Below are 43,990 nucleotides of genomic sequence, written 5' to 3' on the forward strand. Positions count from 1 at the left end.
AAATGTGCCAACCAGCTGTCAGAGACTTCAAGCTGCTTCAACTGCTCAAGCTCCGACACACTCTCCTCTCGATCACTCATCAGCTTGCAGGCTTCTTCCAGAGTAATCAGGTGAGGAAGATTCAATCCATAAGGTGACAGTATTTCTGCCAGCATTGAACAATAAGCCTGATTGGCATGCATTAGAAAAGCCTCACGAAAGGCATCCTGTTCAAAGGATTCAGCCTTTTCCCAGGCATCCAGTTGCAAACGGGCATAGTGCAGTTTTTTGTTGGTATAGGAACGCCACTGCTCAGACATAGTATTTCTCATCAATAAAAAAACCTTCACGGAAATCCGTGAAGGTTTTCAGGTAGATTCAGATCAGGACTTCTTACGTTTCTTGGTGATTTTCTCTTCCCACTTGCCTTCCTGGAAGGTGGCACTCCATCCAGTGGCCTTGCCTTCTGACTCACTCATAACATACTGAGTTTTGGTCTTTCGGCTGAAACGAATGATGGCTGGATTGCCATCAGGGTCCTGCCTGGGTGCATCCAGCAAATAATGGTACTTCGGATCAATGGCCGCCTGATGAGGAATTAATTCGCTCACCTGCGGTGCTCTTGTTTCACGGTTCTTTGGAAACTGGCTTGCGGCCAGGAATAGCCCGGAAGCACCGTCACGCAAAATGTAGTGGTCCTCGACTTTCAGACACTTGAGTTCTGGCATCGGAACCGGATCCATTTTGGGTGGAGCCGCTTCACCGCTCTTCAACAGCTTACGGGTGTTTTTACACTCACTGTTGGTACAACCAAAGTATTTGCCAAAACGGCCAGACTTAAGCTGCATCTCAGAGCCGCACTTATCGCATTCAAGCACCGGGCCATCATAACCTTTGAGCTTAAACTGACCTTCTTCAACCTCATAACCGGAACAGTCAGGATTGTTACCACAGACATGAAGCTTGCGCTGTTCATCAATCAGATAACTTTCCATGGCCGTTGAACACTTGGGGCAACGGTGCATGGCACGCAGGGCATTCACCTCCGCGTTTTCGTCGTCTGCGTCTTCTACTTCCTCTCCCGGAACCAGGTTGATGGTACTTTTGCAACGCTCTTTGGGTGGCAAAGCATACCCTGAGCAGCCCAGAAATACACCAGTACTGGCTGTACGAATCATCATGTCCCGACCACACTCCGGACATTTAATGTCCGTGGGTGAAGGGTCATTGGAACGCATGCCGTCGCTGTCGTCTTCAGCCTGCTCCAGCTTGTTGCTGAACTCGCTATAGAAATTGTCCAGAAGATCTTTCCAATTCTTGCCACCCTCGGCAACAACGTCGAGATTGGATTCCATATTGGCCGTGAAGTTGTAATCCATCAGGTCATGGAAGTTCTCAACCAATCGGTCTGTGACAATATCGCCCATCTTTTCTGCATAGAATCGACGGTTTTTAAGGGAGACATAGCCACGATCCTGAATTGTGGAAATGATCGACGCATATGTTGAAGGTCTGCCAATACCACGTTTTTCAAGCTCTTTAACCAAAGCTGCTTCACTGAAACGCGCAGGTGGCTTGGTGAACAGTTGCTTTGGATCGAGCTTTTTAAGATCCAGAGGATCACCCTTTTCCAGAGCCGGCAAGATGATGTCTTCACCCTTCTTGGACATTGCAGACATCACACGGGTATAACCATCAAACTTAAGCGTTCTGCCTCTGGCTTTCAGGTCAAAGTCATCCACTCTGACGGTCAGGGAAGTACTGAGGTATTCAGCCGGCGTCATCTGACAGGCAACAAACTGGCGCCAGATCAATTCGTAAAGACGTTCTGCATCTCGCTCCAAACCGGAAATAGAACCAGGCTCCGCATTGACACTGGAAGGACGAATCGCTTCGTGCGCCTCCTGAGCCCCTTCTTTACTGGAGTAACTGTTTGGTTTTTCAGGCAGATACCGGCTGCCGTATTGACCATCGATAAATTCTCGCGCATTCTCAACGGCTTCCTGACTCAAGTTGGTAGAGTCAGTACGCATATAAGTGATGTGGCCTGCCTCGTAGAGGCGCTGAGCCATCATCATGGTTTTCTTAACACTGAAACCCAATCGAGTACTGGCAGCCTGCTGCAGTGTTGAGGTAATAAAAGGTGCAGAAGGCTTGCTGCGGGTAGGTTTGTCTTCCCGGTCTGTCAGAGAATAATCAGCATTCTTCAGCTTCTCCAGAACAACATCCGTTGAAGCCTGACTGGTCGGCCGGAAAGCGCTTCCAGCTTCCTTGGCGACCTGGAAGCGAATCATTTCACCCCTGGCTGTGGCCAGATCTGCAAAAACTTCCCAGTACTCTTCCGGAATAAAGCTTCGTACTTCTCGCTCACGCTCTACGATCAGTTTCACTGCAACCGACTGTACCCGGCCTGCAGACAACCCTCGAGCAATCTTGGCCCAAAGCAGAGGTGAAACCATATAACCTACAACACGGTCCAGAAAACGTCTGGCCTGCTGGGCATTTACCCGATCAATGTTAAGAATGCCAGGTTCCTTAAAGGCTTCCTGAATGGCGTTCTTGGTGATCTCATTAAACACTACCCTTCTATAGCGATCAGGTTCGCCACCAATGGCTTCCTGAAGGTGCCAGGCGATGGCTTCCCCCTCACGGTCCAAGTCGGTCGCGAGATAGATAGTGTCAGCAGAAGCAGCAAGGCGGCGCAACTCATCCACCACCTTTTCCTTACCCGGCAGAATCTCGTAACGCGCTTTCCAGCCCTTTTCAGGGTTGATGCCCATTCTCTCGATCAGCTGCTCTTTGGCTTTGCGCTTCTTATGAATGATTTTCTGCTCAGGGGATAGCTTACGTGTCTCAGCAGCGGCCTTTGCCCGAGCTTTGGGATCCACAGGCTTCTTTGAGCCACCTGCGGTGGGCAGGTCACGGATATGACCAACACTGGACTTTACAATAAAGTCCTTGCCCAGATATTTGTTTATTGTCTTCGCCTTGGCAGGCGACTCGACGATAACTAAAGATTTACCCATGCTACCTTACACGTCCTGTAATCAGCTCCATTGTTCCGGTCATGCTGATCAGCCTGTTAAAAAAGATCATAAAACAATCAGTGCTGTCTGCGACCTGAACAAGAAAGGTCGGGAATTGAAAATTGCTTCAATATATAAGGTCAAGAAAAACATCGGTCAAGGAAAACTCTGCAATGACATGAATTTTTTCTCGAACGACCCTCTTTTTTTATCGTTTCACAGCCACAATTATTAATCCAGCCAGTTATAAGCAATAATTTCCTTGAATATCAAAAGATTATTTAATTCCTGTGAAGAAGCTCTGATTCAGGTAGTCGGCAGCATTGAGAAAAAAGTTGATTTTTACGCGACCGAATGGTCGATCAGGAAGCAAGAAAACGATTTAAATGAGGACAACAGATAAAAATACAAAACAGCAGAAATACCCCATCAAGATGATAGGGTGAAGTGCGTTCGAGTGCGAAACAGTAGTTCCATCTGGTGAGAGACACTCACCAGATGGAAAACAGTTCAAACTGTACAAATAATCAGATTACAGGCGTTCAAAGACGGTAGTAATACCCTGACCCAGTCCTACGCACATGGTTGCAACACCTATGGTGCCACTGTTTTGTTTCATAACATTCAACAGCGTGCCTGAGATACGAGCACCTGAACAACCAAATGGGTGACCCAGAGCAATAGCGCCACCGTTCAGGTTAACCTTCTCATCCATCTGCTCCAGCAGACCCAGATCCTTCAGAACCGGAAGTGCCTGAGCCGCAAAGGCTTCATTCAGCTCAACATGATCGACATCAGCAATGGTCAGACTGGCTCTTTCCAGTGCTTTTTTGGTACTGGGTACCGGACCGTAACCCATAATGGATGGATCGACACCTGCCACGGCCATGGAGCGGATCACAGCCATAGGCTGAAGACCCAGGTCCTGGGCGCGTTGGGCAGACATAACGATCATGCATGAAGCACCGTCGGTAATCTGGGAAGAAGTACCCGCCGTTACCGTACCTTTAGGGTTAAAAGCGGGTTTCAATTGGGCCAGACTTTCAAGGGTGGTATCCGGGCGGATGGTCTGATCTTGTGTGAAGACAGCCAGGTTACCGTCGTCGTCATGCCCCTGCATAGGAATGATTTCGTCTTTGAAGTGACCGGCTTTGGTCGCTTCCCAGGCTCTCATGTGAGACCTCATACCAAATTCATCCTGGGCTTCACGGGTAATGCCATGCATCAAACCCAGCATTTCAGCGGTCAAACCCATCATACCTGCTGCTTTAGCCGCGTATTTGGACAGCCGCGGGTTTGGATCAAGACCGTGCATCATGCCGACGTGACCCATGTGCTCAACACCACCGACAACAAAAACGTCACCGTTACCTGTCTGGATCGCCTGAGCAGCGGTATGCAGCGCACTCATGGAAGATCCACACAGTCTGCTCACAGTCTGGGCAGACGAAGTATGAGGGATTGGCGTCATCAGAGAGGCCATACGGGCAATGTTCCAGCCCTGTTCCAGAGTCTGGTTTACACAACCCCAGATAACATCTTCAACCTCAGCCGGGTCCAGCTTGGGGTTACGGTTCAGAACACCGGTAATCAGGTTGGCGGAAAGATCATCGGCACGCACATTACGGTACATACCGCCTTTTGAACGACCCATCGGGGTCCGGCCATAGTCTACGATTACGGCGTCTCTCGGATTCAGGCTCATAGTATTTACTCTCAAAGTCAGTTAATCGTTATTGGCTCAGGGCTGTTTACGCGCCGTAAAACGTTTTGCCTTCGCGGGCCATTTCACGCAGTTTTTCAGTTGGCTGATACAGCGGACTGATATGAGCGTACTGATCAGCCAGTTCAACAAACTTATCGAGACCTATGCTGTCGATATACTTGAGCGCACCACCACGGAAGATCGGGAAGCCAATACCGTTAAGCAGAGCCAGATCCGCTTCAGCTGCAGTATCAACAATGCCATCTTCCAGAGTGCGGACGGTTTCCATGCACAGAGGAATCATCATACGGTCAATGATTTCCTGAGTTTCAAACTCGCGACGTTCACCTGAAACTTCAGCCAGCAGTTCATAGGAAGCTTCGTCCGCAACCTTCTTCGGCTTACCTTTTTTGTCCTGCTCGTACTTGTAGAAGCCAACATTGGTCTTCTGACCGTAACGACCGTTTTCGAACATGACATCAATGGCACTCTTCCAGTCACGGGACATACGATCAGGGAAGCCATCTGCCATCACCTGCTCAGCGTGACAACCGGTATCAATGCCTACTACGTCCAACAGGTAAGCCGGACCCATAGGCCAGCCAAACTTCTCCATCACCTTGTCGACCTGCTGGAAATCAGCACCGTCTTTGACCAGAGAAGCAAAACCACCGAAGTATGGGAACAGAACGCGGTTGACCAGGAAGCCGGGGCAGTCATTGACTACGATAGGCACTTTGCCCATCTTCTTGGCGTACTGCACAACAGTAGCCACAGTTTCTTCGCTGGTTTTTTCGCCACGAATGACTTCTACCAGAGGCATGGCATGAACCGGGTTGAAGAAGTGCATGCCACAGAATTTTTCAGGTCTTTTCAGATCTTTAGCCAGTTCTGTGATGGAAATGGTTGAAGTATTGGAAGCCAGAACAGCCTCTTCACTGACCTGATCTTCAGCTTCAGCCAGTACCGCTTTTTTGACTTTGACGTTTTCAACAACTGCTTCAACGACTACGTCAACATCACCGAATTCGCTGTACGACAGGGTTGGAACAATATGGTTCAGCACCTCACCCATTTTAAGAGGATCCATACGACCACGGGCTACACGCTTGGACAGAAGCTTGCTGGCTTCGTTCAGACCCAGATTCAGTCCATCCTGGGCGATATCTTTCATCAGGATTGGAGTGCCCTTGTAGGCGGACTGGTAAGCAATACCTCCACCCATGATACCCGCACCCAATACAGCGGCTTTTTCTACCTTGCCGGCTTTCTTGGTGATCGTCTTGATCTTTTTCTTGAGCATCTGGTCATTCAGGAACAAACCTACCAGAACATCAGATTCAGGAGACTTGGCAAGCTTGATGAACCCTTCCGCTTCAACTTTCAGAGCCTCATCACGCGTCAGTTCAGCGTGCTTTTTAATGGCTTTAACAGAAGCTACCGGAGCAGGCATATGAGGACCGGCTTGCTGCTTAACAACAGCCATGGTGGTTTCAAAAACCATCAGGGACTCAAGCATGGGCAACTTCAGAGGAGAACGCTTTTCTTCTTTACGGGCATTAAAATCAAGTTCGCCGGCCAATGCACGTTTGATAATGGCAACGCCAGACTCAAGCAGCTTCTCAGGGGCAACTACGGCATCAACAGCACCTACTTTCAGTGCAGCTTCAGGTTTCTGTTCACGACCAGCAGCGATCCATTCAACCGCATTGTCAGCACCGATCAGACGTGGCAGACGGACAGTACCGCCCCAGCCAGGATAGATACCCAGTTTAACTTCAGGCAGGCCAACACCACCCTGATTGGACAGGACGCGATAATCGGCACACAGGCAGATTTCAAAACCGCCACCCAGTGCGCTGCCATTAATGGCAGCAACGGTAGGCATATCCAGATCTTCAAAGCTGGTGAAGACACGGTTAACGCCCATGACCATTTCCATCAGCTCACCTTCTTCCTGACGGAAAGTGGAAGTGAACTCCATGATATCGGCGCCGACAACGAAAATGCCTTCCTTGCCGCTGGTCAGCACTACACCTTTGATCGAACTATCAGCTTTAATGGCTTGAACAGCAGCATCCAGATCTTCAATGGCCAGACGGTTAAACTTGTTCACCGACTCGCCTTCCAGGTCAAACCTTAACTCAGCGATGCCGCTTTCAAGTGCCAGGACCTTGAATGCCTTCCCCTGATATATCATTGATCTCTCTCCGGACGGATTGAATAAGATTGTTCTGAACACTGACGTCCGACTTCCATAAGTCCTGTCCTGCAATCTCTCAGACCTAAGCTTTCGAACTGAAACCTTAAGTACGACAGACCCCTTGTAATACTGTTATCAGACAGTGCCAGCCAGAATTCATACAACCGTTTGAATTTTTGTACTTACCTTCTTTGAATTCTCAATCAAAGTCAAGAAAATGAACACCAATATATCCGCAATAATACCGATTCAGATCAAAAAACCACCATAAATTTTCTTGGAGAATGTCGCTGACCACCATACAATGTGAGCGATTGGTCTATGATGCGTGCAATCAGTCACAAATGCTCATTGCCATGCAACGGCTGGCATTTGCGACTGAAAGATAAAATATCACCGATTGTTCACAATAAACTTTGGGAAGAGAGAGACAGTCTATGAGTCAATATAACCATATTCTTGTTGCTATTGACCTGTCTGATGAAGCAGACGATGTGCTGGATAAGGCCAAGTCTCTTGCAGAAACCTATCAGGCCAGACTGACTCTGGTGCACGTGGTAGAACCCCTGAGCGTTGCCTATGGCAGCGATATCCCACTGGATCTGACTACCCTTCAGGATGAAATCACTCAACAGGCCAGAGAACGCATCTCACGCCTGGCTGACAGCATACATCTGGATAAAGGTGAACAGCATGTAGTCTATGGCCGTCCCGAACGGGAAGTGCATAGAATTGCGGAAGAGTCTGATGTCGATCTGATTGTGGTAGGCAGCCATGGACGTCATGGCCTGGCGCTGATACTAGGTTCAACCTCCACCAGCATCCTGCACGGGGCATGCTGTGATGTACTCGCCGTCAGAGTAGGAAAAAACGGTAAGAGTTAAAACAGCCTGGAGTTAACAGTTGACAGTCAACAGAAATCAATCTGAAAGCTGCCGACTGTTAACTCACCACGATTAACCCATATTCTCGAGCTCTTCCCAATGCTCCATTTTCTCTTCGATTTTCTGATTCACCACTTCCAGTTGAGCCAAGGTGTTTTGAACCGCCTCCTGATCACCCTGATAAAAGGCTGGATCAGCAATTTGCTCTTCAAGAGCAACCAGCTCTTCTTCCAGCTTTTCAAGTTCTCCAGGCAGGGCATCCAGTTCACGCTGCAGCTTATAACTGAGCTTTTTCTTTTTAGCCTCTGGCTGGACTTCAGTTTTTTGTTCCGCCTTTTTCTCAGGCTTGCTGGTTTGAGGCTCTGCAACCAGCTGATTGATTTCACCACCCTGTCTCAACCAGTCTTCAAAGCCACCCACGTATTCACTGATTTTGCCACCGGGCTCAAATACCAGCGTACTGGAGACAACATTATCCAGAAACTCACGGTCGTGGCTCACCAGCAACACGGTTCCGTTAAAGTCCACCAGCAATGACTCCAATAATTCCAGAGTTTCAACATCCAGATCATTGGTCGGCTCGTCCATTACGAGAAGGTTAGCGGGCTTACTGAACAGTCTCGCCAGCAGCAGTCGATTACGCTCTCCACCGGACAGAGCCTTTACAGGCACACGACAGCGGTTTGCCGGGAACAGAAAGTCACCGAGATAACTGATCACATGACGACTGGCACCATTAATTACAATGCTTTCACGGCCTTCAGCCACGTTATCAATGACTGTTTTCTCAAGGTCAAGCTGATTACGTAACTGATCAAAGTAAGCAACCTCAAGCTTGGTACCTTCACGTACAGAACCGGTATCCGGCTGGAGCCTACCAAGCAGTATGCTCAACAGAGTGGATTTACCCGCACCGTTCGCTCCGATCAAACCAATCTTGTCACCACGAATGACCCTGAGATTGAAGTCTTTAATAATGTGATTATTTTCCCAGGACTGAGAAACATTCTTGAATTCCATGACCAGCTTGCCAGAACTGCCTCCCTGTTCCAGAGAGAAGCTGGCTTTGCCCTGCACTTCCCGGCGCTCCATTCTCTCGCTTCTCAGAGCTTTTAGTGCCCTGACACGCCCTTCATTACGGGTTCGTCTGGCTTTTATACCCTGACGAATCCAGGTTTCTTCCTGAGCCAGCTTCTTATCAAACAGTGCATTCTGCTCCGCCTCTACTTCCAGAGCGTGAGCTTTTCTGTCGAGATAGGTTTTATAGTCACAATCCCAGCTCGTCAGAACACCACGATCTAATTCTACGATGCGCGTAGCCAGTGATTGTAGAAAGGAACGATCGTGGGTAATAAACAGCAAAGCACCCTGAAAATCGAGCAACTGTTTTTCAAGCCAGTCAATGGCAACAATATCCAGGTGGTTAGTAGGCTCATCCAGCAGCAACAGATCAGGATCGCAAACCAGAGCTCTTGCCAGCTCGACCCTTCTGCGCCAGCCACCCGAGAGCTCCTTCATTTTTTTCTCTTCCGGCAGCCCAAGCTTCTGGATCACAGTGTCGACTTTCTGCTGCAGACTCCAGCCATCAGCGGCTTCCAACCGTTGCTGAACCTTCTCAAGCGCCTTCATATCTTCATCAGACTGAATATTCTGTGAAAGTTCATGGAACTGGCTGATCCACTCCCCGACTTCTTCCAGTCCGGAAGACACTACGTCGTAGACTTTTTTCTCATCCTGATCGGGCAGGTCCTGATTGAGGATACCAATTTTCAAACCCGGTTTACGCCAGATGCTGCCATCGTCGGCATCAATTTTGCCCGAGACCAGCTTCATCATGGTGGATTTACCGGCACCATTGCGACCCAGTAAACAGACACGCTCGCCTTTACGAATCTGGAACTCAGCCCCATCCATCAGGGGCTGGTCACCATAGGCAAGGTTTATATTGTCAAATCTCAGTAACGGCATTACCTGGTTAACCTGTCCTTTTTAAATGTCCTGGCAGGAGTGACTGACACTTCAATCATCCGCAGGATTAAAAATGCCGCCAAGGATACCCCCTAAACCGTTTTGAGCCAAAGACTTCAGCTCAGCTTCTCCAGGAGATTACTTTCTGTCACTGCAAGAATCAGATTGACAGGTTCTGCTCATGGGTAGTCACAGACTTCAACTCTCAGTTTGTAGATACACAACAATGCCAGTAACTGACACCCCACTATCACCAGAAAGGCCATTTGATAATGTTCCAGCGCCAGAGTTTCCAGCCCGTGCTCTGACTGGTTGCCCAATAGAAAACCAATCAGTGGTTGCATTAATGGCCCACCCAGAAGCATGAAACCATTAGCGGTTGCCATGGCTACGCCCTCCATAGATTCAGGCACCAGTTTTCTTACCTGACCAAAAACCAGCATATAGGCCCCTGCAAAAAAGCCAATCCCAAAGCAGCAATAGCACATACCATCCAGAGTACACCCTGAGAAAAAAGCATAGATCGTCGCCATAATCAGGACTATGCAACTGGTTAGCATCACACCACGGGTCATCCTTGTCAGTGATGACAGCAAACCCAGTAAAGGTGCACCAACTGCTGCCCCAATATAAATAAGGGAGACAGCTTCCCTTACCCTGACCGATTCACCAGGAAATCGTTCATGGAAAAACGGGACACACCAAAGGCCGGCAAAGCTGTTGATGACCACAAAAACACCAAAGCCGTAAAAGCAACAAAGCCAGAAGCCTGAGTTACAAATCAGGGAAGGCCAGTCATAGACTTTTGACGCCTCTTTATTAACCGGGTTAACCGTTGCCTCAGGTGCATCCCGAACAAATAAGATCACCAGCACACTGAGCCAGACACCAAAATACGCCAGTTCTTCCATGCTCCCACGCCAGCCTGAATGGTCCATAAGCATTGGAATCAAAATAGGACCCATAGCACCACCCACCAGGGCTGATGACTCCACCATACCGCTCATGACCGGAAACCAGCGCTCTGGAAACCAGCGAGCCACCAAAGTCATACAGACGACAATAGCGGGAGACGTAGCTATCCCCATCAAGCCTCTGGCCATTAATGCTTCGGTATAATTACCCGCTATGGAGAACCAATAGATGGCCAGAGCCATCAACAGACAACTGATGGCCAGCAGCTTCCTCAGGCAGAAATGGTCAGCGGCCATCCCACCGGGCACCTGAAAGAGGATGTAGATATACAGAAACCCGCTGGACAGAAAACCTATCTCGGTCAAATCCAGCGACAAACTGTGCATCAGCTCAGGGACCATAAAAGAAAGTGCTCCCTGCAGCATGAACTGATAGGTACAGAACAGGGTAGCGATGGCGCACACAACCATACCCCTGAACCAGCTAATTCCTGACACAGCAAACTTCCCACGCTAAAGATCAAACAACAGGATTGAACAGGACATTCAATCCACTTCTACGACAATCTGTTTTTATTCAGGCAGGCTTAGATTAGATCAAGGCAGGGAAAGTTCACGACCAGGGAAGATTTATTTCATCGAGGGGGTTTTCTTCGCCTTTTTCAGCGGGAAAAGGGCGAAGAAAAAACCATTATTGCGGGTGAATCATCTCCTGAAACCGAGCCAGCCCTGGCCCCGGTATATCCATCTCAAGTACAGCGGCATTGGCAGTCATAAAACCGGGCCCCTCATGCACAGCCCCGTCGCATAAGAGACCGGTCAGAGCACTGACCAGTGGCATATGGCTGGCCAACAAAATGTTGCCTTGCTCAGGCAGCTCTGAAATCACCGCCACCGGGTTATCATCCGGGGTAATACAATCCAGTGTTTCCAGAGTACACTCCAGAGTCTCGGCAACAATACGACCTGTTTGCTGAGCCCTCAGATAGGGACTGGCCAATACTCGTGTAATACCCAGGTGTTGCAGCTTGTTTGCCGTTTTCAATACTTCATTCTGACCGACTTCAGTCAGTGGTCGCTCCTGATCAGAAGGTGCTGACCAGCTGGCTTGCCCATGACGCATAATGATCAGTTTCATAAATCCCCCTCAGCTATCCTGAAACATTCATAAATCAGGCGTCTTTATCATCACTCTCATCACTGTCAGAAAACACTTCTTTCTGCTCCGGCCAGTCACTGAAAGGATATGGTTTGGTGTCTGAGTTATAGGTCATAAACTGGATAATCTGGTAAAAATACTGGTTCAAACCCGAGCTGAATTCCAGCAGCCGTGAGTTGGGCTCTGTCTTGATAAAACCGTGCGCTACCTGCACGACAGAGATCACCAGAATTAACAGGCCAGCCAGATTGGCCACCATGTAAAACAACACCATAAACAGCAGCCTCAACCACCGAGACTCCGATTTAAGGTTATCAATGACTTTCTCATCCATAAAAACGCGCTCCGTTTATTGATCGTTAACAGTTTGGAGTTAACCGTTATGAGTTGACAGCAATCAGTTTCAAGACAAAAGTCCTTCGGCTTACTGTCAATTCATGACTCTTTTTATCTGACCATGAACTCAACATCAGTCTTCTGCTCTCTGAGCATCATGCCTTTGACCAGCTGAGATACATCAAAGCCTTCAAAAATAACTTTGTGCAAGGCTTCGACTATCGGCATATAAACATCCAGCTCTACGGCTTTCTGTCTCACTTGCTGTAGTGTATTGACCCCTTCAGCCACCTGCCCCAACATCGCTTCTGCTTCTGTCAGGCTCTTCCCTTCACCCAGTGCATAACCCACACGGTAGTTACGACTCAGGTTCGAAGTACAGGTTGCCACCAGATCCCCGACACCGGCAAGTCCCAGGAATGTCATGGGATCAGCACCCAATTTGACGGCAAAACGGCTCATTTCCGCCAGACTTCGGGTAATCAACATACTCTTGGTATTCTCACCCATGCCCATGGCAGCACCAATACCGGAAACAATGGCATAGATATTTTTCAGGGCACCGGCCAGCTCAACACCATAAACATCATGATTGGAATAAACCCGGAAATAATCTGAATGCAGGACTTTCTGAACAATCTCACAAAGCTCCGCATCCTCACTGGCAATGACCGTAGCGGTAACCGCCTTGGCCACAATCTCTTTGGCCAGATTCGGACCACTGAGGACTCCGATACGAACCGATTGCAGCTCTTCATTCAGGATCTCACTCATCAGGTCAAAAGTTTCCGGCTCTATCCCCTTGGTGGTACTTATGACCATTTTCCCTTCCAGGGCATCTCCCGCCATTTGCACTACGGATCGGAAAGATTTACTGGGAATGGCAATCAGAACCAGATCGGCGGACTGAACCGTCTCCCTGATATCGGTTGAAGCCTGCACCGAAGGATGGATGGTGAAATCCGGAAGATAGCGATGATTAATGTGATCACTGTTGATTCCCTCAACCTGCTCAGGATTACGCATCCAGAGCTTCACCTGATGGCCGTTATGAGCTGAGATATCGGACAGTGCTGTACCAAAGCTGCCTCCACCGAGGATGGCTATGGTATACTGCTTGCTACCGTTGTTCGGCGTCATCATCATAGTTCCGACTGTATTTCTCTTGGTCCGGTATACAGAGAGCCTGGCTCTCCAGAACACCGGTTTCATGTTCGTTACGCAGGACTCATGGCCATCACCCCTGACATCCTGAAGGTCAGGATAATCCTTAGGGGTTCTAACAGTGACAATGAGTATGAAACTTCTCATATACCTTCGCAGGTATTCAGAGTTTCAACTAGATAATACATTACCTGAAGCGGTTGTTGCAGGAAGTACACAGCCTTTTGAACTATGAAAGAACCTGATCATTCAGGATTGACCTTGATCAAATGTCACGAGAGCCGCCACATCTGTTGTTTTTTTGTTAATTTCAACGGATTACGCTAATGAGACACTATGAGCGATGGTATAGTGCACACCGGAACGATAGTAATGAATTCCCGTGGTCAGTGGTCAGCCTGACTGGGAGTCGACATATTCATGTCACCCCTGCCTTTACGGCCGGCCATGGCATTTTCCAGGAATAATGAACGAATGAAGCAACAATCCTTCGATAAAGACGACCTGCTCCGCTGTTCTCAGGGCGAGCTTTTCGGCCCGGGCAATGCTCAACTGCCAGCACCTAATATGCTGATGCTGGATCGTATCGTCCGTATCTCTGAAGAAGGTGGAAAGTACGGTAAGGGTGAAATCATTGCCGAACTGGATATCACCCCAGACCTGTGGTTCTTTGAGTGCCACTTCCCGGGTGATCCTGTAATGCCAGGCTGCCTGGGTCTGGATGCCATGTGGCAGCTGGTTGGTTTTTATCTGGGCTGGATGGGTAATCCGGGTCGAGGCAGAGCCCTGGGCAGCGGTGATGTGAAGTTCACCGGACAGATTCTTCCCACTAACAAGAAAGTGACCTACCACATCAACATCAAGCGTATCATCAGCCGCAAGCTGGCGCTGGGTATTGCAGACGGCAGTGTCAGCGTCGATGGACGCGAGATTTATACAGCTGAAGGGCTCCGGGTAGGCCTTTTCCAGAGCACCGACGCATTCTGATTCATTCGGATAATTCAGGTTTAGACAAATGAAACGTGTTGTAGTTACAGGGATCGGCATTACCTCCTGCCTGGGTAACACCCAGGACGACGTGGCCGACAGCCTTAAGCAGGGAAAATCCGGCATTCGCTTTAACGAAAGCTACGCTGAAAAAGGTTTCCGCAGCCAGGTATCCGGCTCAGTAGATATTGATCTGAGCGAACACATTGACCGTAAAACCCTACGTTTTATGGGTCTGGCGGCCTCCTATGCCTACATCGCCATGAAGCAGGCCATCGAAGATTCCGGCCTGCCTGAAGATCAGGTTTCCAACCCCAGAACCGGCCTGATTGCTGCTTCCGGTGGCGCCTCTTCCGAGAACATCGTTGAAGCCGCAGACATCATGCGCGAGAAAGGCGTTAAGCGTGTTGGCCCTTATCGTGTCACCCGTACCATGGGCAGCACCGTTTCGGCTTGTCTGGCAACGCCATTCAAGATCAAGGGTGTTAACTACTCCATCACTTCTGCCTGTGCGACCAGTGCACACTGTATTGGTAACGCCATTGAGCAGATCCAGCTGGGCAAACAGGACGTAGTCTTTGCCGGTGGTGGTGAAGAAGAGCACTGGTCCCAGACCGGTCTGTTTGACGCCATGGGTGCCCTGAGCACCAAGTACAACGAAAACCCTGGAAAAGCTTCCAGAGCTTATGACGCTGACCGTGATGGTTTTGTTATCGCTGGCGGTGGCGGCATGGTCGTTCTGGAAGAACTGGAACACGCCAAAGCACGTGGTGCCAAGATCTACGCAGAAGTGGTAGGCTACGGTGCTACCTCAGATGGCTATGACATGGTAGCTCCTTCCGGTGAAGGCGCTGCACGCTGCATGCGTCTGGCACTGGATACCGTTGACGGTCCTGTTGATTACATCAACACCCACGGCACTTCCACGCCAGTGGGTGATGTGGCAGAACTGAAAGCTCTGAAAGAAGTGTTTGGTGATGAAATGCCTACCATCACTTCTACCAAGTCTCTGTCAGGTCACTCTCTGGGAGCTGCCGGTGTACAGGAAGCGATCTACTGCCTGCTGATGATGAAGCACAACTTCATCACTGCTTCAGCCAACGTAGAAACCCTGGACGATGAAGCCAAGGATCTGCCGATCCTGGTGGGTGAAGCTCGCGAGCAAAAGCTGACCCGCATCATGTCCAACAGCTTCGGTTTTGGCGGCACTAACGCTTGTCTGGTATTCCAGAACTACGAAGACTGAATGATGGATGCTGCTTCTGATACATTTCAGAAGCTGCAGACCTCTGAAGAAGCCACCTCTTAGGTGGCTTTTTTTATTCCTCCATCAAAATTTCAAGCATGGTGGAATAATTGTTCAGAAAGTGACGGGTAACAGCATAAGTATCAGTATCTTCGTAATCCACTTCCACCAGCCCTCCATCACGTATTTCATGGATGGCTGCATGAGGATAGGAAAGCAGGATCGGCGAGTGTGTGGCAATAATAAACTGGCAACCTTCCAATACTCGCTGATGCAACAACGAAATCATTGCCATTTGTCGATTGGGGGAAAGCGCCGCCTCGGGCTCATCAAGAATATACAACCCTTCCCGGCCAAAACGGTTTTGCATCAGTGCAAAAAAAGACTCTCCATGGGATTGCTCATGGAGTGAAATACCCCCATAAAATTCCGTTACACCAATCCGGTCAATTTCTGTTGCGACATTGTAGAAACTCTCAGCCCTGAGAAAAAAGCCGGTTTTAGGTCTACGAATGCCCTTAACAACTCGAAGAAACTGATTTAGGCACGAATGTGACTCTTGGGTAGCAAAGTTAAAGTTCTGAGTGCCTCCCTCAGGGTTAAATCCCTGGGAAACCGCCAAAGCCTCCAGTAATGTCGACTTCCCACTGCCGTTCTCACCGACCAGAAAAGTAACCGACTCATGCAATTCCAATTCTGTCGACAGACCCTTAACAGCCGCCAGGGAAAAAGGATAGCGATTGAAATCTTCAATTTTTTCAAGCTTTAACGAGACTGAACGAAGATAACGCTTTGAATCAAAGGGCTCCATAAACAACCTTAATCGGACCAACCTGAATGTATTCACAAAAAATGCCTTGAATTGACTCACCATTCAAACTGGATGAAGCCCCATTCAAAACACTTCCTCATCAATAATCATTATTTAACAAATAAATTATATTTCTTGCTCTCGATCAATAATCAGCCAGCCAAATAGCCGTATATTCTGCGCCGTTTTTGACCACACACTGAAGTTGCTGACATGCAAGACGCTATCACCGCCCAGACCACCGAGATTGAAACCAGTGAGTCCGACACCCAGAAGAATAGTCGCAGAGACAATTACTGGTCTCTGACTCTCTTTGGCACAGCCGTGGGCGCCGGAGTTTTATTCCTGCCTATTAATGCCGGCCTGGGTGGTATCTGGCCACTGATCATCATGACCCTTCTGATCGGCCCCATGACTTTTCTGTCACACAGAGGTCTGACACGACTCTGCCTGTCCTCTTCAAAAGCTGACAGCGATATCTCAGAAACCGTTCAGGAGCATTTCGGTGATCGTTCCGCCCTGTTAATCACCTTTGGCTATTTTGCTGCTATTTTCCCGATTCTGATGATTTACGGCATTGGCATTACCAATACGGTTTCCAGCCTCATGGTCAATCAACTGGGTTTTGAAGCCGCACCTAATCGCGCATTGCTCAGTTTTGTGCTCGTAGCCGGTCTGGTTGGCGTTATGACCTTTGGCCAGCAAATGGTGCTAAAAGTAACTTCCGCAATTGTCTACCCACTGATTGCTGTACTGATTGGCCTTTCACTGTTCCTGATTCCTGAATGGAATGTAGCTGCACAGTTCAGTGTTGTACCTTCTGCCGGTGACTTTTTCAAAACCCTGTTTCTAACCATCCCCGTTCTGGTATTCGCCTTTAACCACTCCCCTGCCATCTCTTCTTTCTCAACCGCCTACCGTAAAGAGCTGGGCAACCAGGCTGAAACCAACGCCAGCAGAACACTCAAAAGAACCACTTTTATGCTCGTTGGCTTCACCATGATGTTTGTCTACAGCTGTGTACTGACCCTCAGCCCGGCTGAACTGATGCAGGCAAAACAGGCCAACATTTCCATCCTGAGTTTCTTTGCCGAACGTTCTGACAACATGATCTTTGCCTGGCTTGCCCAGATGGTTGCCCTGATTGCCATCAGCTCCTCTTTCTTCGGTCATTACATGGGTACCCGGGAAGGTTTGAACGGGCTTGTCAACATCCAGCTGAAGAAGAAAGACCTGTCCGTAAACCAGAAAATCCTGGATCGCGGCATTATGGTATTTATCACCCTGACTGTTTGGCTGACAGCCTATCTCGACATCAGTGTAATGGGTATAATCGAAGCGATCGTTTCACCCATTATTGCGGGCATTCTTTTCATTCTGCCTGTTTATGCCGTGAAGCGTGTGCCTGCCATGAAAAAGTATCAGTCCGGATCCAATCTGTTTGTACTGGTCATGGGCATCATTGCCATTACAGGCTTTATCGTTTCACAGCTGATTTAATATCGGTTACCCCCGGCGGGCTGTGTACATATTCGTAATGATAAATGTCTGGCTATAAATCAAACTAGCCAGACGACAATAACCAAAAGTTGACAGAACGGCATGCTGAGTATTTTCGACATTTTCAAGATTGGTATCGGTCCTTCCAGTTCTCACACCGTCGGCCCTATGTGGGCAGGCCAGCGTTTTGTGTCAGAACTGCATGAAAAAACAGGTATTGAGAAAGCAGCAACCGTCAAAGTCAATCTGTACGGATCACTGGCCCTGACAGGTCACGGTCACGGTACTGACAAGGCTACCCTGCTGGGTCTGGCCGGTTTTCAGCCGGACACAGTAGACCCTGATGAAGCTGACAATATTGTTGAATTCATCAAACAGAACAAAGAAATCAAGCTGGCAGGTCACCATGCGGTCAGTTTCGATTACGACTGCCAGATGGTTTTTCATAACGAAACCTGTCTGCCAGAGCATCCCAATGGCATGCAAATTCTGGCCAAAGACAAAGATGGTATCGTGATCCATGAAAATACCTATCTTTCTATCGGTGGCGGCTTTATCAAAACCCTGGAAGAGTTTGCACAGCCTGAAGCCTCTGCCAATACGGAAGATGATTCTGATCAATCTGAAATCCCCTACCCGTTCCGTTCTGCAGAACAACTGCTAACACTTTGTCGTCAGCACAACTTGTCCATTGCACAACTGACGCTGGCTAATGAACTGGCCAGGCATCAGGGCAATGTTGAAGCTGTTAACAGCAAAATCGACAGCATCTGGACTGTGATGAAAGCCTGTATTGACCGTGGACTGACTCAGGAAGGTCACCTGCCTGTCAGTGGCGTAAAACGCAGAGCGGCTGGCATGCACAAACATTTAATGGCTAACCCGGAAGCCATGTTAAGTGACCATTTCGCCATCATGGATTGGGTAACGCTGTTTGCTATGTCGGTTAATGAAGAAAATGCCTGTGGTGGACGCGTTGTAACTGCTCCTACCAATGGTGCTGCCGGTGTCATTCCAGCAGTCCTGGCTTATTACACCCGTTTTATCTCCCGTAACAATACTCAGGGCATCCGTGACTTTGTTGCCACAGCCGCTGCCATAGGTTCTCTGATTAAAATGAATGCTTCTATTTCTGGTGCCGAAGCAGGCTGCCAGGCTGAAGTAGGTTCTGCATGCTCTATGGCGGCTGCAGCACTGGTTGCGGTACAAGGTGGAACCATTGAACAGGTCGAAAACGCAGCCGAAATAGGCATGGAGCATCACCTGGGTATGACCTGTGATCCTATTGCAGGTCTGGTTCAGATACCCTGTATTGAGCGTAATGGCATGGCGGCGATCAAAGCCATCACCGCTGCACGTCTCGCCATGCGTGGAGATGGCACTCATGCAGTATCACTCGACAGCTGCATTGAAACCATGTATCGAACCGGTCTGGACTTACAGGCCAAGTACCGTGAAACCTCACTGGGTGGGCTGGCCATTTACGCCAGAGAAGCGAAAGAATATAACGCGATTGTAGCCTGACCTCACAGGTGGCAGCAGCCCGAAACATGGGCTGCTGCCTGCTCTCACTTTATATAACTTCCAGACGGAGCAGTATAAGCAGATGGATGATTGAAGTAACCCGACAGCATTTCATCCGTTCCGAACTTAAACATCAGCGACTTTCTATCGAGCAAGTATTTTTTTTGATTCTGAAGCCGATGACCACTCAATTCGCACCCCTCACAACTGGAAGCCAGCCCAATAAAACTGATTAGATTGTATTGATAGCCTTTCTTCATAAAAGCTTCTGCGTATTTATCCAGCTCGACTTTATCCATAACATAAAACGTCTCCATTCCCGGAAACAGAACCAGATAGAGATTCCCTGCCAGATAGATCATCCATAAATGAAACTGGAAATTCTCACCGTCACTTGAAGATTGGCCCAAGCCTACAAGATGCCCTGACTTCATTTTTGACAGATGCAACTTTAAGTCGGCACTTAATATCCTGAATGACAATCGTCCCTGGCCATAATCTGATGCCAGATAATAAAAGGCTCTGGAAGGACAGAATCCTGTGAAGCGGTCATCGTATATAACCGTCTGCCAACCGCTTGCAAAAAGGTTAGCCATCCTTTTACCTAAACCTGGCACATGCCATTGCAGCTCCTCTCCTACGATAGAGAAAGTGACCTCTTCGGTGTCTGAAAACATAAACCGATGGTCATTCAGATCTAATGACGATAATTTGAAAGGCGCTTCATCTTTGCCGTAGGGCACAAGAAGATAGTAATAATTCAAAACAACCACATCGAATCTATCTGAAATGATGACCTCTCCTCTGGAAGAGGAAATACTAATAGTCAATGCATCAGCAACAGGGCTTATAATAGTCACGATAAATAATAACAGTATGCCAGGAACTGATTGCTTTACGAAAACAACGAGTGACATCGCCAGTTTTGTCATAGCTCCTTCAATACTCCGTGGGTTCACATCATCCTGAAATTAAGGTCATAAAGAATCCAGATAGTCCCACCCACCATGATAAAAATCAGGACTCCAGCAAAAAACAACGCAGTCAGATAATCCTTGCCCGTATGCTTAAGACTGATGTTTAGAAAGAAGCGTAAGTGGACCAAAACTTGTACCAAAGCACAGAGAGTAATAATCCCAAACAGCAGTTTGGCGGAAAATGAAGACGACCAAACAACCCAGAAAGGGATCAGAGTCAGTATAACGGCCAGAATAAAACCGGTGATGTAACTCTTCAGACTGTGACCATGTTCTTGCATAACAGGCTCCAACATACCGGTTATTAGATAAACACTGGCAGGTAAACGACTGAAAATATCCCTATCCAAACGATATCCAGGAAATGCCAGAACAATCCCAACCGGAATAGCCGGGAACAAACCGGTTTCGTCAGACCTTTGAACAGAATCTGGCAAGTCATCATCATAATACCCACCATGCCGACACTGACATGAAGCCCGTGAGTGGCAACCAGAGTAAAAAATGCCGAGAGATAGCCACTTTTCTGAGGGCCTGCCCCCTCATTAATCATTTCAAGAAACTCCGAAACTTCCAGCACAACAAAAGACAGACCAAAGACAAGGGTAATCAGCAACCAGCCTACAGAACTTGCCAACTTTTTCTGAACAGAAGCAAGGAAAGCAAAACCAAAGGTCACGCTGGAAATCAAAAGACACAGGGTTTCTATAAAGACATGCTGAAGATCAAACAGATCTACAGGTTTTGGCCCCTGAGCCGTATTCGAGAACATAGTGACGTAGGTCGCAAACAAGAGCGCAAAGATAATCGCATCAGTCATCAGATAGAGCCAGAATCCATAGGCCCTGTTTTCAAGTGACTCTTCTTCATGCTCACGAATCAGTTCAGCCACAGTAATCATGACGGACTCCTCTCAGACATAGCTGACTGAACCTCTGGATAGTGTCTTACTCTGGCCTGTTCGATAGACAGCACGGTTTCCGCAGAAATAATTTCATAAGCCTCTTTCTGACTGCTTCTGAACATCAATAACCCGATGACAGCCAATAAAGAAAGCGCTGCCAGCCACCAGATATACCAGACAATGGCAAAGCCCAGCAGAAAACCAGCACCGCCAATAAAAACACCCACACCTGTGTTTTTTGGCATCACGATAGGGTCGTAATGATCTTTACAAGAGTACGCCTCAGCCTTTTCTTTCATGGCCCAGAATGCATCAAGGGAATCTACCTGGGGTATGACAGCAAAGTTATACGGTGCAGCAGGCGATGAGGTTGCCCATTCTAGTGTTCTGCCATTCCAGGGGTCACCGGTCATGTCACGGTTTTGCTCTCGATCCCTGATGCTCACATAAAACTGCATGAAGACACTGAAAATCCCGACCAGAACCACACAGGCACCGACAAATGCCACCAGCAATAAAGGTTGCCAGTCAGGGTTGTGATAATGCTCCAGTCGTCTCGGCATGCCCAGAAATCCAAGGACATAGAGCGGCATAAAGGCGAGATAGAACCCAACAAACCAGCACGCAAAAACCATCTTTCCCCAGAACTCATTGAGTTTGAAACCAAAAGCCTTGGGGAACCAGTATTGAGTACCGGCGAAATAGCCAAAGAGGGCCCCCGGTATCAGCATGTTATGAAAATGGGCCACCAGAAAAGTAGTGTTGTGCATCAGGTAATCCACGGGGGGAATCGCCAGCAGCACACCGGTAATACCACCAATAACAAATGTGATGATAAAGCCAATGGTAAAGAGCATGGCCGGGTGGAAAATAATACGTCCTCTGATCATTGTGAAAATCCAGTCGAAGATTTTCACACCGGTGGGCACCGCTATAATCATGGTCGCAATACCAAAAATAGCGTTTACATTGGGACTGGAGCCCATGGTAAAAAAGTGATGCAGCCAGACAGTAAACGACAACAGAGCAATAGCTGCAGTGGCATAGACCAGAGAGGGATATCCAAACAAACGCTTTTGTGAGAATACCGCCGTCACCTCGGAGAAAACACCAAAGGCGGGCAGAATCAGGATATAGACTTCCGGGTGCCCCCAGATCCAGATCAGGTTGGCAAAATTCATCATATTGCCCCCCAGATCATTGGTGAAAAAGTGCATATCCAGGGTTCTATCAAGACCCAGCAACGCCGCAACAACGGTCAGCGCGGGGAAAGCAAACGCCATCAGAATGCTGGTACAGAATGCCGTCCAGACAAACAGAGGCATCTTCATCAAGCCCATACCGGGTGCACGACAACGCAAAATAGTGGCAATAAAATTGATTCCCGTCATGGTGCTCCCGACACCACTGATCAACAGCGCCCAAATCCAATAATCAACTCCGACACCGGGGCTGAAATCACTCCCCGAATAAGGCGGATACCCTGTCCAACCCGCCGTTGAAAATCGCCCCAACACCAAGGACACACCCACCAATCCCGCACCAGCAGCCGTGAGCCAGAGACTGATGGAGTTCATAAATGGAAAAGCTACGTCGCGAGCCCCAATCTGCTGTGGCACCACCACATTAATCAGTCCTGTCAGAAAGGGCATGGCCATAAAAAAAATCATGATGGTGCCATGGGAAGTGAAAATCTGTTCGAAATGTTCCGGTGGCAGGTAACCTTCATTGTTCAAAGCAATGGCCTGCTGGGCACGCATCATAATGGCATCAATAAACCCTCTCACCAGCATGACCAGAGCCAGAACGATATACATAACGCCAATACGTTTGTGATCAACACTGGTCAACCATTCCGACCAGAGATATCGCCACTTACCCAGCCAACTCACCCAAAGCACTGCCAGCAATACAGTGAACACCGTTACAACGGCGCCTCCCATGGCCACCCAGCTATAAAAAGGTATGGCATCCAGTGTCAAACGACCGAACAGGAGACTTCCCTGCATCGCTGCGACTGCGCTTTCTCCAGGCATTGCCTCTGCGTACATAGTCACTCCAGGTTATTGGCTTTCTGCCGTGGCAATGCATCACCCTGCCCGGTGTACTTGGCCAGAATCTTGTTAAATAAATCGGGTTCTACATTTGAAAAGTATTCAACAGGATGACTCATCTCAGGCTTGATCAGCTGCTGGTAACGGGGAATGTTCAGAGGTTTCCCGGCTCTCCTGACGTGATTGATCCAACCTGAAAAATCATTGCTTGAAAGACTGAGCGCATCAAACACCATATTGGGAAAGCCCCGACCACTGAACTGGGTATTCCGCCCCTGATACCGACCGGGTTCATAGGCCATCAGATTCAAATGAGTGGTCATGCCAGCCATGGCATAGATCTGTCCTCCCAGCGCCGGGATCATAAAGGAGGTCATGACCGTATCAGAGGTGATATCAAGACTCAGTGGACGATCGCTGGGGAATGCCAGCTCATTCACCGTAGCAACACCCTGCTCGGGATAAATAAACAACCATTTCCAGTTCTGGGCAACAGCCTGCACTTTTAACGGCTGTTGTTCACTACTCAATGATTTATAAGGGTCCAGTCGATAGGTGTAGACCACCACCAGTACACCAATGATGACAATTATCACCAGAGGGCCTGTCCAGATGAATAACTCCACAAAGATAGATTTGTGCCAGTCTGGCCGGTACGCACCTTTGCCCTTCCCGGCCCTGTATCGCCAGCAAGACCAGAAGGTCAAAAGATACACTGGCAGCAAGGTAAACAGCATGATGACGCTGGCCAGGTAGAGCAGATCACGCTCAGTCTCGGCCACCGGTCCTTTCGGATATAGAATCGGTGATGACTGCAGATTGCAGCCCTCAAGCAGGAAAACAGCTAACAGAATGGTCAGCCATTTTGACAGTTTTACAGCAAGGCTGGATGGCATCGACAAATTCCACAGTTACAGAGAACTGATCAGAATGACCCGTTTCAAGCACACTACAGGTTAGATCAAAACCTGTATCGCGGAGCCAATCTCAGCATAATTTTGTCAACTCATCCCAAAGTATGATCGACTATGGTCGGGTACTCTCCCGGGAATCCTCTCCCCTATTCTGTGTCAGACATTGAACTGATTTAATGATTTAGAGGACGACGAAAATGCTGGCAACGGACCCACTCATTAACCTTGAAAAAGGTTCTGCACATACATTACCAAAACAGGATGAATGCAATTCATCCCGTAATACTGGCTGTATTGGCTGGTTTCCTGTGCGCCTGATCACCTGGTCCTGTTCAGCTCTTAAATACCTCGCCTGCGAAGCCTCTGAGTATTTTCATCGTCCAGCGAAAGATCTTGAACAAAGAAAAATTAAAACCGTTTTTGTAGGCGCTGGCCCTGTCGGTTTATGGACCGCTATTCAGCACAAACTGAATAATCCTGATGCGGATATCGAAATGTTTGACAAACATTCCACCTACACTCGAAAGCACACTGTTCGTGTAGACCTGGACAGCTTCAAGGGTGCAAAAATGAATCTCGGCCTGAAGTTCCTGAAGATGAAAATCCAGCATCTGCACGGTCGTATTGGCTGTAATGTATTGGAAGAACAACTGCTTGGTATTGCTCGGGAACTGGGAATCAAAGTGAATAACGATGGCGCAGAAGTCACCGAGATTGGACCCGACAGCATCACCCTGAAAGATAAAACCGTCGTCAAATACGATCAACTGGTGGGTGCAGACGGTGCCCACTCTAAAATGAGGAAAGCCCTGCACAGCGAATCCCTTGAAAAGGGTGAAGCCGTGGACCTTAAAGCCTTGGGTCGGGAAGATAAAAACGAAGAGTTCTCAATGCGACGTGAGATCCAATATCGAGCCAGAATTCGCTATCAGGTAAAGGGGGACACTAAAAGGTTAAAAAGTACCTGGTTAAGCTGGATGAAACATTACTACCCGGTCAGCAAGCTGTTTGGCTCCCCTGTTGATGAGCATATTGGTCCGCTAAAAGACAATGGCACTCGAACTATCACCCTGGACTTTTTCGTCAACAAAGAGGAATACGATGCGCTGTACAAAGATGGAAAAGGTTTCAACCTCAGCCACCCGGCTCACCTCAATGACTTGCCGGCAAGCCTGTCGAAAAAGATCCGAACCTGGCAGGAGCTGAAGACACGCAACGGAGAAGTCCAGGTACCAGACAGCACTGAAGCAACACCTTATGCTCTGATGTACTTTCAGTCCAAAAAGGTTACAGCGGTGACCAGTGAAGATAAACCTGTCTATTTGGTAGGCGACTGCGCCACTGCACTGCCCTACTTCCGATCTCTGAATAACGGCTTGAAATGTGCCAATACGCTGGGAGCCTCTCTTGCCAGAGGTGACAAAAAACCTCACAGAGCTTCTGCCCTGACAGACAATTATGACCGTCTGGTGAATCTCAGAGCACGCAAGGAGTTTGTGGTAGCGAGGATCAAGGATAGAGCCGTCAGCCTCTTGAACGGAACACTGCGATGGGTCAACCGTTCCCCCTTCCAATTAAATTATTTTAAAGTTCAACCTGCTGAAGGATAACCAACTGGTTATCTGAACTAACAGAACCGAGCCCATACTGCTTTAATTAGCTCTACAATCAGATAGGAATGAAAACGAATCAGGGAGGTATCGTTTATGAGAGTAGAAGGACAAAGTACGACAAGGCCCCATCAGTCACCGACAGAAAATCTGCCCCGCCCTATCCAGGGACGCTCTAATGACAGAAATGTTGAGAGCCTGCCAACGCTGGAGAGCTTACTCAACAAAATCGCTGAGTTTTTTGAGGACGTAGCGACGGAGCTTAAGCCTATTGGCAGCTATCTATGTCAGGTACTGACTCTGAAGAACTTTATGCGAGCAGCCAGTGACATTCGACACGAAACTGAGCAGGCCACAATTGATGTCAAGCTGAAGTATACCGACTCAAGGTCTGAGCGATTCAGGTTGAAAGCCAGAAAAGAGATGAATGAATTTAAACACGATCTCAAAAACGGCTGGGCTGATTTTAAGGATGATGTGAAAAGTGGCTGGGATAAACTGGTCAAATAATGAATGGGGAGCTGGAACCTGAATCAAGTTCCAGCTCCAACACACCTTAGCCTGCCATTTCCAGCAGCAGTTTGTTCAGGCGCTGTACGTAGCTGGCTGGATCATCCAGCTGGCCACCGGCAGCCAGATTTGCCTGATCAAATACCACCCGGCACAGGTCAACAAAACGGTCTTCGTCCGCTTCCTGATCCAGACGACCAATCAGGGGATGTTCAGGGTTGATCTCAAAGATCGGCTTGGCTTCAGGCATGGCCTGACCCGCAGCTTCCATGATCTTGCGCATCTGGGCGCCCATGTCGTGCTCACCAACAACCAGACAGGCAGGAGAGTCTGTCAGACGGTGAGTCACACGCACGTCTTCCACCTGATCGACCAGAGAGTCCTTGATGCGCTTGAGCAGGTCTTCCTTCTCTTTAGCACTGTCTTCAAGGGCTTTCTTGTCCTCTTCGTCGTCCAGCTGACCCAGATCCAGGTCACCACGAGCAATGTCAGCAAACTGTTTGCCATCAAATTCGTTCAGGTGGGACATCAGCCACTCATCTACACGATCTGACAACAGCAGAACTTCAATGCCCTTCTTCTTGAAGACTTCCAAGTGGGGACTGTTAGCCGCCGCATTGTATGTTTCCGCCGTGATGTAGTAGATCTTGTCCTGACCTTCCTTCATGCGGGAAACATAGCCTTCCAGAGCCTGATTCTGTTCAGCTCCCTTGCTTTCGGTAGAAGCAAAACGCAGAAGTTTGGCGACCTTCTCACGGTTCGCAAAGTCTTCAGCCGGACCTTCTTTCAGAACCTGACCAAACTCTTTCCAGAACTCAGCGTACTGCTCAGGTTCTTTCTTGGCCATTTTCTCCAGCATGTCCAGTACACGCTTGGTGAGAGCGGCTTTCATACTGTCTACAGCCGGATCTTTCTGAAGAATCTCACGGGAAACGTTCAGGGACAGATCGTTGGAGTCCACCACACCCTTGATGAAGCGCAGGTACATTGGCAGGAATTCATCAGCCTGATCCATGATGAAGACGCGCTGAACATAAAGTTTCAGGCCCTTCTGCATGTCACGGTTGTAGAGGTCAAAAGGAGCCTTGGCAGGAATGAACAGCAGGCTATTGTATTCCAGCTTGCCTTCAACACGGTTGTGGCTCCACTTCATTGGATCCGCGAAGTCATGACTGATGTGCTTGTAGAACTCTTTGTACTCTTCGTCTGTGATTTCAGAACGAGAGCGAGTCCACAGCGCTTTGGCCGTATTCACGGTTTCCCATTCAGGCGCCTTATCTTCCTGCTTTTCTTCTTCCTCAGACGGCATATCCTGCTTGATCATCAGGATCGGCATGGAGATATGATCAGAGTACTTACGAATGATATTGCGCAGGCGGAAGCCATCAGCAAACTCTTCAGCATCGTCTTTCAGATGCAGGATAATGCTAGTCCCACGCTTTTCCTTGTTGATGCCTTCAACGGTAAACTCTCCGGAACCGTCAGACACCCAGCGAACAGATTCGTCTGCAGAAACACCGGCCTTGCGAGTCTCAACAGTCACCTTGTCGGCAACAATAAAAGCTGAGTAAAAACCTACACCGAACTGACCAATCAGCTGGGAATCCTTCTGTTGATCGCCAGTGAGTTGCTGCAGAAAATCAGCCGTGCCGGACTTGGCAATAGTACCCAGGTGGGCAATTACGTCATCGCGGTTCATACCAATGCCGTTGTCGGCGATGGTGATGGTCTTGGCTTCCTTGTTAAAATCAACACGGATATCCAGGTTTGGATCGCTTTCCAGCAGGCCGTCAGTGTGAAGCGCTTCAAAGCGCAGCTTATCAGCAGCATCAGAAGCGTTAGAGATCAACTCCCTCAAAAAGATTTCGCGGTTGGAGTACAGGGAGTGGATCATGAGGTGCAGAAGTTGCTTGACCTCAGTTTGAAAACCCAGTGTTTCTTTTTTAGCTTCGACAGTCATTTGACCCTCTACGTTGCTTTCTCGCAGCGGCCACCGCCGGAATTTCTCCTGGCTGGCAGCCTGATCATAAATTGCTTTGAAACTAATGTGGGGACAGGGTTTGTGATTTCAAGGCAGAAATCCGGATTTTTTCAAATCAACCTGTTACAGCCAGAAAACCTACTCTCTTTCACTGATAGAAAGTGCATCCAGAACTTTTGAGTGGAACTCCCTTCGATAGAGAATAACAACCACCATGACCGAGCTGAAAATGAAAAAGGCCGGATGGATAAACCAGGACAGGGTCGCCAGCGCAAAATAATACGCCCTCAACCCATAGTTAAAATGATTGGCCGCCAGCGTCATGATGTAACCCGCCTTGTCGGCAAATACCTTCTGCTCGGTCTTGTTACCACTGATATCCTGCATAAGCGGTGCACTGCCCATCAGCACGCAGGTGAAATTATAGAGTCGAAGGCTCCAGGTGAACTCGAAGAAGGTGTAAACAAAGATAATCAGCATCACCAATACCTTGAGCTCCCAGAGCTCTCGGGTATAGGAAGTGACAAAGGGCATTGTCGAAAGCACTCCGACGGCTTCTTCAGAGGCCGCAATACCCGTGATCAAGCCAGCCATAACCAGAATACTGGTAGACGCAAAAAAACTGACCGAGGCCCTGAGGCTCGCGAGCAAACTGGCATCTGCAATCCGGTTGTCACGGCCCAGCAAACGATACATCCAGTCCCTGCGATAAAGCGCCAGGACGCTGGCCAGACAAGGAGTGGCCTGGCCCTTTCGGTAGGCAAAGATGGTATATCCGACCCAGAGCACTATTAGAGACAAAAGTGCCAACCAGTCAAACCAGGAGGCTATCCCTGAGACATTGGTCATTGCTTCCTTCTCCCTATGTATTTGTTCTTACTGTTACATTTCAATGTATCGTTAAACCGGACTAAACGACAATCCGCAATGAACATCGATGGCCATTTGGCAAAAATACAAAACCGTTATTCTGGTATTCAGATCAAAATCCCTGAAACTTATGTTAGAGTGCTTGAACTGCTTTGGCTCGATACTCACCGGTTAACACCAGCATCAATATAGACTATTGTTTCAGTTTGCATCGACTGGAGCCTCCGGGTAGTACACCCTGCTTTTTAAATTCATGGCCATTTTCACAGTTGGCCGGGCTCCATCGACTATGGGAGAAAGGATGGCAAGTTCACATTTTATCATGGGTTGGGCAGTCTACCTGGCTGGAGCAACAGGCTGCCTGCTGGCTCTGATCCTTATCACAGGAAGATTGCCCGTCCGTTTAAAGCGTGCCCTGAGGCTCACAGCAGCTGCATTGCTGTATACCCCCTGGTGGCTGAGCCCGGGTTCTGACCTCCTGTCTCCCGCGCTTTTCACAATGGTTTTTGATGCTCTGACCAACGGTTTTGATGCCATGGCACGTGCAGGCCTGATTACCGTGATCACGGCAGGAGCAGCCTGCCTGATTGCTATCATTCTGCCCGTCAAAACGACCCGGACTAAAGAAGAAAAGAGTGAGCAGAAAAAGCCCGCTTCAGAGGGTCGGAAGAAACCGAAAAGGCAGGAACCTAGCTGTTAATGCAGTAAAGCGTTCATGCCAATACAAACTCCGCTCAACCTGAGCCTGTCGAAGGCTGCTGGTAATGCACTTCGACAGGCTCATTGCGAACGGTCTGGGGTTTAGCGTATAGCTGCACGATAACCATAAACAGCCATGAGCCCATACAGCCAGGCTCAAACAAGAATAACGGACACTTGAGATGTGTGAACTGCTGGGCATGAGTGCCAATACACCCACTGATATCTGCTTCAGCTTCAGTGGTCTGATGCAAAGGGGTGGCCGAACCGGCCCCCACAGTGATGGCTGGGGCATTGTTTTCTACGAAGGGGCCGGAGTCAGAGAATTCCGGGATCCTCACCCAAGTTGTGACTCTGAAATCGCACGACTGGTCAGAAATTATCCGATCAAAAGTGATATTGTCATCAGTCATATTCGCCAGGCCAATGCAGGCCGGGTTTCACTGGAAAATACCCACCCTTTTACCCGGGAATTCTGGGGACGCAACTGGACCTTTGCCCACAATGGCCAGTTAAAAGGGATCAAGAAAAAGCCTCTATGCTATTACCGTCCAGTGGGCACCACCGACAGTGAATATGCTTTTTGCTGGATAATGTGCAAGCTCAGAGAGCGCTTCCCAAAGCCCCCTGCACGTCCTGCTACCTTGCATCGCTTTATCCATAAGCTGGCTTTGGAATTGCGTGAGCTGGGAGTCTTTAATATGTTATTGACGGACTCCAAGCATCTCTACTGTTTCTGCTCAACCAAGTTAAGCTGGATTACCCGAAAAGCACCTTTTGAAAAAGCAACTCTCAAGGATGACTCTGTCAGTGTTGATTTCCAGGAAGTCACCACAGAAAATGACATTGTCACGGTTGTAGCCACAGAACCTCTGACGACCAATGAATCCTGGAATATTATGAATTCCGGCGAATTAATTGTGTTCCGCGAAGGTCAGGTTGATTTTCACGAAGAGTGAATAATTAATCGGGATGATAATTAAAGACTGACTATTTAATAGAACTTTCAGCAACTTTATTAATCATCCCTTTCACTTTTCGGTTCCTGGAAAGTGTTCTTGATCAATACATGAATTGTTATTAATAGCCTTCTTGTCTATATCGAGTGTCTTGCTTCTTAATCAAAGACCCCGACATGGCCCGTTTTCGCAACCTTCTGCTGCGCACTCTTTTCTTTGCCTCGCTATTTGTTAGCTATCAGGAATGTGCACACTCCATCTCAGTTTCAACGCTTGAACATTATGAATTTATTGAAGAAGTGGAACTGTCTGCTGAAAGAAACTGGGGTTATTTCATGTATGCCGTTGCCAATCTTGGCACCAAAATTTCAGCCAAAGACGAAGGTTGTCTGGACTACCCAATGGTCAGCGGAACCATAAATGATGGGTTGAAACAGCTCTGTGAGCAGTGCAAGGATGGCCAGGCTCAATGTCAAAAGTTCAGAGCCATGAAAGATCTTGGTTACGCCTTTTCAAAAATGAATGAGAGTTATTACAGCAGCACCAAAGCCTCTTTGTACAGCAGCATGAAGATAGTGACTCTACCCTTCACAACCGTCACTTTTATTCTGGCTAGAAAAGGCCTGAAGCCTATCTGGAGCATATATTCCCCCAAGCTGACTGAAATGGTTGTAGTAAAAAAACTGGGGAAATTAAAAGCCAAAATTATTCCCAAAGGCGCAATCAAAAGAATTCAAAAGTATGCAGCTAAACGCCTGAGTCGAAGATCCACTAGAAAGACAGAACAGAAGGTCCTTTATTACGCACCTCAACTTTCTTATCTGACGGCACTGGCAAAATGGGCAGGTATTGGAATAGCTGTCTATATGGGTACAAGAGTCATTACCGACATTGCTTTGGCAGATCGTGGTGCTTTTTACTTTTATATCAATCGCTATTCACTGGGCGATAATCAGGCCTTCAATAACTGGTACTCCTGGATTGCCAGCTATGCTTACACGTTCGACAACGATACATCCTGGTTGTTTGACGCCCCTCAAATGACCGCCAAAGACTATTTTGAAGTCCCCCTGGATATGGATCTCTACTATGCTCTCCTGAGCCATTGGGCACACAAACTGAAACCCGAGATAAAATCTGAACCTATCGAATACACAGGCTACCCTGCGGATCAATTCAATACCGTGTATGCCTGGCATCGGGAACTGGTGATGGATCAGGACAAGAAAAACCTCCTGAACAGAATTACAGAGAACCTGAAGACAGCCCTGTCCAGAATACCTTGCCAACGTCTGAGCCTGTTTACACCCAGATCCGGCTACTTCCCATCCCTGTATCTGACAGCCTGCGTAGCCAAGAATCGCAAAGACTTGGTATACCGTCTGGATGACCTGCCGCAGTGGTATCAACTCCCTCTGAAGGAATTCAGCCGTTTACTGGCTCGACTGAGTGCAGCCACTGGCAGCAGCACAATGGCCTTTTACAAAAGACAATGAGTGGATCAATAACGGTTGAGCGCTCTCTGGCCAAACGGTTTACATTTCAATGTCTCGCCATTGAATTTCTTCGGTACGAATACGCTGGGCAGACATGTAATAAACCAGTTGCCCTCCTTTCACCAGACGATCACCCTCCGGGTTAAGTACCAGATCATCCCCGGTCACCGTCTCGGCAACCCCCAGGGCAATGGCTTCATGGCGATTTTTCAGAAACTCCAGTAAACGGCTGAAGGTTACCCCGGTGAAATTCTCAGGCACCCTGACACTGTATTGAGTGGGACCAATCAAGGTGGAAAGCAGTTGCCCCTGAACCCTTGAGGAACCAGGATCCTGAGCGGATCGAACCAATAATTCCATGGAAATACTGGTGTGACACTCCACTTCAGGGCAATGGGACTTGAGCAATTTAACCATGTGCTCCTGTTCAAACCAGGCCACGATATGAGCTGTTTCTGACAAAGCAGCAACGGTAAGGCAGCTGGTTAAGGTCTTATCATCCGTGGACCGGTAAATGATAACCCGATCAGCACTCTCGACACCGGCACGCCTGAGTAACTCGTCGTCACTCAGACTTTCACCCTGAATAAAAAGCACCTGGTCAGGCAGTGGATTATCCATCTCTTCCGTTGCACAAAGTACAACCTTTCTGTCTTCCCGGCGGGTGTCACCAAAGATCAGTCGCACCATTCTGGGTGTCCGCTCGGGATGCCAGCCCAGGATCACGATATGCCCTGACAGTGCTGAATAATCGCCCTTTCCCTTCATATTCTTTCTCCATAACTCGACAAAAAATGAGGACAGTTTGCCGAGAATACCGGCAAATACCACCACACCACCGGGCATAACCAACAGGGAAGCCGTCAACCTGCCGCCTGAAGTTTGCGGGCTGAAGTCGCCATACCCCACCGTTGTGGCCGTGGTCACAAAATAATAAAACCAGGTTTCCGGTGTAATCAGGGCAGATTCACCGGCAAGAAACATTAACAACCAGCTGCCAAAAAACAACAGCATGAATAGAACCAGCAAAGCCAGCCAGCTTAATTTCAACAGATGCTGATTAATAAAATGCAGGGTTGTTTTTAACAGTCCCAATGCTTGTCCTCCATGAAACTCATCACTACCTGACGCTTTTTTGAGCAAAAAACCTTCTCTTATCACTCAGACTGATAAGAGTCATTTCTTAATAAAGAAAGACCTTAACTCATTGACCGAAGAGTATGCCGGAAGAAAACAAAAACAGCCATGGAGAAAAAGAATGAACCAGAATCAGATTCAACAATTCTTGCTGGGATATTGATATGAAACAGAGCTATGAACCACATTAATTAGATAGAAAGGCGCTAAAAACCATCTTTTAAGTCATCTACGAATAATTCTTTAGAATAACCCGATTAAATTCAACACAGCCTCGATGGATTGACTAATCTTGCGTCTTACCCAAATGTAAAAAGAGCGAAAAATTATGAAACTGCCACCGTCTTTATTCAATGGCCGGGGTGGCGAGAGATGGAACTCTTCTTTATGCATACACCCGTGCAGACAATGGAAAGCACTCACGGTTATTTTATCTTGCCTGATGTCCATCATGGCTTCTGAGGCTTATTCTGCCATTAGTATCGATCCGAGTCAGATTGATTTTGGCATGGTGCCTGTGGGTGCGACTGAGAAAAAAACCATCAACATATGCAATCCGAAGACAGATCCGAATCAAACGATTCTCCTCTTTAAAACTCCGGAAGGCTTCAGGGTTGAAGGTACAACCCCCATGCTGCTTCATCCTGGCCAATGCCAGAAATATACGCTGGAATTCACCCCCAAACTGACGGATACCGGCCTCACACGTTACGGAATTCTGCTCAATGACGACAAGCATGTTGAAATGGCCGAATACTTGTCTCGCCTGGTTGCGAGGGTAGAACAAAAAGACACTGACAAGCCTGAGAAGGATGAGCTGCTGGGCCGGCTCAGTGGGATATCCCTGGACCCTGCAGAATGGGTTCACAGGATTCCCGCTATCTATAATCAGCCGACCTATCGATACCAGGGTCTGATTGAGGATCAAAGTAACGGTTATAAAATGATCGAATCACAATATGGAACGCTGTCCAATTACCTGCTTGAGGATAATGAATCGGTATTTACTTTATCCAGTGACTATCCCGAAAGTCTTGTCAGTCAGTTCCAATGGTCTGCAACGAAAAACTCATGGCTCAGACTGGCCGAACAGTTCTCAGCACCCGAGAATAGCTGCGGGCTTGCCCTGCACCCTGCCCATCGCTGGTTGATTACCGGCTCAAGGTTAGATTCTACCCTTACGGCCCATGACACCAGAGGAATTGAACCCAAACCTGTCAAAGCCTCCGGACTGGCCGACAGCTTTGCACAGTTTTGCAATCTGTTGTTTGATGCCACCGGCAATACCTTGTTCAGTCTTGCATTCACCAGCCAGTATGAGGGCAAGAAAACGAAACTGATAGCCATGCGGTTTAACTCTTCAACCGGTATGCTGGAAGATCCTACCTATGAGCAGCTAGGGTCAGATACCAGTGTCAGTACGCTTTCAACCCTGCACGCTATGTCTATGGATGATCAGAACAGGCTTGCCGTTCATCACATGCGCTCAGGCAGCAAGCTGGCCAGACGCTATCAATACTCCCCGGAACAACATCGCCTGGAACTTAAGGAAGACATCACCTTTGATGAGGATGAGCCTGCGCTCAGAACCATTGATCAGTCCAGGAATGGTCATTACCTGTTGATGAACAGCGAGAAAGCGGGCGAATTCAAAGTCAAACACCGTGTCGAAAATCAATGGCAAACACTGCTTATCGAACAGTGGCAACCCTTCACCGACACCTTGAACGAAGAAGAATTCACCCCAGTGGATGGCCGCTTTGCTCATTTGAGTGATGACTTTGTCATTACCACTCGAGAGAATAACAGTTTAAGACTCTACTCCGAATCATCAAAAGACAGTCGAAGATGGCGATGCCAGCAGGCGTTCTTTGAGGAAGAAGGGCTCCCCATGAATACCTCACCAAGAAAAGTCATGTTCAGCAAAGACGACCGATGGATAACCGTGATGACTGAAAAAGCGATCCTTTTTTTCCAGAGAATGGATTGCGAAACCGTTAGACAGCAATTCCACTGGCCACACAGCAAGCCGGAATGGTGGGAAAATTATGAGCAAAAAGTCTGTACTGTTTCTGAGGAGATGACCACCCCCTGATACAACAGAGGGGTGGCACCATAAATAATCAGTTGTGCTTGTCAATCAGGAGCGTCATGCCCTCGGAACCGGTGATAATCACAGAACAGCCCTTCTCCAGTTGGCCCGATGCCCTGACAGACCACAGGGTATCGCCAATCTGGATCTTGCCCTGACCGCCCGGAAGATCATTTTCCAGCACCACTACACGACCAATCAGCTGTGCCGCCCGCTGGTTCAGTTGAGGGTAATCACTTTTCTCATTCACTTTCCGGAAAAACTTCCAGTAAGCCACGGTAAAGATCAAGCTACCCACTGCAAACCAGACCAATTGCCAGGCCCAGCCAGTATCAGGCAACAGCCACAACACTGCCGCCAACAAAAACGCGGCAGCGGCACTGCCCAGCAAAAAACCTCCCGCCCCCAGGGCTTCGAGCCCGAGGCAGATAAAGGCGATAATCAGCCAGTGCCAGGGTTGAAGAGAATTCAGAAAGTCCATATTTCACCTGCATCCATTCAGGAAGGTTGTTTCAAGTCTTCAACGAGCTCTTTAATGCCCGCCAGAGAACCAATGACACTGCCCGCTTCCAACGGCATCATGATGGTTTTGCTGTTTTCAGCCGACGCTACCGATTGCAGAGCTTCAACGTATTTCTGGGCGATAAAATAATTAATGGCCCTTGGATCACCGGTAGCAATGGCCTGAGAAACCACTTCCGTCGCCCTGGCTTCTGCCTCCGCCAGTCTTTCACGGGCTTCTGCTTCCCGTTTTGCCGCTTCCAGTTCACCTTCGGCTTTCAGAATCTGGGCCTGCTTCTCACCTTCGGCAACCTTGATGGCGGCTTCACGGCTGCCTTCTGCTTCAAGAATCTGTGCACGCTTCTCCCGCTCGGCTTTCATCTGTCGAGCCATGGACTCCACCAGGTCGGCCGGTGGCGCAATATCCCTGATCTCTATCCGGGTCACTTTGACACCCCAGGGATTGGTGGCTTCGTCCACCTTGGCCAGCAGCATACTGTTGATACGATCCCGGTTTGATAACATTTCATCCAGTTCCATGGAACCCAGTACAGCACGGATATTGGTCATCACCAGATTCTGCATGGCACGGTAAAGTTCATTCACTTCATAGGAGGCGCGAACAGCGTCCTGCACCTGATAGAAACAAACGGCATCCGTCGTTACCTGAGCGTTGTCGGAAGAAATAATTTCCTGAGGAGGAATATCAAGTACCTGCTCCATCATATTGATTTTCTTACCAACACCATCAACAACAGGCACAATAACGTGCAACCCTGGTGCCAGCGTACGGGTGTATTTTCCAAAACGTTCTACGGTGTAATGAAAGCCCTGGGGTACCATTCTGACACCGGTCCCTATCAAAACGGCAATCAGAACCACTAATGCAATTGCTGTAATCTCAAAACCCACTGAGTCACTCCTTCGCCCGATAAAAAGGTTTAAATCCGCAGACAGCCCTGAGCTATAAGGCCAGCTGAGGAAACTATGAGACGACCTGCAAAAGCATTGCAGGCATTTTCAAAACCAACAGTCTGACAGAAAAAAACAGGGTTGTCCTGAAAGACGCCCTGAGCCATAAAGTATGACCACCAGAGGCAGATAGCAGTTAGAGAACTTTACATGGGCAACTGCCATGCCATACGGCCACCTCAACACACTGTTCCTGACCCTCTGCATTCTGCTGGTCTTTATGATGCAGATTGGTTTTTTGTGCCTGGAAGCTGGTGCGGTCAGAAGCAAAAATAATGTCAACGTAGCCGCCAAAAACCTCCTGGACTTCGTTCTCGTTACGCTGGTGTATGCCTTGATCAGTTTCTCGATACAGTTCGGAGCGTTTGATGCACTGCTTGAAAGGGCTCACCCACGCTCACCAGGCTACCCCTATCTCTTTTTAATGTTTCAGGCACTGTTTGCTGTTACAGCCACTACCATTGTTTCCGGTGCCATTGCAGAACGCAGCAGTCTGAAAGCTTATCTTGTCATTGCCCTGCTGGTGGCCCTGGTTATCTATCCGATTGCAGGACAGTGGATCTGGGGAGGCATACTGGGCACCCCTGAAGGGTGGCTGCACGAAATGGGCTTTATTGATTTTGCAGGTGCCACTCTGGTCCATGTTCTGGGTGGCAGTGTTGCCCTGGCAGCCATTCTGATTATTGGCCCCAGGGACGGTTTTGGGGAAGAGAGCTATAAAAAGTTCAGAGGACAGAACCAGGTCATTACCCTGATGGGTGCCATGTTGATTTGGTTAGGCTGGTTTGGTTTCAACATGGGCAGTCTTCTGAAAGTTGACGTATCCATGCCGACCATTATGACAACTACGATGCTGGGTGCTTGCTCAGGTGGCCTTGCCGCGACGGTATGGAGCCTGATTTTCTTCAAGAAATTCGATGTACCTGTCATTGCCAATGGTGTCCTGGCGGGTCTGGTGGGCATTACCGCCGGTGCCCATATTCTGGAAATCTATACCTCCATCATTATTGGTTTCATTGCCGGATTGATTTGCTGTGGTGCAATGGCGCAGCTTGAACACTGGAAAATTGACGATGTCATTGGTGCAGTACCGGTTCACATGGCCGCAGGCATCTGGGGGACTGTTGCTGTTGCCCTTCTGGGAAATCTTCGCGAGGTCAACAATGGACTTAACACAATAGAGCAATTGGGTGTTCAGGCCATGGGGGTTGCTGTCACCGTAGCCTGGGCCTTTGGTATCAGCTATTGCACCCTGTTTGTAATCAATAAATTTATACCCTTGAGAGTCACCCGCGAGGCTGAGCAACTGGGCCTGAATATTGCTGAACATGGCAGTACAACTGAACTGTCAGATTTGGCTCACAAACTCGAGAAGCAGGCCGAACAGGGTCACTTCAAACCTGTCATTCATGAACCTTTTTCAGAACTGGGTGGTATTACCCGACAGTACAATCGGGTTTTGGAACGGTTTCTGGAAACTCAGAACCGTTTGAATCTGAACATTAAAACCCTGCAAAACATTCGTGACCAACTTCAGATGCAGAGAGACAAGGCCGAATCAGCCAACCGCCACAAAAGCATTTTTCTGACCAAAATGAGTCATGAAATCAGAACTCCGTTGATCGGAATCATTGCCACTTCTGATTTAATGAAGGATGAAAACCTCACAGAAGATCAGGCTCAGTATGTTGAGATTATTCAGCAATCAGGACAAGCCCTGATGGATATCGTCACGGATGTACTGGACTACTCCAGAATTGAGTCAGGCAAACTGGAGTTGGAAAGACAACCCTTCGACCTAACCACCCTGTTTGAACAGAGCAAATCAGTCTTCATACCCGAAACCCTGTCCCGCCCTATAGAACTGGATATAAAAATTGAACTGGGGACACCGGTTGACCTGATGGGAGACGTTAATCGTTTGAGGCAAGTAATGGTCAACCTGATTGGTAATGCCTTTAAATTTACCGATTCAGGGACTGTCATGGTGAACGCCAGCACCGTTGCAGAAACGGACAGTCTACTGATTGAAGTGATCGATACCGGCCCGGGCATTCCGGAAGAAAAGCTGAACTCTATCTTTGAATCGTTCGAACAGGCAGATAACACTCACAGCAGACAGTTTGGAGGCAGCGGCCTGGGTCTGACCCTGAGTAAACATCTGGTGGAATTAATGGGCGGCAGCCTGAGTGTCGCCAGTGAAAAAGATAAAGGTTCCACTTTCACTATCAAGCTGCCTATAGTTCGTCAGGAAACCCAAAAGTCAGCCTGATGATCTGGCTGACTTTTCAGGATTCCTGAAATAACTTCCGATTTACATACGGATTCTGCTCACCCTCAACTAGTCGAAGGGTTGCGGTAAGGGCTTCGACAGCTCAGCCCGAACCGGTTATGGGAAGGTTGCTACTGTACGGTTTCATTCTCAGAGAACACACCTTCAAACAATGGTGTAGATAGATAACGCTCACCGGAGTCTGGCAGTATCACAACAATATTCTTACCTTTATGAACCGGTTGCTCTGCCACTGTTAATGCTGCAGCCAATGCCGCTCCACCCGAAATACCGGCCAGAATACCCTCTTCCCGCATTAATTTGAGTGCCGTTTCAATAGCCTCTTCATTGCTGACCTGCTCAACTTCGTCCACCAGAGTCAGATCCAGATTTCCGGGAATAAAGCCAGCACCAATGCCCTGAATTTTATGAGGGGCAGGTTTCACTTCTTCGCCTGCTATTGTCTGACTGATCACCGGCGAGGCACTCGGCTCCACAGCCACAGAGGTAATGGCCTTACCCTGAATTTCCTTGATATAGCGAGAAACACCGGAAATAGTCCCCCCGGTGCCGACACCGGCCACCAGAACATCAATAGAACCGTCGGTGTCATTCCAGATTTCAGGGCCCGTGGTTTCTTCGTGAATTTTAGGGTTGGCCGGATTTTCAAACTGTTGCAGCAGCAAATATTTTTCGGGCTCGGCTTCTGACAGCACTTTAGCCTTGGCAATAGCACCCGGCATACCCTTGGCAGGTTCTGTCAGAATGATATTGGCACCCAGAGCCTTCATGACTTTTCTTCGCTCCAGACTCATGGAAGCAGGCATGGTCAAAGTCAGAGGAATGCCTTTAGAAGAAGCCACAAAAGCCAGTGCAATACCGGTGTTACCACTGGTAGGCTCAATCAGTTCCATACCGGGCTTGAGACGTCCGGACGCTTGAGCATCCCAGATCATGCTGGCACCAATACGGCACTTCACACTGTTAGCCGGATTACGGGACTCAATTTTTACAAAAATATTATGACCACTCGCCAACCGGTTCAGTTTAACCAGAGGCGTATTACCAATGGATTGAGAGTTGTCCTGAAATACCTTTGTCATGAGACCGTTTCCTTGTTAAATAAAGAAAGACTTTACTCCTCTCGTAAATATCTTAAAGTAATAAAATATTATTATTCGATATCAATATAGAATAAGCATTCACTCTATCCGTAAAGCGCTATAGAGTGCACACACAACAATAATCCCAATGACTTGATATTGACCATGAAATTCGATTCTACCGAGAGTTACATAGCGACCAGCGAATTGAAAACCGCTGTCAATGCCGCCATTGCCCTGCAGCGCCCTCTGTTGATCAAAGGCGAACCCGGCACCGGCAAAACCATGCTGGCCGAAGAGGTTGCCGAGTCTCTGGGCAAAAGATTGTTGCAGTGGAACATAAAATCCACGACCAAAGCCCAACAGGGATTGTATGAATACGACGCCGTGTCCCGGCTTCGGGACTCTCAATTGGGTGATGAGAAAGTACACGACATTGGCAATTACATTGTCAAAGGCAAACTCTGGGAAGCCTTTGAAGCCGATGAACAGGTAGTGTTGTTGATTGACGAGATCGACAAAGCCGATATTGAATTCCCCAACGACCTGCTGCAGGAACTCGATAAGATGGAGTTCTTTGTCTATGAAACCCAGAAAATCGTCAAGGCCAGACAACGCCCTATCGTCATCATTACCAGTAATAACGAAAAAGAACTGCCAGATGCTTTTCTGAGACGCTGCTTCTTCCATTACATCCGCTTCCCTGACCCGGCCACCATGAAGCAGATTGTTGATGTCCACTTCCCGAAACTGAAGCAGGATCTGGTCTCTGAAGCTCTGCAAATGTTCTTTGAACTGAGAGAGATCCCGGGTTTGAAGAAAAAGCCTTCTACCTCTGAACTGATTGACTGGTTAAAGCTGCTGAACTCTGACGACATTCCTGCTGATATTCTCAGAAACAAAGATTCCCGAAGTGCCATTCCACCGCTTTATGGTGCTTTGGTTAAAAACGAACAGGATGTACAGCTGCTGGAAAGACTGGCTTTTATGACCCGTCGATAGGGTAAACCGATGCTCAACAACTTCTTCGATACCGTCCGGGCCTTTGGTGTCCCGGTCAGCACCCGTGAATACCTGGACCTGCTGAAAGCCATGGAAGCTCATGTCGTGTTTGCCGACACCGAGGCTTTTTATCAGCTCTCCAGAGCCATTCTGGTCAAGGATGAACGGCACTATGATCGATTCGACAAAGCCTGCAAGGCCTTCTTTGATGGCATAGAGAGCATTGAAGACCTGCTGGAAGCCACCATTCCAGAAGAGTGGCTTAGAAAAGAGTTCATCAATCAACTCAGTGAAGAGGAACGGGAAAAACTCAAAGCCCTGGGCAGCCTTGAAGAGTTGATGGAAACATTGAAAAAACGCCTGCAGGAGCAGAAAGAGCGTCATGCCGGTGGTAACAAATGGATCGGCACCGGAGGCACCTCCCCTTTCGGAGCGTACGGAAACAACCCCATGGGGGTCAGGATCGGGCAGCACGAAAGTCGAAACAAGAGCGCCACCAAGGTTTGGGACAAAAGAGAGTTCCAGAACCTGGACGATGACGAAAGGCTGGGCAGCCGCAACATGAAAATGGCCCTGCGCCGACTGCGAAAGTTTGCCCGTCAGGGCGCCGCTGATCAACTGGATCTGGATGACACCATTCGCTCCACTGCAAACAAAGGGCTATTGGACATCAAACTGGTGCCTGAGCGACGCAACTCGGTAAAAGTTCTGCTGTTCATGGACATTGGCGGTTCCATGGATGCCCACATCAAGGTCTGTGAAGAGCTGTTTTCCTGTGCCCGTTCCGAATTCAAGCATATGGAATTTTTCTATTTTCATAATTATCTTTATGAGGGCGTCTGGAAAAACAACTACCGTCGTCAAAGTGAAGTCACCGAGACCTGGGATATCATCCATCGATTCGGCAAAGACTACAAAGTGATTTTTGTGGGCGATGCCCAGATGTCACCTTATGAAATTACTTCATCGGGTGGCAGTGTTGAGCATTGGAATGAAGAACCTGGCCATGCCTGGATGCAGCGCATGCTGGATCACTTCGAAAATGTCATATGGCTGAACCCCATTCATAAAGACAGTTGGGAATACACTCATTCCACCCAGATCGTTCACGAACAATTTGAAGGCAAGATGTACCCTCTGACCGTCAAAGGATTGGAAGAAGGGATGAAAGAACTCTCAACCAAAAGTTAAATCATGACAACCGTTAAAGTTATAGAAAGTTACGATGCCTGCTACCCGGACCCGGTCACTTTCAACAAGGGGGACGAGCTGGAGCTGGGTAAACTTGACGATGAGTATCCGGGCTGGATCTGGGTTACATCGCCTTCAAAAAAAGAGGGTTGGGCTCCCCTGCCCCTGATCAGGCGGTTAAACCAAAAGCTGGGAACAGCCATTGAAGACTATACCGCCAGAGAACTCAGTGTCCTGGTAGGCGATGAGTTAAAAATCCTGCGGGAGCTCAACGCCTGGGCCTGGGTAAAAAACAGCAAAAAAGAACTGGGATGGGTACCGGTTTCCAAACTGGAACAGTCGACTACCCAGGAGCCTGTCTGACTTAAGCGTTCGAGCATAAATTTCAGAAAGAACGGCCGAAACCGTCTTATGATCGACAGCCTCCCAGAACTTCTAAAATTTCGAAGGGCAATGGTCAAAAGCTGTTGCCCTTCCCCACCCACGCCTCTCTAACTCCAAAACACCAAAATACGTAGTTACCACTACCGAAACTCTAAATAAACTGGCAGAATAAATCCCAAAAATACACCCCCGGCAGGATGCTGTGACGAGTTAAGGGAAATTACTCCACTGTTGTATAAATAGCAGTCAATCTCAGGGCGGTAGCGTGTCTGAAGACCCATACACTGCGATTTCGCAGCCTCGTCACGCAAAGTTCTAGCGCAACTTAGCGCATAACCGCATCATGTTCGCACTGAGCCCCATACCGTTCGCACTGAGCCTGTCGAAGTGCATTTCCAGCACCCTTCGCAAGTTCATGCTGAACGGAGTGTGTATGACCAATAACGCTTCGCTTCACTAGCACGAAAGTTACGTAAAAAGAGTTCGTTTAAGCAAACTTTCCTTTGTTCTCTAACTCTCTGAAATTGATAAGTTTTTAAGGCATTTTTATCGCACGTACTGCTTAAGCGGAATTTAAAGAAATGATGAAATGCGAACGGGTTGTTAAATGGCTATCAAGAGGCGAGTTCTCTGTAGCCATTGGGGCTCTAGTTACTGGGAAAGTTCGCCTTTCGTAATCTACAACTACTTATACGGCTTTATTCCGTTTAAACCACTGTTGCACGCGCCCAGCTAGCGCTGGGGGAAGTTAATAACAGGATTGTGTTCTATCTTTGAGAGTTCTTGATCATCCGATGGAACTCATGAACACAACGGTTCAGAAAATATTCAGGCAGGACTTTGAATTCTATAGCAAGAATAAAAAACTGCCACTGCATCAATATAAAGCGGCTAATGATTTCATAAACTGCAGAACGGCCGCTATGGGTGGCCATATACAAGCCTGCCCCGAAGGG

The 43,990-nt window shown here is 48.4% G+C and carries 37 protein-coding genes (1 of these 37 running past the window's edge); 16 read left to right on the plus strand and 21 right to left on the minus strand.

Going from position 1 to position 43,990, the window contains the following annotated elements; genetic code table 11:
- The 4 genes from WG89_RS22480 to fadB all read right to left on the minus strand — a co-directional run.
- A protein-coding gene (locus tag WG89_RS22480; protein WP_172806896.1) for a DUF6586 family protein crosses the window boundary here: on the minus strand, nucleotides 1-311 show its 5' portion. Its footprint begins 196 nt before the window's first position; the window shows 311 of its 507 coding nt (coding positions 1-311); its start codon is at nucleotides 309-311; its stop codon lies beyond the left edge, outside the window.
- A 51-nt stretch (nucleotides 312-362) separates the two neighbouring features.
- Nucleotides 363-3,005, minus strand: a complete 2,643-nt coding sequence (gene topA / locus WG89_RS22485; RefSeq protein WP_062269950.1) for a type I DNA topoisomerase — start codon at nucleotides 3,003-3,005, stop codon at nucleotides 363-365.
- 532 nt (nucleotides 3,006-3,537) lie between these two features.
- Nucleotides 3,538-4,710, minus strand: a complete 1,173-nt coding sequence (gene fadA, locus WG89_RS22495; RefSeq protein ID WP_062269952.1) for an acetyl-CoA C-acyltransferase FadA — start codon at nucleotides 4,708-4,710, stop codon at nucleotides 3,538-3,540.
- A 46-nt stretch (nucleotides 4,711-4,756) separates the two neighbouring features.
- Nucleotides 4,757-6,910, minus strand: a complete 2,154-nt coding sequence (gene fadB, locus WG89_RS22500; RefSeq protein ID WP_062269953.1) for a fatty acid oxidation complex subunit alpha FadB — start codon at nucleotides 6,908-6,910, stop codon at nucleotides 4,757-4,759.
- A 440-nt stretch (nucleotides 6,911-7,350) separates the two neighbouring features.
- On the opposite strand from fadB, the gene WG89_RS22505 reads away from it, so the two are divergent.
- A complete protein-coding gene (locus WG89_RS22505) occupies nucleotides 7,351-7,797 on the plus strand; it encodes a universal stress protein (protein ID WP_062269954.1) in 447 nt (148 codons plus the stop codon).
- Nucleotides 7,798-7,869: 72 nt separating this feature from the next.
- Here WG89_RS22505 and uup read toward each other — a convergent pair whose 3' ends face one another.
- The 5 genes from uup to WG89_RS22530 form a co-directional block, all read right to left on the minus strand.
- Complete coding sequence (uup, locus tag WG89_RS22510; protein ID WP_062269955.1) at nucleotides 7,870-9,765, minus strand: ATP-binding cassette ATPase Uup; 1,896 nt, start codon at nucleotides 9,763-9,765, stop codon at nucleotides 7,870-7,872.
- Nucleotides 9,766-9,944: 179 nt separating this feature from the next.
- A complete protein-coding gene (locus tag WG89_RS22515) occupies nucleotides 9,945-11,177 on the minus strand; it encodes an MFS transporter (RefSeq protein WP_153301761.1) in 1,233 nt (410 codons plus the stop codon).
- 193 nt (nucleotides 11,178-11,370) lie between these two features.
- Nucleotides 11,371-11,817 (minus strand): phosphohistidine phosphatase SixA, encoded by a 447-nt coding sequence (gene sixA / locus WG89_RS22520; protein ID WP_062269957.1) that lies wholly within the window; start codon nucleotides 11,815-11,817, stop codon nucleotides 11,371-11,373.
- A gap of 34 nt (nucleotides 11,818-11,851) precedes the next feature.
- The gene (locus WG89_RS22525; RefSeq protein ID WP_062269958.1) at nucleotides 11,852-12,172 is read right to left on the minus strand and encodes a DUF4389 domain-containing protein; all 321 of its coding nucleotides are present in this window, start codon (nucleotides 12,170-12,172) and stop codon (nucleotides 11,852-11,854) included.
- A gap of 113 nt (nucleotides 12,173-12,285) precedes the next feature.
- The gene (locus WG89_RS22530) at nucleotides 12,286-13,314 is read right to left on the minus strand and encodes an NAD(P)H-dependent glycerol-3-phosphate dehydrogenase (RefSeq protein WP_062269987.1); all 1,029 of its coding nucleotides are present in this window, start codon (nucleotides 13,312-13,314) and stop codon (nucleotides 12,286-12,288) included.
- A gap of 498 nt (nucleotides 13,315-13,812) precedes the next feature.
- Between WG89_RS22530 and fabA the strand changes: the two genes are divergently transcribed.
- Complete coding sequence (fabA, locus tag WG89_RS22535; RefSeq protein WP_062269959.1) at nucleotides 13,813-14,325, plus strand: 3-hydroxyacyl-[acyl-carrier-protein] dehydratase FabA; 513 nt, start codon at nucleotides 13,813-13,815, stop codon at nucleotides 14,323-14,325.
- Between the two features lie 28 nt (nucleotides 14,326-14,353).
- On the plus strand, nucleotides 14,354-15,571 hold the full coding sequence (fabB, locus tag WG89_RS22540; protein WP_062269960.1) for a beta-ketoacyl-ACP synthase I: 1,218 nt from the start codon (nucleotides 14,354-14,356) through the stop codon (nucleotides 15,569-15,571).
- 73 nt (nucleotides 15,572-15,644) lie between these two features.
- On the opposite strand, the gene WG89_RS22545 is transcribed toward fabB, so the two are convergent.
- Entirely contained in the window at nucleotides 15,645-16,382 is a 738-nt protein-coding gene (locus WG89_RS22545) for an AAA family ATPase (RefSeq protein WP_062269961.1), read from the minus strand.
- A 213-nt stretch (nucleotides 16,383-16,595) separates the two neighbouring features.
- Here WG89_RS22545 and WG89_RS22550 point away from each other — a divergent pair, with 213 nt between their 5' ends.
- Together WG89_RS22550 and WG89_RS22555 are read left to right on the plus strand one after the other, a co-directional pair.
- Nucleotides 16,596-17,882 carry an amino acid permease gene (locus WG89_RS22550; RefSeq protein WP_062269962.1) on the plus strand — a complete coding sequence of 429 codons (1,287 nt, stop codon included), beginning with the start codon at nucleotides 16,596-16,598 and terminating at the stop codon, nucleotides 17,880-17,882.
- Between the two features lie 102 nt (nucleotides 17,883-17,984).
- A complete protein-coding gene (locus WG89_RS22555; protein WP_062269963.1) occupies nucleotides 17,985-19,406 on the plus strand; it encodes an L-serine ammonia-lyase in 1,422 nt (473 codons plus the stop codon).
- Between the two features lie 44 nt (nucleotides 19,407-19,450).
- Here WG89_RS22555 and WG89_RS22560 read toward each other — a convergent pair whose 3' ends face one another.
- The 5 genes from WG89_RS22560 to cyoA are packed head-to-tail and all read right to left on the minus strand — an operon-like array spanning nucleotide 19,451 to nucleotide 24,237.
- A complete protein-coding gene (locus tag WG89_RS22560) occupies nucleotides 19,451-20,338 on the minus strand; it encodes a hypothetical protein (RefSeq protein ID WP_062269964.1) in 888 nt (295 codons plus the stop codon).
- 23 nt (nucleotides 20,339-20,361) lie between these two features.
- Complete coding sequence (gene cyoD, locus WG89_RS22565) at nucleotides 20,362-20,733, minus strand: cytochrome o ubiquinol oxidase subunit IV (protein WP_216638542.1); 372 nt, start codon at nucleotides 20,731-20,733, stop codon at nucleotides 20,362-20,364.
- The gene (gene cyoC, locus WG89_RS22570; RefSeq protein ID WP_062269965.1) at nucleotides 20,688-21,284 is read right to left on the minus strand and encodes a cytochrome o ubiquinol oxidase subunit III; all 597 of its coding nucleotides are present in this window, start codon (nucleotides 21,282-21,284) and stop codon (nucleotides 20,688-20,690) included. Before cyoC ends, cyoD begins: the two co-directional genes overlap by 46 nt.
- Nucleotides 21,281-23,338 carry a cbb3-type cytochrome c oxidase subunit I gene (locus tag WG89_RS22575; protein ID WP_245662960.1) on the minus strand — a complete coding sequence of 686 codons (2,058 nt, stop codon included), beginning with the start codon at nucleotides 23,336-23,338 and terminating at the stop codon, nucleotides 21,281-21,283. The genes cyoC and WG89_RS22575 overlap by 4 nt, the downstream gene beginning before the upstream one ends.
- A gap of 2 nt (nucleotides 23,339-23,340) precedes the next feature.
- The gene (cyoA, locus tag WG89_RS22580) at nucleotides 23,341-24,237 is read right to left on the minus strand and encodes a ubiquinol oxidase subunit II (RefSeq protein WP_079253993.1); all 897 of its coding nucleotides are present in this window, start codon (nucleotides 24,235-24,237) and stop codon (nucleotides 23,341-23,343) included.
- Between the two features lie 215 nt (nucleotides 24,238-24,452).
- On the opposite strand from cyoA, the gene WG89_RS22585 reads away from it, so the two are divergent.
- Nucleotides 24,453-25,865: an FAD-dependent oxidoreductase gene (locus WG89_RS22585; RefSeq protein ID WP_062269966.1), complete on the plus strand. Its 1,413-nt coding sequence runs from the start codon at nucleotides 24,453-24,455 to the stop codon at nucleotides 25,863-25,865.
- Nucleotides 25,866-25,961: 96 nt separating this feature from the next.
- A complete protein-coding gene (locus WG89_RS22590) occupies nucleotides 25,962-26,375 on the plus strand; it encodes a hypothetical protein (RefSeq protein WP_062269967.1) in 414 nt (137 codons plus the stop codon).
- A gap of 46 nt (nucleotides 26,376-26,421) precedes the next feature.
- On the opposite strand, the gene htpG is transcribed toward WG89_RS22590, so the two are convergent.
- Nucleotides 26,422-28,335, minus strand: a complete 1,914-nt coding sequence (gene htpG, locus WG89_RS22595; protein ID WP_062269968.1) for a molecular chaperone HtpG — start codon at nucleotides 28,333-28,335, stop codon at nucleotides 26,422-26,424.
- A gap of 159 nt (nucleotides 28,336-28,494) precedes the next feature.
- Complete coding sequence (locus tag WG89_RS22600) at nucleotides 28,495-29,205, minus strand: DUF599 domain-containing protein (RefSeq protein WP_062269969.1); 711 nt, start codon at nucleotides 29,203-29,205, stop codon at nucleotides 28,495-28,497.
- A 322-nt stretch (nucleotides 29,206-29,527) separates the two neighbouring features.
- Between WG89_RS22600 and WG89_RS22605 the strand changes: the two genes are divergently transcribed.
- The 3 genes from WG89_RS22605 to WG89_RS22615 all read left to right on the plus strand — a co-directional run bounded on the left by WG89_RS22605 (nucleotide 29,528) and on the right by WG89_RS22615 (nucleotide 32,380).
- Nucleotides 29,528-29,926 (plus strand): hypothetical protein, encoded by a 399-nt coding sequence (locus tag WG89_RS22605; protein ID WP_153301762.1) that lies wholly within the window; start codon nucleotides 29,528-29,530, stop codon nucleotides 29,924-29,926.
- Between the two features lie 181 nt (nucleotides 29,927-30,107).
- Nucleotides 30,108-30,884: a class II glutamine amidotransferase gene (locus tag WG89_RS22610; protein WP_062269971.1), complete on the plus strand. Its 777-nt coding sequence runs from the start codon at nucleotides 30,108-30,110 to the stop codon at nucleotides 30,882-30,884.
- A gap of 176 nt (nucleotides 30,885-31,060) precedes the next feature.
- Complete coding sequence (locus WG89_RS22615) at nucleotides 31,061-32,380, plus strand: hypothetical protein (RefSeq protein ID WP_062269972.1); 1,320 nt, start codon at nucleotides 31,061-31,063, stop codon at nucleotides 32,378-32,380.
- 39 nt (nucleotides 32,381-32,419) lie between these two features.
- Here WG89_RS22615 and WG89_RS22620 read toward each other — a convergent pair whose 3' ends face one another.
- On the minus strand, nucleotides 32,420-33,523 hold the full coding sequence (locus tag WG89_RS22620; protein WP_153301763.1) for an ion channel: 1,104 nt from the start codon (nucleotides 33,521-33,523) through the stop codon (nucleotides 32,420-32,422).
- Between the two features lie 322 nt (nucleotides 33,524-33,845).
- Here WG89_RS22620 and WG89_RS22630 point away from each other — a divergent pair, with 322 nt between their 5' ends.
- Nucleotides 33,846-35,612 carry a hypothetical protein gene (locus tag WG89_RS22630; RefSeq protein WP_079253994.1) on the plus strand — a complete coding sequence of 589 codons (1,767 nt, stop codon included), beginning with the start codon at nucleotides 33,846-33,848 and terminating at the stop codon, nucleotides 35,610-35,612.
- A gap of 28 nt (nucleotides 35,613-35,640) precedes the next feature.
- Here WG89_RS22630 and WG89_RS22635 read toward each other — a convergent pair whose 3' ends face one another.
- Nucleotides 35,641-36,090, minus strand: a complete 450-nt coding sequence (locus WG89_RS22635; RefSeq protein ID WP_062269976.1) for an NfeD family protein — start codon at nucleotides 36,088-36,090, stop codon at nucleotides 35,641-35,643.
- 17 nt (nucleotides 36,091-36,107) lie between these two features.
- A complete protein-coding gene (locus tag WG89_RS22640) occupies nucleotides 36,108-37,022 on the minus strand; it encodes an SPFH domain-containing protein (protein ID WP_062269977.1) in 915 nt (304 codons plus the stop codon).
- 223 nt (nucleotides 37,023-37,245) lie between these two features.
- Between WG89_RS22640 and amt the strand changes: the two genes are divergently transcribed.
- Nucleotides 37,246-39,354: an ammonium transporter gene (gene amt / locus WG89_RS22645; protein WP_062269978.1), complete on the plus strand. Its 2,109-nt coding sequence runs from the start codon at nucleotides 37,246-37,248 to the stop codon at nucleotides 39,352-39,354.
- 131 nt (nucleotides 39,355-39,485) lie between these two features.
- On the opposite strand, the gene cysK is transcribed toward amt, so the two are convergent.
- Nucleotides 39,486-40,457, minus strand: a complete 972-nt coding sequence (gene cysK, locus WG89_RS22650) for a cysteine synthase A (protein ID WP_062269979.1) — start codon at nucleotides 40,455-40,457, stop codon at nucleotides 39,486-39,488.
- 165 nt (nucleotides 40,458-40,622) lie between these two features.
- On the opposite strand from cysK, the gene WG89_RS22655 reads away from it, so the two are divergent.
- The 4 genes from WG89_RS22655 to WG89_RS33010 form a co-directional block, all read left to right on the plus strand.
- Complete coding sequence (locus WG89_RS22655; protein ID WP_062269980.1) at nucleotides 40,623-41,459, plus strand: AAA family ATPase; 837 nt, start codon at nucleotides 40,623-40,625, stop codon at nucleotides 41,457-41,459.
- A gap of 9 nt (nucleotides 41,460-41,468) precedes the next feature.
- On the plus strand, nucleotides 41,469-42,650 hold the full coding sequence (locus WG89_RS22660) for a vWA domain-containing protein (RefSeq protein ID WP_062269981.1): 1,182 nt from the start codon (nucleotides 41,469-41,471) through the stop codon (nucleotides 42,648-42,650).
- Between the two features lie 3 nt (nucleotides 42,651-42,653).
- Nucleotides 42,654-43,013: an SH3 domain-containing protein gene (locus WG89_RS22665; protein WP_062269982.1), complete on the plus strand. Its 360-nt coding sequence runs from the start codon at nucleotides 42,654-42,656 to the stop codon at nucleotides 43,011-43,013.
- A gap of 824 nt (nucleotides 43,014-43,837) precedes the next feature.
- Nucleotides 43,838-43,990, plus strand: a 153-nt coding sequence (locus tag WG89_RS33010; protein ID WP_172806888.1) for a transposase zinc-binding domain-containing protein, incomplete at its 3' end; no start/stop codon positions are given.

The sequence above is a fragment of the Endozoicomonas arenosclerae genome, assembly GCF_001562015.1.
GTDB classification, from domain to species: Bacteria; Pseudomonadota; Gammaproteobacteria; order Pseudomonadales; family Endozoicomonadaceae; genus Endozoicomonas_A; species Endozoicomonas_A arenosclerae.

Bases quoted from the DNA above. Each gene is read 5' to 3' on its own strand.
- topA (WP_062269950.1), bottom strand. From the start codon at position 3,005: ATGGGTAAATCTTTAGTTATCGTCGAGTCGCCTGCCAAGGCGAAGACA.
- fadA (WP_062269952.1), bottom strand. From the start codon at position 4,710: ATGAGCCTGAATCCGAGAGACGCCGTAATCGTAGACTATGGCCGGACC.
- fadB (WP_062269953.1), bottom strand. From the start codon at position 6,910: ATGATATATCAGGGGAAGGCATTCAAGGTCCTGGCACTTGAAAGCGGC.
- WG89_RS22505 (WP_062269954.1), top strand. From the start codon at position 7,351: ATGAGTCAATATAACCATATTCTTGTTGCTATTGACCTGTCTGATGAA.
- uup (WP_062269955.1), bottom strand. From the start codon at position 9,765: ATGCCGTTACTGAGATTTGACAATATAAACCTTGCCTATGGTGACCAG.
- sixA (WP_062269957.1), bottom strand. From the start codon at position 11,817: ATGAAACTGATCATTATGCGTCATGGGCAAGCCAGCTGGTCAGCACCT.
- WG89_RS22525 (WP_062269958.1), bottom strand. From the start codon at position 12,172: ATGGATGAGAAAGTCATTGATAACCTTAAATCGGAGTCTCGGTGGTTG.
- WG89_RS22530 (WP_062269987.1), bottom strand. From the start codon at position 13,314: ATGACGCCGAACAACGGTAGCAAGCAGTATACCATAGCCATCCTCGGT.
- fabA (WP_062269959.1), top strand. From the start codon at position 13,813: ATGAAGCAACAATCCTTCGATAAAGACGACCTGCTCCGCTGTTCTCAG.
- fabB (WP_062269960.1), top strand. From the start codon at position 14,354: ATGAAACGTGTTGTAGTTACAGGGATCGGCATTACCTCCTGCCTGGGT.
- WG89_RS22545 (WP_062269961.1), bottom strand. From the start codon at position 16,382: ATGGAGCCCTTTGATTCAAAGCGTTATCTTCGTTCAGTCTCGTTAAAG.
- WG89_RS22550 (WP_062269962.1), top strand. From the start codon at position 16,596: ATGCAAGACGCTATCACCGCCCAGACCACCGAGATTGAAACCAGTGAG.
- WG89_RS22555 (WP_062269963.1), top strand. From the start codon at position 17,985: ATGCTGAGTATTTTCGACATTTTCAAGATTGGTATCGGTCCTTCCAGT.
- WG89_RS22560 (WP_062269964.1), bottom strand. From the start codon at position 20,338: ATGACAAAACTGGCGATGTCACTCGTTGTTTTCGTAAAGCAATCAGTT.
- cyoC (WP_062269965.1), bottom strand. From the start codon at position 21,284: ATGATTACTGTGGCTGAACTGATTCGTGAGCATGAAGAAGAGTCACTT.
- WG89_RS22575 (WP_245662960.1), bottom strand. From the start codon at position 23,338: ATGTACGCAGAGGCAATGCCTGGAGAAAGCGCAGTCGCAGCGATGCAG.
- cyoA (WP_079253993.1), bottom strand. From the start codon at position 24,237: ATGCCATCCAGCCTTGCTGTAAAACTGTCAAAATGGCTGACCATTCTG.
- WG89_RS22585 (WP_062269966.1), top strand. From the start codon at position 24,453: ATGCTGGCAACGGACCCACTCATTAACCTTGAAAAAGGTTCTGCACAT.
- WG89_RS22590 (WP_062269967.1), top strand. From the start codon at position 25,962: ATGAGAGTAGAAGGACAAAGTACGACAAGGCCCCATCAGTCACCGACA.
- htpG (WP_062269968.1), bottom strand. From the start codon at position 28,335: ATGACTGTCGAAGCTAAAAAAGAAACACTGGGTTTTCAAACTGAGGTC.
- WG89_RS22600 (WP_062269969.1), bottom strand. From the start codon at position 29,205: ATGACCAATGTCTCAGGGATAGCCTCCTGGTTTGACTGGTTGGCACTT.
- WG89_RS22605 (WP_153301762.1), top strand. From the start codon at position 29,528: ATGGCAAGTTCACATTTTATCATGGGTTGGGCAGTCTACCTGGCTGGA.
- WG89_RS22610 (WP_062269971.1), top strand. From the start codon at position 30,108: ATGTGTGAACTGCTGGGCATGAGTGCCAATACACCCACTGATATCTGC.
- WG89_RS22615 (WP_062269972.1), top strand. From the start codon at position 31,061: ATGGCCCGTTTTCGCAACCTTCTGCTGCGCACTCTTTTCTTTGCCTCG.
- WG89_RS22630 (WP_079253994.1), top strand. From the start codon at position 33,846: ATGAAACTGCCACCGTCTTTATTCAATGGCCGGGGTGGCGAGAGATGG.
- WG89_RS22635 (WP_062269976.1), bottom strand. From the start codon at position 36,090: ATGGACTTTCTGAATTCTCTTCAACCCTGGCACTGGCTGATTATCGCC.
- amt (WP_062269978.1), top strand. From the start codon at position 37,246: ATGCCATACGGCCACCTCAACACACTGTTCCTGACCCTCTGCATTCTG.
- cysK (WP_062269979.1), bottom strand. From the start codon at position 40,457: ATGACAAAGGTATTTCAGGACAACTCTCAATCCATTGGTAATACGCCT.
- WG89_RS22655 (WP_062269980.1), top strand. From the start codon at position 40,623: ATGAAATTCGATTCTACCGAGAGTTACATAGCGACCAGCGAATTGAAA.
- WG89_RS22660 (WP_062269981.1), top strand. From the start codon at position 41,469: ATGCTCAACAACTTCTTCGATACCGTCCGGGCCTTTGGTGTCCCGGTC.
- WG89_RS22665 (WP_062269982.1), top strand. From the start codon at position 42,654: ATGACAACCGTTAAAGTTATAGAAAGTTACGATGCCTGCTACCCGGAC.